The 56,288-nt window shown below is 72.1% G+C and carries 48 protein-coding genes, 1 tRNA gene and 1 other annotated feature (2 of these 50 cut by a window edge); of the genes, 32 read left to right on the forward strand and 17 right to left on the reverse strand.

Going from position 1 to position 56,288, the window contains the following annotated elements:
- The 3 genes from BM419_RS15030 to BM419_RS15040 form a co-directional block, all read left to right on the forward strand.
- A protein-coding gene (locus BM419_RS15030; RefSeq protein WP_091926871.1) for an NAD(P)/FAD-dependent oxidoreductase crosses the window boundary here: on the forward strand, positions 1-485 show its 3' end. The gene continues 1,018 nt to the left of window position 1, outside the view; only the last 485 of its 1,503 coding nucleotides appear in the window; the start codon falls outside the window, past its left edge; the stop codon is at positions 483-485.
- Between the two features lie 263 nt (positions 486-748).
- On the forward strand, positions 749-2,032 hold the full coding sequence (locus tag BM419_RS15035) for a PQQ-dependent sugar dehydrogenase (protein ID WP_091926872.1): 1,284 nt from the start codon (positions 749-751) through the stop codon (positions 2,030-2,032).
- Positions 2,033-2,180: 148 nt separating this feature from the next.
- A complete protein-coding gene (locus BM419_RS15040; RefSeq protein ID WP_091680759.1) occupies positions 2,181-2,498 on the forward strand; it encodes a c-type cytochrome in 318 nt (105 codons plus the stop codon).
- Between the two features lie 107 nt (positions 2,499-2,605).
- On the opposite strand, the gene lepA is transcribed toward BM419_RS15040, so the two are convergent.
- From lepA to BM419_RS15055, 3 genes are all read right to left on the reverse strand, one after another.
- On the reverse strand, positions 2,606-4,408 hold the full coding sequence (lepA, locus tag BM419_RS15045) for a translation elongation factor 4 (RefSeq protein ID WP_091926925.1): 1,803 nt from the start codon (positions 4,406-4,408) through the stop codon (positions 2,606-2,608).
- A gap of 226 nt (positions 4,409-4,634) precedes the next feature.
- Positions 4,635-4,835 carry a hypothetical protein gene (locus BM419_RS15050; RefSeq protein WP_010682254.1) on the reverse strand — a complete coding sequence of 67 codons (201 nt, stop codon included), beginning with the start codon at positions 4,833-4,835 and terminating at the stop codon, positions 4,635-4,637.
- A gap of 61 nt (positions 4,836-4,896) precedes the next feature.
- Positions 4,897-5,682, reverse strand: coding sequence for a HugZ family pyridoxamine 5'-phosphate oxidase (locus BM419_RS15055; RefSeq protein WP_091926873.1), 786 nt, complete (start codon positions 5,680-5,682; stop codon positions 4,897-4,899).
- Positions 5,683-5,995: 313 nt separating this feature from the next.
- Here BM419_RS15055 and BM419_RS15060 point away from each other — a divergent pair, with 313 nt between their 5' ends.
- The 4 genes from BM419_RS15060 to BM419_RS15075 all read left to right on the forward strand — a co-directional run bounded on the left by BM419_RS15060 (position 5,996) and on the right by BM419_RS15075 (position 9,545).
- A complete protein-coding gene (locus BM419_RS15060) occupies positions 5,996-6,706 on the forward strand; it encodes a response regulator transcription factor (RefSeq protein WP_020094607.1) in 711 nt (236 codons plus the stop codon).
- Between the two features lie 17 nt (positions 6,707-6,723).
- Positions 6,724-8,529, forward strand: coding sequence for a sensor histidine kinase (locus tag BM419_RS15065; RefSeq protein WP_091926874.1), 1,806 nt, complete (start codon positions 6,724-6,726; stop codon positions 8,527-8,529).
- Positions 8,529-8,969, forward strand: coding sequence for an HPr kinase/phosphorylase (locus tag BM419_RS15070; protein ID WP_091926875.1), 441 nt, complete (start codon positions 8,529-8,531; stop codon positions 8,967-8,969). The genes BM419_RS15065 and BM419_RS15070 overlap by 1 nt, the downstream gene beginning before the upstream one ends.
- A gap of 174 nt (positions 8,970-9,143) precedes the next feature.
- The gene (locus tag BM419_RS15075) at positions 9,144-9,545 is read left to right on the forward strand and encodes a PTS sugar transporter subunit IIA (RefSeq protein ID WP_010682249.1); all 402 of its coding nucleotides are present in this window, start codon (positions 9,144-9,146) and stop codon (positions 9,543-9,545) included.
- Between the two features lie 10 nt (positions 9,546-9,555).
- On the opposite strand, the gene BM419_RS15080 is transcribed toward BM419_RS15075, so the two are convergent.
- The 7 genes from BM419_RS15080 to BM419_RS15110 form a co-directional block, all read right to left on the reverse strand.
- A complete protein-coding gene (locus tag BM419_RS15080) occupies positions 9,556-10,443 on the reverse strand; it encodes an EamA family transporter (RefSeq protein WP_020094603.1) in 888 nt (295 codons plus the stop codon).
- Positions 10,444-10,604: 161 nt separating this feature from the next.
- Positions 10,605-11,918, reverse strand: coding sequence for an ATP-dependent protease ATPase subunit HslU (hslU, locus tag BM419_RS15085; RefSeq protein ID WP_091680751.1), 1,314 nt, complete (start codon positions 11,916-11,918; stop codon positions 10,605-10,607).
- A gap of 100 nt (positions 11,919-12,018) precedes the next feature.
- Entirely contained in the window at positions 12,019-13,515 is a 1,497-nt protein-coding gene (locus BM419_RS15090) for a SulP family inorganic anion transporter (RefSeq protein WP_091926876.1), read from the reverse strand.
- A 60-nt stretch (positions 13,516-13,575) separates the two neighbouring features.
- Positions 13,576-13,631: a sequence feature (sul1 is cis-regulatory element that is thought to sense ions involved in sulfur or methionine metabolism; They are found in Alphaproteobacteria), on the reverse strand.
- Positions 13,632-13,760: 129 nt separating this feature from the next.
- Entirely contained in the window at positions 13,761-15,431 is a 1,671-nt protein-coding gene (locus tag BM419_RS15095; RefSeq protein WP_091926877.1) for a methyl-accepting chemotaxis protein, read from the reverse strand.
- Positions 15,432-15,579: 148 nt separating this feature from the next.
- Entirely contained in the window at positions 15,580-17,268 is a 1,689-nt protein-coding gene (locus BM419_RS15100; RefSeq protein ID WP_042669650.1) for a methyl-accepting chemotaxis protein, read from the reverse strand.
- 470 nt (positions 17,269-17,738) lie between these two features.
- Positions 17,739-18,266, reverse strand: a complete 528-nt coding sequence (gene hslV / locus BM419_RS15105) for an ATP-dependent protease subunit HslV (protein WP_020094598.1) — start codon at positions 18,264-18,266, stop codon at positions 17,739-17,741.
- Between the two features lie 124 nt (positions 18,267-18,390).
- Complete coding sequence (locus BM419_RS15110) at positions 18,391-19,200, reverse strand: SGNH/GDSL hydrolase family protein (RefSeq protein ID WP_042669649.1); 810 nt, start codon at positions 19,198-19,200, stop codon at positions 18,391-18,393.
- 333 nt (positions 19,201-19,533) lie between these two features.
- Here BM419_RS15110 and BM419_RS15115 point away from each other — a divergent pair, with 333 nt between their 5' ends.
- The 3 genes from BM419_RS15115 (at position 19,534) to BM419_RS15125 (ending at position 21,429) form a co-directional block, all read left to right on the forward strand.
- On the forward strand, positions 19,534-20,760 hold the full coding sequence (locus tag BM419_RS15115) for an MSMEG_0565 family glycosyltransferase (protein ID WP_091926878.1): 1,227 nt from the start codon (positions 19,534-19,536) through the stop codon (positions 20,758-20,760).
- The gene (locus BM419_RS15120) at positions 20,753-21,031 is read left to right on the forward strand and encodes an MSMEG_0570 family nitrogen starvation response protein (RefSeq protein WP_026605168.1); all 279 of its coding nucleotides are present in this window, start codon (positions 20,753-20,755) and stop codon (positions 21,029-21,031) included. Before BM419_RS15115 ends, BM419_RS15120 begins: the two co-directional genes overlap by 8 nt.
- A gap of 98 nt (positions 21,032-21,129) precedes the next feature.
- Positions 21,130-21,429, forward strand: coding sequence for a hypothetical protein (locus BM419_RS15125; RefSeq protein ID WP_091926879.1), 300 nt, complete (start codon positions 21,130-21,132; stop codon positions 21,427-21,429).
- An 85-nt stretch (positions 21,430-21,514) separates the two neighbouring features.
- Here the strand turns inward: BM419_RS15125 and selB are convergent, their stop codons facing one another.
- Positions 21,515-23,452, reverse strand: a complete 1,938-nt coding sequence (gene selB, locus BM419_RS15130; RefSeq protein ID WP_244540780.1) for a selenocysteine-specific translation elongation factor — start codon at positions 23,450-23,452, stop codon at positions 21,515-21,517.
- A gap of 375 nt (positions 23,453-23,827) precedes the next feature.
- Between selB and BM419_RS15135 the strand changes: the two genes are divergently transcribed.
- The 10 genes from BM419_RS15135 to BM419_RS15180 all read left to right on the forward strand — a co-directional run bounded on the left by BM419_RS15135 (position 23,828) and on the right by BM419_RS15180 (position 34,109).
- Entirely contained in the window at positions 23,828-25,345 is a 1,518-nt protein-coding gene (locus tag BM419_RS15135; RefSeq protein ID WP_091926881.1) for a CYTH and CHAD domain-containing protein, read from the forward strand.
- 90 nt (positions 25,346-25,435) lie between these two features.
- Positions 25,436-26,602, forward strand: coding sequence for a carboxylate-amine ligase (locus tag BM419_RS15140; RefSeq protein ID WP_091926882.1), 1,167 nt, complete (start codon positions 25,436-25,438; stop codon positions 26,600-26,602).
- Positions 26,603-26,832: 230 nt separating this feature from the next.
- On the forward strand, positions 26,833-27,294 hold the full coding sequence (locus BM419_RS15145; protein ID WP_091680734.1) for a tellurite resistance TerB family protein: 462 nt from the start codon (positions 26,833-26,835) through the stop codon (positions 27,292-27,294).
- A gap of 126 nt (positions 27,295-27,420) precedes the next feature.
- The gene (locus BM419_RS15150; protein ID WP_175556312.1) at positions 27,421-28,677 is read left to right on the forward strand and encodes a Zn-dependent hydrolase; all 1,257 of its coding nucleotides are present in this window, start codon (positions 27,421-27,423) and stop codon (positions 28,675-28,677) included.
- A 99-nt stretch (positions 28,678-28,776) separates the two neighbouring features.
- Positions 28,777-30,060 (forward strand): beta-ketoacyl-ACP synthase, encoded by a 1,284-nt coding sequence (locus BM419_RS15155; protein WP_091926884.1) that lies wholly within the window; start codon positions 28,777-28,779, stop codon positions 30,058-30,060.
- Positions 30,057-30,824: an SDR family oxidoreductase gene (locus tag BM419_RS15160; protein WP_091926885.1), complete on the forward strand. Its 768-nt coding sequence runs from the start codon at positions 30,057-30,059 to the stop codon at positions 30,822-30,824. Before BM419_RS15155 ends, BM419_RS15160 begins: the two co-directional genes overlap by 4 nt.
- A 32-nt stretch (positions 30,825-30,856) precedes the next feature.
- Positions 30,857-31,144 carry an SH3 domain-containing protein gene (locus BM419_RS15165; protein WP_244540781.1) on the forward strand — a complete coding sequence of 96 codons (288 nt, stop codon included), beginning with the start codon at positions 30,857-30,859 and terminating at the stop codon, positions 31,142-31,144.
- Between the two features lie 11 nt (positions 31,145-31,155).
- Complete coding sequence (locus BM419_RS15170) at positions 31,156-32,178, forward strand: zinc-binding dehydrogenase (RefSeq protein ID WP_091926887.1); 1,023 nt, start codon at positions 31,156-31,158, stop codon at positions 32,176-32,178.
- A 139-nt stretch (positions 32,179-32,317) separates the two neighbouring features.
- Complete coding sequence (locus BM419_RS15175; RefSeq protein ID WP_091926888.1) at positions 32,318-33,334, forward strand: lipid A biosynthesis lauroyl acyltransferase; 1,017 nt, start codon at positions 32,318-32,320, stop codon at positions 33,332-33,334.
- Between the two features lie 7 nt (positions 33,335-33,341).
- A complete protein-coding gene (locus BM419_RS15180) occupies positions 33,342-34,109 on the forward strand; it encodes a DUF1223 domain-containing protein (protein ID WP_020094583.1) in 768 nt (255 codons plus the stop codon).
- Positions 34,110-34,127: 18 nt separating this feature from the next.
- Here the strand turns inward: BM419_RS15180 and BM419_RS15185 are convergent, their stop codons facing one another.
- Positions 34,128-34,349: a hypothetical protein gene (locus BM419_RS15185; protein WP_020094582.1), complete on the reverse strand. Its 222-nt coding sequence runs from the start codon at positions 34,347-34,349 to the stop codon at positions 34,128-34,130.
- Between the two features lie 222 nt (positions 34,350-34,571).
- Between BM419_RS15185 and BM419_RS15190 the strand changes: the two genes are divergently transcribed.
- From BM419_RS15190 to BM419_RS15210, 5 genes are all read left to right on the forward strand, one after another.
- The gene (locus BM419_RS15190) at positions 34,572-35,288 is read left to right on the forward strand and encodes a DUF1194 domain-containing protein (RefSeq protein WP_091680721.1); all 717 of its coding nucleotides are present in this window, start codon (positions 34,572-34,574) and stop codon (positions 35,286-35,288) included.
- Positions 35,289-35,320: 32 nt separating this feature from the next.
- On the forward strand, positions 35,321-36,820 hold the full coding sequence (locus tag BM419_RS15195) for a M81 family metallopeptidase (RefSeq protein WP_091926889.1): 1,500 nt from the start codon (positions 35,321-35,323) through the stop codon (positions 36,818-36,820).
- 120 nt (positions 36,821-36,940) lie between these two features.
- Positions 36,941-38,011 (forward strand): malate/lactate/ureidoglycolate dehydrogenase, encoded by a 1,071-nt coding sequence (locus BM419_RS15200; RefSeq protein WP_091926890.1) that lies wholly within the window; start codon positions 36,941-36,943, stop codon positions 38,009-38,011.
- A gap of 107 nt (positions 38,012-38,118) precedes the next feature.
- Positions 38,119-39,429 (forward strand): MFS transporter, encoded by a 1,311-nt coding sequence (locus BM419_RS15205; protein WP_091926891.1) that lies wholly within the window; start codon positions 38,119-38,121, stop codon positions 39,427-39,429.
- A 46-nt stretch (positions 39,430-39,475) separates the two neighbouring features.
- Positions 39,476-40,999 (forward strand): UxaA family hydrolase, encoded by a 1,524-nt coding sequence (locus tag BM419_RS15210; RefSeq protein ID WP_091926892.1) that lies wholly within the window; start codon positions 39,476-39,478, stop codon positions 40,997-40,999.
- A gap of 143 nt (positions 41,000-41,142) precedes the next feature.
- Here the strand turns inward: BM419_RS15210 and BM419_RS15215 are convergent, their stop codons facing one another.
- A complete protein-coding gene (locus BM419_RS15215; RefSeq protein WP_091926893.1) occupies positions 41,143-42,189 on the reverse strand; it encodes a saccharopine dehydrogenase family protein in 1,047 nt (348 codons plus the stop codon).
- A gap of 141 nt (positions 42,190-42,330) precedes the next feature.
- Here BM419_RS15215 and BM419_RS15220 point away from each other — a divergent pair, with 141 nt between their 5' ends.
- Positions 42,331-43,143 (forward strand): polysaccharide deacetylase family protein, encoded by an 813-nt coding sequence (locus BM419_RS15220; RefSeq protein WP_091926894.1) that lies wholly within the window; start codon positions 42,331-42,333, stop codon positions 43,141-43,143.
- 102 nt (positions 43,144-43,245) lie between these two features.
- Positions 43,246-46,932, forward strand: a complete 3,687-nt coding sequence (gene putA, locus BM419_RS15225; RefSeq protein WP_091926895.1) for a trifunctional transcriptional regulator/proline dehydrogenase/L-glutamate gamma-semialdehyde dehydrogenase — start codon at positions 43,246-43,248, stop codon at positions 46,930-46,932.
- Between the two features lie 16 nt (positions 46,933-46,948).
- On the opposite strand, the gene BM419_RS15230 is transcribed toward putA, so the two are convergent.
- The 3 genes from BM419_RS15230 to BM419_RS15240 all read right to left on the reverse strand — a co-directional run bounded on the left by BM419_RS15230 (position 46,949) and on the right by BM419_RS15240 (position 50,688).
- Positions 46,949-48,541, reverse strand: coding sequence for an ABC transporter substrate-binding protein (locus tag BM419_RS15230; RefSeq protein WP_091926896.1), 1,593 nt, complete (start codon positions 48,539-48,541; stop codon positions 46,949-46,951).
- Between the two features lie 149 nt (positions 48,542-48,690).
- Entirely contained in the window at positions 48,691-48,984 is a 294-nt protein-coding gene (locus tag BM419_RS15235; RefSeq protein WP_012320003.1) for a DUF2218 domain-containing protein, read from the reverse strand.
- A 258-nt stretch (positions 48,985-49,242) separates the two neighbouring features.
- Positions 49,243-50,688, reverse strand: a complete 1,446-nt coding sequence (locus tag BM419_RS15240) for an FAD-binding oxidoreductase (protein WP_091926897.1) — start codon at positions 50,686-50,688, stop codon at positions 49,243-49,245.
- 137 nt (positions 50,689-50,825) lie between these two features.
- Here BM419_RS15240 and BM419_RS15245 point away from each other — a divergent pair, with 137 nt between their 5' ends.
- The 3 genes from BM419_RS15245 to BM419_RS15255 all read left to right on the forward strand — a co-directional run bounded on the left by BM419_RS15245 (position 50,826) and on the right by BM419_RS15255 (position 52,181).
- Entirely contained in the window at positions 50,826-51,521 is a 696-nt protein-coding gene (locus tag BM419_RS15245) for a fumarylacetoacetate hydrolase family protein (protein WP_091926898.1), read from the forward strand.
- A 13-nt stretch (positions 51,522-51,534) separates the two neighbouring features.
- Complete coding sequence (locus BM419_RS15250) at positions 51,535-51,999, forward strand: NUDIX domain-containing protein (RefSeq protein ID WP_042670671.1); 465 nt, start codon at positions 51,535-51,537, stop codon at positions 51,997-51,999.
- A gap of 107 nt (positions 52,000-52,106) precedes the next feature.
- A tRNA-Gly gene (locus tag BM419_RS15255) sits at positions 52,107-52,181 on the forward strand.
- Between the two features lie 142 nt (positions 52,182-52,323).
- On the opposite strand, the gene BM419_RS15260 is transcribed toward BM419_RS15255, so the two are convergent.
- Positions 52,324-52,923, reverse strand: a complete 600-nt coding sequence (locus BM419_RS15260; protein WP_091926899.1) for a TetR/AcrR family transcriptional regulator — start codon at positions 52,921-52,923, stop codon at positions 52,324-52,326.
- A gap of 103 nt (positions 52,924-53,026) precedes the next feature.
- Between BM419_RS15260 and BM419_RS15265 the strand changes: the two genes are divergently transcribed.
- Positions 53,027-54,271: an efflux RND transporter periplasmic adaptor subunit gene (locus BM419_RS15265; RefSeq protein WP_091926926.1), complete on the forward strand. Its 1,245-nt coding sequence runs from the start codon at positions 53,027-53,029 to the stop codon at positions 54,269-54,271.
- A 108-nt stretch (positions 54,272-54,379) separates the two neighbouring features.
- A protein-coding gene (locus tag BM419_RS15270; protein WP_091926900.1) for an efflux RND transporter permease subunit crosses the window boundary here: on the forward strand, positions 54,380-56,288 show its 5' portion. It continues 1,331 nt past the right edge of the window; 1,909 of the gene's 3,240 nt are visible here — the first part of the coding sequence; its start codon is at positions 54,380-54,382; the stop codon falls past the right edge of the window.

Here is a 56,288-nt window from a genome sequence, read left to right on the forward strand (position 1 = left end):
ACTCCTGGTCGCCCGAGATGGTGCCGGACGCGGACCACACCTGCCTGGGCCTGGAGTATTTCTGCTTCGAGGGCGACGGCCTCTGGAACGCCGACGATTCGGAGCTGGTGGAGCTCGCCAAGCGCGAGATCGGTCAGATCGGCCTGATCGACCCGGCCGACGTCGTCGATGCCTGCGTGGTCCGCCAGCCGAAGGCCTACCCGGTCTACGACGAGGAGTATGCCGGCCACGTCGTCACCGTGCGGCGGGAGCTGGAGCGGGATTTCCCGAGCCTGCACCTCGTGGGCCGCAACGGCATGCACAAGTACAACAATCAGGACCACGCGATGATGACCGCGATGCTGACCGTGGAGAACATCCTCTGCGGCCGGCGCCGGCACGATGTCTGGCGGGTGAACGAGGACGCCGAGTACACCGAGTCCGGGGTGTCGGGGGCCGACGTCGCCCTGGGCAGCGAGCGCCTTGTCCCGCGCAAGGTGGCCTGAGGCCAGTTCCGGTCGGCCTCCCATCTTTGCGAGCGAAGCGAAGCAATCCAGGGCGGCGCGGAGCGCCTCGAAGTCGCGCTGCCCTGTGTCGCTTCGCTCGCGATCACGGAGTGTGCGACCCCACTGCGGTGACGATCGGAAACCCCGCGGTCAGCGACAGGGCCCCGGCCGCGTCACCGGCGCGGCTTGCCGGTCTCTCCCGCGCCCCTATCGTTCCTTCCCGGTAATGCCCTGGTTCAAGGGCCGCCGGGAGGATTCTATCAATGCGATCTCTGCTTCTCGCCGCGCTCTTCGCGGGCGTGGCCATGCCGGCGGCGGTGCTGCCCGCCCTGGCGCAGGGTGCGGCCCCTGCCGAGACCAAGGCCAAGACCGACGACCTCGAGAAGCTCGAGGGCTTCCACAGCACCGACACCCAGGCCGCCGCGGAGATCCCGCAGACCGGCCGCCGCGCTGACGCGATCCGCAAGAACCTGTCGAAGATCAAGCTGCCGGACGGCTTCAAGATCGACCTGTACGCCGTGGTGCCGGATGCCCGCGCGATCGCCGTCGGCCCCAATGCCGGGGTGCTGTTCGTCGGCACGCGCAAGAGCAAGATCTACACGGTCACCGACCGCGACAAGGACCGAGTCGCCGACGAGGTCCGCCCCTTCGCGCCGGGCATCGCGTTCAAGATCCCGAACGGCGTCTGCTTCTCGAAGGATGGCGTCCTCACTGTGGTCGAGCAGAACCGGGTCCTGGCTTTCCCGGCCGCCGAGTTCTTCTACGAGAACCCGGACGTCGCCGCTGGCGTGCTGGTCAAGCAGGGCGCGCTGATCCCGGCCTCCGAAGAGAGCTTCAACCACACCGCCCGCGTCTGCCGGGTCGGGCCGGACGGCAAGACCTACATCGCGCTGGGCCAGCCCTACAACGTGCCGCCCGCCGAGAAGATGGACCTCTACAAGAAGACCGGCATCGGCGGCATCATCCGCATCGACGCCGACGGCAAGAACCGCGAGGTCTACGCGACCGGCATCCGCAACTCGGTCGGAATGGACTTCAACACCGACAAGTCGCTGTGGTTCACCGACAACCAGGTCGACGGCATGGGTGACGACAAGCCGCCGGGCGAGCTGAACCGCGCCACCAAGGCGGGCGAGAATTTCGGCTTCCCGTGGTTCGGCGGCGGCGCGGTCCGCACGGTCGAGTACAAGGACCAGACCCCGCCGGCCGACGCCGTCGCCCCGCAGGCCGAGCTGCCGCCGCACGCGGCCGATCTCGGCATGACCTTCTACAACGGCAAGCAGTTCCCGGCCGCCTACAAGGGCGGGATCTTCATCGCCGAGCACGGCTCGTGGAACCGGACCGAGCCGGTCGGCGCCCGGGTGATGTTCGCCAAGCTCGGCGCCGACGGGAAGGTCGAGTCGGTCAAGCCGTTCGCGGAAGGGTGGCTCACCGGCGACGGCGAGTATCTCGGCCGCCCGGTGGATGTGGCGGTGATGCTCGACGGCTCGCTGCTGGTCTCGGACGATTCCGCCGGGGCGATCTACCGGATCTCCTACGAGAAGTAGTCTCTTGTGACCTGGCGCCTCTCCGCTCGTGAGGCGCCAGGTCGCGGAAAGCCGCAACGCGCCCTCTCTGACGTGTGGGAGAGGGCGCGCGTCCCGTTCCGACGCGAGCGGGCAAGTCTTCACTGATCTCAGAGTTCGAGCCCACCCGATGATCCGCCCGCTTCTCGTCCTCGCCGCCACCCTCGTCCCGCTCTCGGCGCAGGCCGGCGACGCGGCCGCAGGCAAGAAGCGCGCGACCGCTTGCCAGACCTGCCACGGCATGGACGGGCTCTCGAAACTGCCGGAGGCGCCGAACCTCGCCGGGCAGGTCGAGCCCTACCTCGTGAAGGCGCTCACCGAGTATCGGGACGGCAAGCGGCAGAACGAGATCATGAACGTGGTCGCGAAGGAGCTGTCGGACGCCGACATCGCCAATCTGGCGGCGTACTACGCGGGCATCCAGATCGACGTGCTGCCGCCGGGGTAAGCGGCACCGCCGTCATTGCGAGCGGAGCGAAGCAATCCAGTTGCGCAACGCTCACCGATGTCGCGCGACCCTGGTTTGCTTCGCTCCGCTCGCAATGACGCGGTTGATCAATCGTCCATCTTCAGGGCGGCGATGAACGCCTCCTGGGGGATCTCGACGCGCCCGAACTGGCGCATCTTCTTCTTGCCTTCCTTCTGCTTGTCGAGAAGCTTGCGCTTGCGCGAGATGTCGCCGCCGTAGCACTTGGCGGTGACGTCCTTCGACAGCGCCCGGATGGTCTCGCGGGCGATGATCTTGCCGCCGATCGCCGCCTGGACGGGGATCTGGAACAGGTGGCGGGGGATCAGGTCCTTCAGCTTCTCGCACATGGCCCGGCCGCGCGACTCGGCGCGGGTGCGGTGGACCAGCATCGAGAGGGCGTCCACCGGCTCGGCATTCACCAGGATCGACATCTTTACGAGGTCGCCCTCGCGGTAATCCGACACGTGGTAGTCGAACGATGCGTAGCCCTTCGAGATCGACTTCAGCCGGTCGTAGAAGTCGAAGACGACCTCGTTCAGCGGCAGGTCGTAGACCACCATGGCGCGCTTGCCGATGTAGTTGAGGTCGATCTGCACGCCGCGGCGGTCCTGGCAGAGCTTGAGCACGCCGCCGAGATACTCGTCGGGCGTCAGGATCGTGGCGCGGATCCACGGCTCCTCGATCGTCTCGATCTTCATGATGTCCGGCATGTCGGCCGGGTTGTGCAACTCCTTGGTCTCGCCGTCGCGCATCTTGAGGTGGTAGACCACCGAGGGCGCCGTGGAGATCAGGTCGAGGTTGAACTCGCGCTCCAGCCGCTCCTGGATGATCTCCAGGTGCAGGAGCCCGAGGAAGCCGCAGCGGAACCCGAAGCCCAGCGCCGCCGACGTCTCCATCTCGTAGGAGAACGAGGCGTCGTTGAGCCGGAGCTTGCCCATGGCGGAGCGCAGGTTCTCGAACTCGGCCGCGTCCACCGGGAACAGGCCGCAGAACACCACCGCCTGGACCTCCTTGAAGCCCGGCAGCATCTCGGTGGTCTGGCGCTTGTCCTCGGTGATCGTGTCGCCGACGCGGGTGTCGGCCACCTCCTTGATCGAGCCGGTGAAGAAGCCGACCTCGCCCGGGCCCAGCGCGTCGATGTCGGCCATCTTCGGCCGGAACACGCCGATCCGGTCGACGCCGTAGACGGCGTCGGCGCCCATCATGCGGATGGTCATGCCCTTCTTGAGGGTGCCGTCGATGATCCGCACCAGCACCACGACGCCGAGATAGGCATCGTACCAGCTGTCCACGAGCAGCGCCTTCAGAGGCGCGTCGCTCCTGCCCTTCGGCGGCGGCAGGCGGGTGACGATCGCCTCGAGCACAGCCTCGATGTTGAGGCCGGTCTTGGCCGAGATCGGCACGGCGTCGGAGGCGTCGAGGCCGATCACCTCCTCGATCTGCTCCTTGACCCGGTCCGGCTCGGCGGCGGGCAGGTCGACCTTGTTGAGGACCGGGACGATCTCGTGGTTGGCGTCGAGCGCCTGGTAGACGTTGGCGAGCGTCTGCGCCTCGACGCCCTGCGAGGCGTCGACCACTAGGAGCGAGCCCTCGCAGGCGGCGAGCGAGCGCGAGACCTCGTAGGCGAAATCCACGTGGCCAGGCGTGTCCATCAGGTTCAGGACGTAGTCCTTGCCGTCCTGGGCCTTGTACTCCAGGCGCACGGTCTGCGCCTTGATGGTGATGCCGCGCTCCTTCTCGATGTCCATCGAGTCGAGCATCTGCTCGCTCATGTCGCGGAGCGCGACCGTGCCGGTGGCCTGGATCAGCCGGTCGGCCAAGGTCGATTTGCCGTGGTCGATATGCGCGACGATCGAGAAGTTGCGGATGGTGTCGATCGGGGCTGTCATCGGCATTCCGTTCGGGCGCGCGCCGGCGCGCACCGTCTGACGTCGGGACGTGTTCGGATGGAGCGGCTCCCGCGCGAGATAGCAGCGCGGCGGGAAGGCGCCAAGCGCGGCCTGAGCGCCGGGAGGGGAGCGCGGGCCCGGTCGGTGATCGCACGCAAGCGAACGGGGGCCGGAACGAGCCGGCCCCCGGGTCACGATCGTGTCTGGCGCCGAGGAGCGATCCGGCTCAGCGACCGCGGTCGCGGATCAGTCGCTCGATCTCGGCCTCGCCGTGGGAGCGCGCCTTGGCCTCGGTCGGATGCTTCCGGTCCGAGCGCTGGTGCAGCTTGCCGTGCTTGCGGATGCTCCACTGGAACAGGGAGCCGCTCTCGCCGACCGGCTCCACGTCGAGGCTGAAGGGGTAGGTATCTGTCTGGGTATCGCTCATGGGGCCGATATGGGGCGGTCAGCGACCTTTCGCCATGCCTGATCGCCAAGTCCTTGCGCGTTTACGCGTCCGCACCGTTCGCGCGCGCCCGCGCGGCCATGGCAACGAGGCTTTTGCGCAGCGCACCCATGTCGGTGACGCGCTCCGGATAGGGGACGCGCACCGTGCGGTCGGCCGCCATAAGGTCCATGCCCTCGGGGTCGAGGCCGGTGAGTCGCCAGGGCAGGTCGGCCGCGCCGCCGGCGCCGGCAGCGTAGAGCGCCAGCGCGTCGGCGTGGTCGGCGTTCATGTGCTCGACGGCGCCCCGCTCGCCCGCCACGATCGCCTGCGCGTCCGAGAGGTCGAGGAGGAGCTGGTCGCGGGTCAGGGTCGCGGCCTTGGCGAAGCCGCCATTGAGGTGGCCGGCCTCCGGCGCCAGGGCGAAGAAGCCGAAATCCGGGAAATCGGCGTAGAGCTTGGCCTTCGGGTGCCGGGCCAGGAACCGCTCCCGGGCCCGCGGCTCGGCGGTCTGCAGAGCGCGTCCGACCACCGTCAGGCGGGGATGGGCGAGCGGGTCGCCCTTGCCACCCTGCGAGAACAGCAGCGAGCAGCGCGGGTCGGCCAGCAGGTTGCGGGTGTGGGCCGACAGCCGCGACAGCAGCATCAGCGGCGTGCCGTCCGCGTCGGTGGCGATGGTGACGAGGGAGGCGAAGGGCGTGCCGTCCGGCTCCAGGGTCGCGAGCGCCCCCGACCGGACGCTGCGCAGGAGCGTGCGCGCCAGGCCGATCGCGTCGAACGGCGCCGCCTCGGCCGGCAGCGGACGGGCCGGTCCGCCCGAGCCCGGACCCGTGTCGATCGTCTCGCCCATGCGCGATTCCTCCCCTCCGGACAGTCGCCCGGTTTCGCCGCCACGTTAGCGGCGCAGCGTCGGCGGCGCGAGGCACCGCGACCGCGTCAGATGGGCCGCGGAAGGACCGGTGCGCTCCCGTGTTACGGCCAAGCTATGACCGCCGCTCGCTTTTTCCGATCGGCCGTACTAAAGCACCTGTCCCTTTGCGTGTGCCGGGCTGCGCCCAAACTGCCCGGTTCGCGTTTTTGTCTGCCCCCTCGGGGCCGGGACGTGGCGCGGCCTGTGCGAAGAGCCGGGACCGCGCCTGAGCCCGTTCAGTCAGGGACCGCGCATGCCGACCATCGCCCTCGTCGACGACGACCGGAACATCCTCACCTCTGTGTCGATCGCGCTGGAGACCGAAGGCTACCGCATCCAGACCTACACGGACGGGGCCTCCGCGCTGGACGGTCTGCGCCACTCGCCGCCCGATCTCGCGATCTTCGACATCAAGATGCCGCGCATGGACGGGATGGAGCTTCTCCGACGCCTGCGGCAGAAATCTGACCTTCCCGTGATCTTTCTGACTTCGAAGGACGAGGAGATCGACGAGCTGTTCGGCCTCAAGATGGGCGCGGACGACTTCATCCATAAGCCGTTCTCGCAGCGCCTGCTGGTGGAGCGGGTGAAGGCGGTGCTCCGGCGCTTCGCCAAGGAGGCCCCCGGCAGCACGCCCCGCGGCGAGGCCGAGGTCGCGGCCCGGTCGCTCGAGCGCGGCGCGCTGATGATGGATCCCGAGCGGCACACCTGCACGTGGAAGGGCGAGCCGGTGACGCTGACGGTCACGGAGTTCCTGATCCTCCAGGCGCTCGCCCAGCGCCCCGGCGTCGTGAAGAGCCGCAACGCGCTCATGGACGCGGCCTACGACGACCAAGTCTACGTCGATGACCGGACCATCGACAGCCACATCAAGCGGTTGCGGAAGAAGTTCAAGGTCACCGACCAGAGCTTCGACATGATCGAGACGCTCTACGGCGTCGGCTACCGCTTCAAGGAGGCGTGATCTCCAGGATCAGCCCCGTGGCCGCACGTACCCAGACCCAGACCGAGGATGCCCCGCCCCGCGCCTCCCTGGCCCAGACCCTGTCCCGACCGCTCGGCTGGCCCCGCGCCGTGTGGGAGGCGGTCGGCCAGCGCGCCTCGTCGAGCCTGACGCGCCGCATCGTCGTCCTCAACCTCGTCGGGCTGATCGCGCTCCTCGTCGGGTTCCTCTACCTCAACCAGTTCCGCCAGGGCCTGATCCAGGCCCGGATCCAGAGCCTCGCCATCCAGGGCGAGATCATCGCGGGGGCGATCGCCGCCTCGGCCTCGGTGGACACCGACACGATCCGCATCGATCCCGACAAGCTGCTCCAGCAGCAGGCCGGCGAGGCGGCGGAGGAGGAATCGCAGCCGCTCGCCTTCTCGCTGAACCCCGAGAAGGTGGCGCCGCTGCTGTTGCGCCTCGTGACGCCGACGGGCAACCGCGCCCGGGTCTACGACCAGGAGGGCGGCCTCCTGTTCGACACCCGCACCCTGTTCAAGCGCGGCGATGCCAGCCGGCCCGACCCGCTCGAGCCGAAGCCCCACAAGCCCGGCATCCTCGAATCCGCCTTCGAGGCGGTCCAGTCCAAGCTCGGCGGCCTGTTCCGCAGCCGGTCCGAGACCACCGAGGAGACGGGGCCGGTGAACGGGCACTCGCTCCGGGAGGTCCAGGCGGCGCTCGGCGGCAACCGCGGCAGCCTCGTGCGCCGGAACAAGCTCGGTGAGACCACCGTCTCGGTGGCGGTGCCGATTCACCGGGCGGGCTCGGTCCGCGGCGCCCTCCTGATCTCGACTCAGGGCGACGCCATCGACCGGGTCATCGCTTCGGAGCGGTTCGGTTTGCTGCAGGTCTTCCTCGTCGCCTCGGCGGTGATGGTGGTGCTCTCGTTCCTGCTGGCGGGTGCGATCGCGGGACCGGTCCGCCGCCTCGCGGAGGCCGCCGAGAAGGTCCGCATGGGCATCAAGACTCGCGAGGAGATCCCGGACTTCACCGAACGCACGGACGAGATCGGCCACCTGTCGGGCGCCCTGCGCGATATGACTCAGGCCCTCTACCGGCGGATCGACGCGATCGAGAGTTTTGCGGCGGATGTCAGCCACGAGTTGAAGAACCCGCTGACCTCGCTCCGCAGCGCGGTCGAGACACTGCCGCTCGCCAAGACCGACGAGTCCCGTGGCCGGCTGATGGCGATCATCCAGCACGACGTGAAGCGCCTCGACCGTCTGATCAGCGACATCGCCGACGCCTCGCGCCTCGACGCGGAGCTCGCCCGCGCCGAGGCCCGGCGCGTCGATCTCCGGCGGCTGCTCACTACCGTCGTGTCGGTCGCCAACGAGCGCCGGCGCCCGAAGGATTGCCTGATCCAGCTCGACGTCGAGGCGACGGGCTCGGAGCAGGACACGCCGTTCACGATCATCGGCCACGACAGCCGGCTCGGGCAGGTGGTCAACAACCTCCTCGACAACGCCCGCTCGTTCTCGCCGACCGACGCGAAGGTCCGGGTCGTGCTGCGCCGCGTGCGCGGCGAGGTCGAGATGATCTGCGAGGACGAGGGACCTGGCATCCCGGAGCACGCCCTGGAGCGGATCTTCGAGCGCTTCTACACCGACCGGCCGGAGCAGGGTTTCGGCCAGAACTCCGGCCTCGGCCTGTCGATCTCCCGCCAGATCGTCCAGGCCCATCGCGGCACGATCCGCGCCGAGAACCGGCCCGGCGCCCCCGACGAGGACGGCGAGCCGACGGTGCGCGGCGCCCGCTTCATCGTGCGCCTGCCGGCGGCGCCGCGGCAGCTCCACGCCTGATGGTCACCCTGCACGGCGCCTGCGTCGCGCTGTGCGGGGCCGGGATCCTGATTCGGGGTCCCTCCGGCGCGGGCAAGTCCAGCCTCGCGCTCCTGCTCGCCGCCGCGCCGGACGGCGCCTTCGTGGCGGACGACCGGGTGCTCTGCGCAATTCGCGACGGGCGAATCACGGCCGGTCCCCATCCCGCGCTCGCCGGACGTGTCGAGGTCCGCGGCCAGGGGATCCTGTCGGCGGCCGATCTCGGCCTGGCGGTGCGGCCGGACGCGGTGCTGCATATCGCCGTCGACCTGGTGGAGACGGCACCGCGCCTGCCCGAGCCGCCGGAACCCGCCGACATCCTCGGCCTCGCCGTTCCGCGCCTCGTCCTCGATCGGGGTGCGCGGGCGGCCGGCCTCGCACCGCTCCTGGTTCGTGCGGCGCTGCGAAAGCCGCGGCCGTGACTTCGCAGCCGCACAGGCGCCTCGATTCGCCCAAGACTGGTATCCCCCATGGCGCACACGCGGCGGCCGTGGCATGATCGCACCAATGTCCGGGCAAAAAAGTCGCGATCGCCTTGTGGGGGGCTGTGCGATGCACAACATGGCGGCACACACAGGACGTTGGAACACGTGTCGATGATTGGCATGGTGCTCGTCACCCACGGACTCCTGGCGACCGAGTTCAAGGCCGCGCTGGAGCACGTGGTCGGTCCACAGGATCAGATCGAAACGATCACGATCGGGCCGGAGGACGATATGGAGCTGCGACGCCGGGACATCATGTCCGCGGTCTGTCGCGTGAATACCGGGGACGGTGTGGTGGTGCTGACCGACATGTTCGGGGGCACGCCGTCGAACCTCGCGCTGTCCTGCATGAACGGCGGATCGGTGGAGGTCGTGGCGGGGATCAACCTGCCGATGCTGATCAAGCTGGCCAGCGTCCGCGACGAGGAGAAGCTCGGCGACGCCGTGCTGCACGCGCAGGAAGCCGGCCGCAAATACATCAACGTCGCTTCGCGCGTCCTGGCGGGCAAGTAGTTCTCCGGGATCAGGCTTCCAGGACGGCCGCCGGCGGAGCCGCGCGCCGCGCGCTCACGGTGATTCCCACCGATGCCGCGATCACCAGCGCGATCGCCAGCCACTGGACGGCGCTGATTCGCTCTCCCAGCAGGACCAGACCCGCGCAGGCCGCCACGGCGGGCTCCAGGCTCATCAGCACGCCGAAGCTCTTGCGGTCCAGGCGGCGCAGGGCGACCATCTCCAGCGAGTAGGGCAGGGCGCTCGACAGCAGCGCCACCGCGAAGCCGGCGATGAGGAGTCCGGGCGCGAGCAGGGCCGGTCCGGCCTCCGCCACGCCGAACGGCGCCACGACGAGGGCCGCCGTCAGCATGCCCAGGGACACGGCCTGGCCGCCGTCGATCCGCCCCGCGCGCTGCCCGAACAGGATGTAGAGCGCCCAGCACAGGGCCGCGCCGAGATCGAGGGCGACGCCGACCGGGTCGAGGCCGTCCGCGCCGGCGATCGGCAGCAGCAGCGCGAGCCCGGCCACCGCCACGCCGATCCACAGGAAATCCGAGCGGCGGCGCGACGCGATCAGCGCGACCGCCAGCGGCCCGACGAACTCGATGGCCACGGCCGGTCCGAGCGGCAGCCGTGCCAGCGCGAGGTAGAACAGGAGGTTCATCAGCCCGAGGGCCGTCCCGTAGAGGGCGATCCAGCCGGCCTCGCGTGCCGGGAGGCTGCGCCGCCAGGGCCGCCAGACGGCGATCAGGATCAGCGCCGAGAAGCCGACCCGGAGCGCCGAGGTCCCCGCCGCGCCGAGCGCCGGGAACAGGCTCTTGGCGAAGGTCGCGCCGCACTGGAGCGACACCATGCCGGTGACCAGCGCCGCCACGGACAGCACCGTATCGCCGAGGCCGAACCTGTTGCGTGACACGGGGACGACATTCCTGAGGACCGGGACCCGGCGCGGGCATAGCAGATGCCGGGGCCGCCGCGGCCCACGCTCGACCTCATGGCACACGCCATCCTCGCGCACGGCTCGCCGTCCTGGGCCAGCGGGGCGTCCGCCGGCCCGGCGTGATCCGTGACCGGCCCTTACAGGATGAAGCGGCTCAGATCCGCGTTCGAGGCCAGATCCTGCACCCGGTCGCGCACGTAGGCCGCGTCGATCGGGACCGTCTCGCCGGACCGATCGGTGGCGGTGAAGGAGACCTCGTCGATCACCCGCTCCAGCACCGTCTGGAGCCGGCGCGCGCCGATATTCTCCACCGACGAGTTCACCTCCACGGCGACCCGCGCGAGGGCGTCCACGGCGTCGTCGGAGAAGGTGAGGGTGACGCCCTCGGTCTCCATCAGCGCGACCGTCTGCTTGAGAAGGCTCGCCTCGGTGGCGGTCAGGATCTGCTTGAAATCGTCCACCGTCAGCGGCTGCAATTCCACCCGGATCGGCAGGCGGCCCTGCAACTCGGGGAGGAGGTCCGCCGGCTTCGAGACGTGGAAGGCGCCCGAGGCGATGAACAGCACGTGGTCGGTCTTCACCGGCCCGTGCTTGGTGGCGACGGTCGTGCCCTCGATCAGCGGCAGCAGGTCGCGCTGCACGCCCTCGCGCGAGACGTCGCCGGACGAGCGGCCCTCGCGGGCGCAGATCTTGTCGATCTCGTCGAGGAAGACGATGCCGTTGTTCTCGACCTCGCGGATCGCCTCGCGGACGAGCGCCTCGTCGTCGACGAGCTTGTCGGATTCCTCGGCCATCAGCGGCGCGTAGGCGTCCCGCACCAGCACACGGCGCGGCTTGCCGCGCTGGCCGCCGAGCGCCTTGCCGAGCATGTCGCCGATGTTGATCGCGCCCATCGAGGCGCCCGGAACGCCGGGTATCTCGAACATCGGCATGCCCGCGGGGGCGCCGGAGGTCAGTTCCAGCTCCACTTCCTTGTCGTCGAGCTCGCTGTTGCGGAGCTTGCGCCGGAAGCTGTCGCGGGTGGCCTGGCTCGCCGTCGGGCCGACCAGCGCGTCGAGGATCCGGTTCTCGGCTGCCGCCTCGGCCTTGGCCTTGACGCCCTCGCGCTTGACCTGCCGCGTCAGGCCGATCGCCACCTCGACGAGGTCGCGGACGATCTGCTCGACGTCGCGGCCGACGTAGCCGACCTCGGTGAACTTGGTGGCCTCGACCTTCAGGAACGGCGCGTTGGCGAGCCGGGCGAGGCGGCGGGCGATCTCGGTCTTGCCGCAGCCGGTCGGCCCGATCATCAGGATGTTCTTGGGCGCGACCTCCTCGCGGAGCGGACCGGTCAGCTGCTGGCGCCGCCAGCGATTGCGCAGCGCGATCGCCACGGCGCGCTTGGCGTCGTGTTGCCCGACGATGAACCGATCGAGCTCGGACACGATCTCGCGGGGAGAGAACGTCGTCACCGCTTTGCCATCCCTGTTCCCGGCCCGAAAACGGCCCCGCGCCGGGAATGGGGTCGCGCGCGGCCCCGCGCAAGGGGCCACGCGTCGGCCGGTCGCCGCCTCAGTGCGTTGCCGGGACCGCCGCGGCGTCGCCCTTGTCGTGCCGGCCGAACCGCTCCACCAGGGTCGCGCTGGCCTCGTTGAGGCCGATGACCGTGACGTCGCGGCCCCGGGCGCGGGCCTTGAGGACCACCCGGTCGAGGGCCGCAATGGCCGAGATGTCCCAGAAATGCGCCGCGTGGACGTCGATCACGAGGCGCTCGACCGGCTCCAGCACGTCGATCGCCTCCGAGAAGGTGCCGGCCGAGGCGAAGAACACTTGCCCGGTGACGGTGTAGGTCCGGGTGCCGCCGTCGGCCGAGAGGGCGGACGTGATCCGGTTGAGCTGGGCGACCTTGCCGGCGAAGAACACGCCGGACAGCAGCACGCCGACCAGCACGCCGATCGCGAGATCCTTGGTGGCGACCACGACCAGGACGGTCGCCAGCATCACCGCCGAGGAGGGCAGCGGGTTGGTGCGCAGCCGCAGCAGCGAGCGCCACGAGAAGGTGTTGATCGAGACCATGATCATCACGGCCGTCAGCGCCGCCACCGGCACGACGGCCAGCAGGTCCTGCAGCGCCACGAGGAGCACCAGCAGGAACGCGCCGGCCACGAGCGTCGAGAGGCGCCCGCGGGCACCCGACGAGACGTTGATCACCGACTGGCCGATCATCGCGCAGCCGCCCATGCCGCCGAACAGGGCCGAGGTCATGTTGGCCACGCCCTGGCCCATGCACTCGCGATTCTTGTCGCTGGCCGTGTCGGTCATGTCGTCGACGATCTGCGCCGTGAGCAGGCTCTCCAGCAGACCGACCGCGGCGAGCGTCGCCGCGTAGGGCAGGAGGATCCGCAGGGTCTCGAGGGTGAGGGGCACGTCCGGCAGGGCGAAGCTCGGCAGCGTCGAGGGTAGGGCGCCGAGATGGGCGACCGTGCGCACGTCGAGGTGGAAGATCGCGGTGATCGCCGTCAGCACCGCGATGGCGACGAGCGGCGACGGGATCGCGCGGGTGATCCGCGGGAATCCGTAGATGATCGCCAGACCGAGGGCGATCAGCCCGTAGGTCGCCGGCGTGACCCCGGTGAGCTCGGGCAACTGCGCCAGGAAGATCAGGATCGCCAGCGCGTTGACGAAACCGGTCATCACCGATTGCGAGACGAACCGCATCAGCCGGCCCAGCCTGAGCAACCCGGCCAGGATCTGGATGACGCCCATCAGGATCGTGGCGGCGAAGAGGTACTGGACGCCGTGCTCGCGCACGAGGTCGACCATCACCACCGCGGTGGCGGCGGTGGCGGCCGAGACCATGGCCGGGCGACCGCCGGCGAAGGCGATGGTGCAGGCGATGACGACCGAGGCGTAGAGGCCGACCTTCGGGTCGACTCCGGCGATGACCGAGAAGCCGATGGCCTCTGGAATCAGCGCGAGGGCGACGACGATCCCCGACAGGGTGTCGCCGCGCAGGTTGGAGGTCCACGACCGGAGATATCCGGCGTTCCGGGCTGCGTGTGTTGACATCGATGAATCCGCACGAGCGGCGTGCCCGCGTCGCTGGCGGGTCAGAGCGCGTCTCGAATGCGTGGTCCGGCGGATCGGCGGCCGGAAGAGCCACCCGGGCTTTCACCGGGTCCTTGCGAATGCGCCGACCCTAGGGGCGCGCGCGCTGCAATGCAACAACGTGGCGGGAAACGCTCGGCGACGCTTCCGTCATCGCGGGTCCGGCTCTGCGGTTCCGAAATGACGGGCGCGTCGGTCCGGCCGCCTCAGGCCGCGCGGACCTGGGTCACGAAGCCCGCGACCTCGCCGCCGAGCCCGTTCGAGCGGCGCGCGATGTCGGCGGCGGCGTCGAGGACTTCCGCGGCGCTGGCGCCCGTCTCGCGGGCCGCGCCCAGGACCAGCGCCATCGTGTCCGTGACGGCGCGGGTGCCGCTGGCGGCTTCGGAGACGCTGCGGGCGATCTCCTGGGTCGCCAGCTGCTGCTCCTCGACGGCGGCGGCCACGCCGAGGGCGATCCCGTGGACCTGCTCGATCGTGCCGCCGATCTCCTCGATCGCCGCGACGGCGTCGTGGGTCGCGGTCCGCATCGCGGCGATCTGCCCGGCGATCTCCTCGGTGGCCTTGGCGGTCTGCGTCGCGAGATCCTTCACCTCGGTGGCGACGACCGCGAAGCCGCGCCCGGCCTCGCCGGCCCGCGCCGCCTCGATCGTGGCGTTGAGCGCCAGCAGGTTGGTCTGCCCGGCGATGGTGGAGATGAGGGAGACGACCTGCCCGATCCCGTCGGCGCTGCGGGCGAGGGCCTGGACGCTCGCCCGGGTCCGCCGCGTCGCCTCGACGGCGCTCTCGGCGGCCGTCGAGGTCTGGGTCACTTGGACGCCGATCTCGCTGGCGGTGGCGGCGAGTTCCTCGGTGGCGGCGGCGACGGCCTCGACGTTGTGGGCCGTCGTCTCGGCGGCGCGGGTGACCGCCTGCGACTGTGTGCCGGCGTGCTCGGCGTTGCCCGCCATGGTCGCGGCGGCACGCTCCAGCCCGGCGGCGGCCCCGGCGAGGTGCTCGACGAGTCCGCCGATGCTGCCCTGGAACCGCTCGGCGAGCCCGGCCATCTCGGCGCGCTTGCGCGTCGCCGTGTCGGCCTCCAGCCGCTGGTGCTCGTGCCGCAGGCCCTCGGCCTCCCGCATCGTGTCGCTGAAGACCTGCATGCTCGTCCAGATCGCGCCGATCTCGTCGCGTCCCGGCTTGACGGCGGGCAGGGTGTGGTCGCCGCGCGAGAGGCGCTGGATCGAGTCCGAGACCGCCCGCAGCGGCCGGGCGATCTGCCGCTGACCGATGAGCAGGCCGAGGGCGCAGCAGATCACGGTGCCGATCAGGGCGAGGCCGAGCAGGAGGAGGGTGCGCGTCTCGAACAGGGCCTGGGTGTCGGCCTTGATCGCCGCCATCTCGCCCCGGCCCTGCTTCACCAGGGCGTCGATGCTGGCCTGGAAGGCCTTGCGGTTTGCCCGGTTGGCGTCGTTGAACCCGAGCTCCGCGGCCGCCTTGGGGCCGGTCGTGTCGCCCGCGTCCGCGAGGGCGCTGCGGAGGGCGCGGAACGCGTCGGCGTTGCGCACCATCGTCTCGAAGAGCGGCCGCTCGGCCTCGGTCACCCGCGGTGCCCAGTCGGCCCGCAGCGCGTCCATCTCGGCGAGACCCTTGCGGATCCCGGCGGTGTACTTCGCAGCTTCCGCGCGGTCGGCGGAGGCGTAGACGCCGCGCGAGTCCATGGTGACTTCGGCGGCGAGGCGGTTGAAGTTCGCGGCGTCGAGCGCCCGGATCGACGCGCTCTCGACGCTCGTCAGCGAGCGCTCGAAGCTCTTCAGCGTCGCGACGCTGACCCCTGCCACGAGCAGCGTCGTCAGGCTGCAGGCGCCGACGAAGCTCAGGAGTTTTCCGCCGATTTTCATTGCTATCCGACCGTCGAGGCGCGATTGGCGTCAAAATGCCGGTTATTCGTCAAGACGTCGTAAACTGAGCTGATCCGGAATTATTTGTCACGCCTCTGAGCAGGGTCCTGATGAGGAAGGGGCGCGGCGGGCGCCGCGCCCGACCCGATCAGGCCGCCCGGACGGTGTCGAGGAAGCGGCTGACCTCAGCAGTCAGGTGCTCGGATTGCCGGGACAGCTCCGAGGCCGCGTCGAGGACCTGGCCGGCGGCGACGCCGGTCTCCTCGGCCGCGCCGGCGACGCCGGAGATGTTGCTCGTGACCTCGCCGGCGCCGACGGCCGCCTGCGCGACGTTGCGGACGATCTCCTGGGTCGCCGCACCCTGTTCCTCGACCGCGGCGGCGATCGAGGTGGCGACGCCGCTGATCTCGCGGATCCGGTCGGTGATGCCGGCGATCGACGTGACCGCCTGCCCGGTCGAGGCCTGGATCTGCGCGATCTGGCCGGAGATCTCGTGCGTCGCCTTGGCAGTCTGCTCGGCCAGGGCCTTCACCTCGGAGGCGACGACCGCGAAGCCCTTGCCGGCGGCCCCGGCGCGGGCCGCCTCGATGGTGGCGTTGAGGGCCAGCAGGTTGGTCTGGCCGGCGATGTTGGAGATCAACCCGACCACGTCGCCGATCCGCGACACGGAATTGCTCAGTTCCTGGACGAGCGCGCCGGTCTGATCGGCGTCGGAGACGGCCCGCTGCGCCAGATGCGCCGAGCCGTCCACCTGCCGGCCGATCTCCTGCACCGAGGAGCCGAGCTCCTCGGCCGCCGCCGCGACGGTGTTGACGTTGGAGGCGGCCTCCTCGGCGGCCGCCGCGACCGTGTTCGACTGGCTCGAGGTCTGGGACGCCGTCGCCGACATGGTCCGGGCGGTCGCCTGCAGCTCGGTGGCCGACGACGAGACCATGCCGACGATGCCGCCGACCGCGCGATCGAAGCTGTCGGCGAGTTCGATCATGGTCCGGCGCCGCTCGGCCGCGGCGGCCGCGTCGGCGATCCGCTTCATCTCGGCCTCCTCGGCGGCCTTCTTGGCGACCATCGCCTTGATCCCGTCCACGGCACGCCCGACCGCGCCGATCTCGTCGCCGCGGGCGGCCTCCTTGATCTCGGCCTCGATCTCGCCGCGGGCCATGCGCTGCAGCACGGCCACGAGGCGGCCGAGGGGGCGGGTCAGCATGGCGAAGACGAGGAAGGCCAGCAGCCCCGCGATGACGACGCTGGCGACGCTGCCGAGCAGGCTCGCGAGGTAGGCGGCGCCGAAGGAGCGCGCCTGCTCGTCGCTTCGGGCGGCGAGGAGGTCGCGCTCCGCTTTCTCGGCCTCGCCGATCTTGGCGCGCAGGGCGTCCATGGACGCCTTGCCGGCGCCGCTCGCCTCGATCTGCCGGGCCTTGTCGAGGTTCCCCGCCTCGACGAGGGCCATCTCCTTGGCGGCGATATCGTTCGACCATGTCTCCGCCGAGCCGCGCACGGCCTCCAGGCGCGCCTGCTGGGCGGCGTTGTCGGCGGTGAGCGACTTGGCGCTCTCCAGGGACACCTTGAAGGACTTCTGGCCGGCGCGGAGCGGCTCCAGGAATTTCGGATCGCCCGCGATCAGGTAACCGCGCAGGCCGGTCTCCTGATTGACCATCGCCTGCGTGAGGCCGTCGAGGGCGGAGATGACCTGATAGGAGTGCTCCGTGAGATGATTGACCCGCTCGATCGAAGACAGGTGACTGTATCCGACGGCGCTGATCCCCACCGTGACCGCCGCCAGGCTGCCGAATGCGGCAGTCAGCTTCGTTACGATCCGGACATCGTTGATCGAGCGCATAGTCAGTCCCCAGGGCCCCATTCGGGAATTCGGATTTGGTTCCCTGGCGGTTGTGATAAATTATACGCTGTAAATTTTGTCTTACTGCGGGCTGTATCGCCCGGATGAACCCGGTTGAACGGCGGTTGAAAACCTGCTGTCAGCAGTCGAGCGTCGGTGATCGTTCCGCACAGTGCTGTCGTCGGCGAGTACAACCTGAGATAAGAGGCGGCGGGCCGGATTTTGTTGCGGCGCTACGATCCGTGCGCGGCTTCGAGGAAGGTTTGCAGGATGGGAAGACCGGCGCCGCAGCGTATTCGCCCGCGGCGCGGTTCGCGCGGAAGCTGTGATGACCCGCGTAGAGCCGGGCAGACCCCGCGCCGATGCGCGAGCGCCCGCGACGGGATCCGGGCGACGCGGGCACACCGTGAGCGATCGAGCGCGCGGCGACGGCGGCGGAGCCGGCGAGCCCGGCTCCGCCCGGCCGGGTCTCAGGTATCCAGTGCCTCGATGACGAGGTTTCCGTTGGTGTAGACGCAGATCTCGGCGGCGATCGTCATGGCCCGCCGCACGATCGCCTCGGCGTCGAGGTCGCCGTCCTCCAGCGCGCGGGCGGCCGCCAGAGCGTAGTTGCCGCCAGACCCGATGGCCATGACGCCGCTCTCGGGCTCCAGCACGTCGCCCGAGCCCGACAGGAGCAGGCTGACCTCGCGGTCGGCGACCAGCATCATCGCCTCGAGCCGGCGCAGGTAGCGGTCCGTCCGCCAATCCTTGGTGAGTTCCACGCAGGCCCGGGTCAGCTGACCGGGATACTGCTCCAGCTTGGCTTCGAGGCGCTCGAACAGCGTGAACGCGTCCGCGGTGGCGCCGGCGAAGCCGCCGATCACCGCGCCCTTGGCGAGGCGCCGGACCTTGCGGGCGTTCCCCTTCACGATGGTCTGGCCGAGGCTGACCTGACCGTCGCCGCCGATGACGACGCGGCCGCCCTTGCGGACCATCAGGATCGTGGTCGCGTGCATCTGGGGGACGGCGCCCCGGTCGTCGTACCTGAATGCGTCCTGGCTCAAGATTCGGCTCCGCTCTCGATCGCGCCGAGATGGGGAGCTTCGCCGGCCGAGTCCAGCCGGTGCCGGGATCGCGCGCCTACTCGGCGACCGCCTCGGGGCTGCGCACCGGGCCGGCATCCTGCAGGATCGACTGCGCGGCGGCCTCGGCCAGGAGCGCGTAGCCGCGGTCGGCCATGTGCAGGCCGTCGGCGGCGAAGAGCTGCTTGGTCGTCAGCTTACCCTCGCGCACCCAGCCGTGCATCAGGTCGGCCCGGCGGATCACCGGCACGTCGAGCTCGTCGCCGATGCTGCGCACCGCGTCGCGGAAGCGCGAGGCGCCCGGCGTGGATTCGAGCTTCGGGCACCATTGCGGCTCCATCAGCACCACGTCGATGCCGGCGTCCCGGATCCGGCGGATCGCCGACACGGTGGCCTCGCGGAAATGGTCGAGCGACACGCCGCGCAGCGGGTCGTTGCTGCCCGTCTGCCAGATGACGAGCTGGGGCTCGGCCGCGATCACATCGCGGTCGAGGCGCGCCAGCATGTCGTCGACGTGCTCGCCGCCGATGCCGCGGTTGATGACCGCCACGTCCATCCCGTGCAGCTTCTTGCGCAGGTCGATCTGCAGGCGGGCCGGGTAGGCGTTGGCCGGGGTCGACGCGCCCACGCCCTCCGTCGAGGACGACCCGAAGGCGACGATCTTGAGCGGGGCGCCGATGGCGATCTGGCGAGCGACGTGGGGCAGGTCCGGGCTGTCGCCCAGGTCGAAGCCCAGCATGTCCAGGGATTCGGGCAGCAGGTCCGCGTAGGCGAGGACCGCCGTCGGAAGGACCAAGAGGGCGCCCAACAAGCCCAGGCGGCGCAGCATCCTGCGGGCGGGGAAGACAGTGTTCAGCGTCTTGGACACGGGACCGACGGCTCCGGCTCTCGTGAGCGGTAGATACAATCTGACACAGGGCCCTGAAAAGAGCGGTTCCGGGCAGAGTTTGAAAACGCACTGAATTCGTAACGCAAAATTAGGCATGAGTGGGGAGGCGCGCCCTTGCCCGAGGATTCCCGGCAACATCGGCGCGGCGGGTCTACCCCAGCGACGTTGGCGTCGCGGCACCCGCACGCCCGACGCCGAGTCGGCATGAACCATGCAGAACAAACTCCGACGCGTCTCCGAGAGGGCGGCGGAGCGCGCGGTCGGGGCCGCGGCGCGTCCCCCGACCGGCCGCGGGGCTCCGTGAGCCGTCCCATGGTCGACCGCTTGCGCATCGCGATCCTCACGCACTCGACCGACCCGCGCGGCGGCGTGGTCCACGCTCTGGCTCTCGGGGAGGCCCTGGGCAGGCTCGGCCACGAGGCGGTGGTCCACGCGCCCGACCCGACCGGCGGCGGCTTCTTCCGCGCGGCGCAGTGTCCGGTGATCTCGGTCGCGGCCAAGCCGGTCGCGGGACCGGCCGCCGCGCTGGTCGGCGCCCGGATCGCCGACTACCTGGCGCACTTCTCGACGCCAGCCGCCTGCGACTTCGACGTCTTCCACGCCCAGTGCCGGATCAGCGGCAACGCGCTCGCCACCCTGACCCGGCGCCGCCTCATCCCGGGCTTCGTGCGCACGGTCCACCGGATCGACACGTTCACCGATCCGCGGCTCGCGCAGTGGGAGGAGCGGGCGATCCTCGATGCCGGGCGCCTGCTCTGCGTCAGCCGGACCTGGGCGGCGACGCTGGCGGCCGAGTACGGCGCCCGGGCCGACGTGGTCGGCACGGGCGTCGACGGGGCGGCCTTCACGCCCGATCCCGGACCGGAGGACGACGCGCTCCGCCGCCGCCTCGGCCTCGGCGGCGGCCCGGTCTTCCTCAGCGTCGGCGGCTTCGAGGCGCGCAGGAACACGCTGGCGATCATCGAGGCCTTCGCGGCCCTGCGCCGGACCTGCCCCGACGCGCAGCTCGTCGTGGCCGGCGCCGCGCCGCCCCTCGATCAGGTCGGCTACGAGGCCCGGTGCTGCGCCACGCTCGAGCGCGAGGGGCTCGAGGTCGGGCCCGGGCTGCCGGTGATTCGAACCGGCGCCGTGGCGCAGGCGGACATGCCGGGCCTCTACCGCCTCGCCGACACCCTGGTCTCTCCCTCCCTCGCGGAGAGCTACGGCCTGTGCGTTCTGGAGGCGATGGCCAGCGGAACGCCGGTGATCGTGTCGGGCCGGCCGCCCTTCACCGAGTATATCGCCCCCGGCGAAGCCCTGTCGGTGAACCCGGACGACACCGACGCCATCGCGGCCGCCATGCGGGCGAGCCTGGAGCCGAGCCGACGGGCGCGGCTGCGCAATGCCGGCCGGGAGGTCGCCCGGGCGCATGTCTGGGACGCCTGCGCGGCGCGCCACCTGCCGACCTACGCGGAGCTCGCGCCCGGGGACGCGCCGTTGATGGCCGCGGCCACGGGGGCGGCGGCCTGGAACACGCTGCGGGTCCCGCGCGATGCCTGAGATGCGCTTCCATATCCGGTGGCCGGACGGGACCCGCGAGGCCTGCTACTCGCCGTCGCTGGTGATCAAGGACCACCTCGCGGTCGGGCAGGACTACCCGCTCGACGAGTTCGTCGCGCTGACCCGGCTGGCCCTGGGCATCGCCAGCGAGCGCGTCCGCGCCCGCTACGGGTTCCCGTGCGGCCGCGCGCAGGCGCAGCTCGCCCGGATCGAGGAGGGCGCCCGCCGCCAGGAGCCCGGGACGGTCCACGTCGAGGCCTTCGAGGACTGATAAGGGCCCGCGGCATCGCCGTGCGGCGAGGCGACGCGGCGCGGACGAGCAGCGCGCCGGGTTGTCCGCAGGACCCACGGCGCGCGGAGGCCCAGGCGATGATGACCCGGATTGTGGCAGTGCTGGTGCTGGCCGCGTCGCCCGCGGCGGCGCAGACGCGGCCGTCCACCACGGCGATGACCTGCCAGCAGACGATCCGCCTCATCCAGGCCCGCGGAGCGCTCGTCCTCGGGACCGGCGGCATGACCTACGATCGGTTCGTCCGCGACCGCTCGTTCTGCGAGCCCACCGAGATCGCGCGGCGCGCCTTTCGGCCGACCCGCGACAACCCGAGCTGCCTGATCGGGTACACCTGCTACGAGCCCGGACGCGGCGACTGGTTGGGTGTGGACGACTAGCACCGTTCCCGATCGCGCTGCCGCGTTTCTCGAGCGTGGAAGAGGGGGGTTAAGTGCGGGACGCCGGCGGAGCGAGCGCGCCGCGTCAGCCGGCGTCCGGGACTGCCCGACCGGGTTCGAGGGCGACGATCACCCGACGATCCCCGGCCCGGCGGGTGAAGCCCGTGGCGTCGAGGTGCTCCAGCAGCGGGATCGAGAACTTGCGTGAGATTCCCAGGGTCGCGCCGGCCTCGCGGGCCAGGAATCCGGTCTCCGCCGTCCGCGCCGTCGGGAAAGCGTCGATCAGGCGGCTCTTGGCGGTGGCCACCGCTTCCCGGTGGAACAGCACGGCGCGGCGCTGCACCCGGTCGACGGCGCGGATCACCGTGCCGGCTCCCACGAGGTAGGTCAGCGCCTCGCGGCGGCGCACGTCCCGGCCGATGGCCTCGGCCTCGTCGGGCGGGCTGAGGCCGGCGCGGCGGAAGACCTGCTCCAGCCGGCGGGCGGCCTCGCTCTCGTTCCGCGCGGGGTCGAACTCGGCCCGTCGCCACAGGGCGCCCGCCTGGGCGACGCCGCCGGCGGCCGCGAGGTCGCGCAGGACCGCGCCGGTCACCGCCTCGGGCAGCGCCAGGGCGCGGGACAGGCGCTCCAGGGCGATGCCGTGCTCCATCGGGTAGTCGCGGTGATGGTGGGCCAGGGCGGCCAGCGTGCCGGTGCGCAGCGCCTCGAAGGCCGCAGCCCCGACGAAGCGGTCGCCGATCGCGCGGGCACCGTCTTCGGAGAGCGCCTGCCGGGCGCGGTCCGGCGCGATACCGGCGATCCGGGCGAGCTCGTTGAGCGGTGCCCCGGCCGCGCCGAGCTGCCCGAGGCGGACCGTGATCGCCTCGGCGGGACCGCCCGCCGCCAGGGCGGCGAGGTCGGCCATGACCCGGGGATCGTGGCGCCGGCGGCGGCGGCTCGCCGGGTCGAGGATCCGGCCGCCCGCCACCGTGACGGAGGGCGAATCGAGCCGCAGCACGAAGGGCTCCCGCGCCGGCACCGCCACCGGCTCGCCGAGGTGGAGCTGCGCCTGGGTACTGGCGCCCGGCTCCAGGGCGTCGCGGTCGAGCAGCCGCAGCCGCGCCTCGACCTCGGTGGTGCCGAAGAGCAGGCGGCAGGCCGTGCCGCCCGCCAGGGCGTCCGGCAGGCTCGCGGCCGCGGTGATCGCCACGTCGAGCCACGGGCTCTGCGCGAGCAGGCCCGGTAGCGACAGCGCCTGCCCGCGGGCGATCTGGTCGAGGTCGATCCCGCGCAGGGCGACCGCCGTGCGGCGCCCCGGCTCGGCGCGCTCGACCGCGCGCCCGTGGATCTGCAGGCCGCGCACCGTGGCGGTGCGGCCGCCGGGGGCGATCTCGACGGTGTCGCCGACCGTGAGCGGCCCGCGTCGCAGCGTCCCGGTCACGACGGTGCCGAAGCCCGGCCGGGAGAAGACCCGGTCGACCGGAAGGTAGGGGAAGCCGTCGTCGCGGACCGGTTCCGTCTCTGCCACCAGCGCCGAGAGGGCGGCGGCGAGCTCAGGCAGGCCGTCGCCCGTCACGGTCGAGGTGGCGATGACCGGGCCGGCCTCGATACCGGCCCGGGCGGCCGCTGCGGATATCTCGGCGGCGCGCGCGGCCACGGTCTCGGGCGTCGCGAGGTCCGCCTTGGTCAGCGCCAGGACACCGCGGCGCACGCCGATGAGGGCGGCGATCTCGAGATGCTCCACCGTCTGCGGCTTGATGCCCTCGTGGGCGTCGACCGCCAGCAGAACGGCCCGCATGCCGGTGGCGCCGGAGATCATGGCGCGGACGAACCGCTCGTGGCCCGGCAGGTCGACGAGGTCGATCTCGCCCTGCGCGGCGGTCAGCAGCGCGAAGCCCGGCACGATGGACACGCCGCGGGCGCGCTCTTCCTTGAGCCGGTCGGTCTCGACGCCGGTGAGCGCGCGGACGAGCGCCGTCTTGCCGTGATCGACGTGCCCGATCACGCCGACGAGGAGTGTCTTCAAAGCAGCCACCGACCGCATGTTCTCCGCGGTGCCGCCGTCCACAAGGGGCGCACCGCTCGCTCGAAGGGGAATCCGCCGCGCCGGCGCGTCGCGGCGCCGTGTGCGCCTCCGGGCGGTCGGGGCCGGGGCTGCGAGGCAGATGGATTGTGGACAATTTGTCTTGCCACGCCGTGCCGTTTTGGGAAAGCGCGATTTTAACGCAGCGCAGCATCCATCCGCCGCGGGCGACCGGTCCCGTCCCAGCTTGACGACGGCGGCGCCGCCGCCTTTGCTGCCGCGGGTGCGTCGGACGGTCACGCCCCGATGCCGGTTCCGCGAGATGCGACGCAGGATGCGATGCAACCGGAGCCCATCCCTGGCTCGTTAGCCGGGGCAGGCGACGAAGAGGAGCGTATGAGCGACACCGATAGCCACGCCGCGGCGGAGCCCCGCGAGGTCGAGCTGAAGCTCGACTGCGCCGGGCCGGATCTGACGGCGCTCGCGTCCCATCCCCGGTTGAAGGACGCGTCGGCGACCGAGCCCGAATCCCTGGTGACGACCTACTACGACACGCCCGATCGCGCGCTCCGGAAGACCGGCCTGACCCTGCGCGTCCGCGCCAAGGGCGACCGCCATATCCAGACCGTGAAGGCCGGGAGCGGCGGCGTCGGCCTGTTCGACCGGGCCGAGTGGGAGAGCGAGATCGCCGGGGAGGCGCCGGAGCCCGCGGCCTGGGCCGACACGGCCGCCGGGCCGGTCCTGCGCGAGGCCGACGCGCCGCTGGAGCGGCTGTTCGCCACCGTGGTGCAGCGCCGGGAGGTCCCGGTCGCGCAGGGCGAGTCCCGCGTGCTCGTGACCCTCGACGAGGGCCGTGTCGAGACCGGCTCGGGCGTCGCGCCGCTCTGCGAGGTCGAGCTGGAACTCCAGTCCGGCGATCCGGCCGACCTGTTCGCGCTGGCGCGGGAGCTGGCCGAGACCGTGCCGCTGCGCCTCGGCGTGAAAGCCAAGAGCGCGGTCGGCTACGCGCTCCTCGACGGGATCGAGCCCGGCGTCGTGAAGGCCGAGCCCGTGGAACTGCCCGAGGGCGCGAGCGCCGGGGAGGTCTTCCGCCGGGTGGCGCGCGCCTGCCTGCGCCACATGCGCCTCAACGAGACCGCCTTCCTGGAAGGCGGCCGCCCGCCCGAGGCGCTCCACCAGATCCGCGTCTCCCTGCGCCGCCTGCGCTCGGCGCTGTCGCTGTTCGGGCCCATGCTGGAGAGCGATCCCCGGGCGGCCGGCTTCAACGACGAGATCAAGCGCGTCACCGAGCCCTTCGGCCACGCCCGCAACCTCGACGTATTCCTGAGCGACACGCTGCCGGATCTCGCGGAACAGCGCCCCGACGAGCCCGGCCTGGACGCCCTGCGCGCGCGCGCCGAGGCGGAGCGCGCCACCGCGTACGACGCGGTCTCGGAGACCCTCGAGAGCCCGCAATGGCGCGCGCTCGTCATCGACTTCGCCGGCTGGGTCGAGGCGGGCTCCTGGGCCGCCGGCCCCGACGCGGCCGTCGACGGGCGCCACTTCGCCGCGCAGGTGCTGGACAAGGCGCGCGCGCGCCTCAAGAAGCGCGGGCGCGGCCTCCGGCACCTCGATCCGCACACGCGGCACCGGGCGCGGATCGCCGCCAAGAAGCTCCGCTACGGCGCGGAGTTCTTCGCCGGTCTCTACCGGAAGAAGAAGGCGGTCCGCCGGCAGGAGAAGTTCGGCGCCGCGCTCTCCGACCTGCAGGACCATCTCGGCGCGCTCAACGACCTTGAGACGGCCCGGTCGATGACCGAGAGCCTGTCGGGACCGCCGATGCCGGGTCCCGACGATCCGGGGGCACAGAAATTGCTCGACGCGGCCGCGGACGCACGGTCCGAGCTCCTCGACGTCAAGCCCTTCTGGCGCTGAGGCTTCTCGCGCCGCCGGCCCGGTCGGAACCCGGCCGGTGCGGCGGCGTTCGCCGGACGCGGATCGGCCCGTCCGGGGCAGGGAGCGCGGATGGCCCACGCCTACAGGTTCGGCATTGAGGAGGAGTTCTTCCTGGCCGATGCGCGCACGCGCGGCACGCCGCGGGCCGGCCTCCGGGCCTTCCATGCCGCCGTGCGGGCCCGCCTCGACGACGCCGAGCGTGAGCAGCTCCAGTGCCAGGTTGAGGTGGCCTCGCCGCCGACCGCCGATCTCGCCGAGGCGCGGGGGCACCTCGCGGATTTGCGCGGCAGCCTCGCGGCGATCGGCGCCGAGCGCGGGATCCTGACCTTCGCCGCGGGCACGCATCCGATCGCCCGGTGGCGCGACCAGCGCCCCACCGACAAGGCCCGCTACCACGGGATCATGGCCGACCTCCGGATGCTCGGCCGGCGCAACCTCGTCTGCGGCCTTCACGTCCACGTGGAGGTCCCGGACCCCGAGGCGCGGATCGGGCTGATCAACCGGCTGCTGCCCTACCTGCCGGTCTTGCTCGCGCTCTCCACCGGCTCGCCGTTCTGGCAGGGGCAGCAGACCGGCCTCGCCGGCTACCGGATGCGCGCCTACGCCGAGCTGCCGCGCACGGGCGTGCCCGAGCTGTTCGCCGATGCCGACGACTACGCCCGCTACGTCGACGTGATGACCCGCTCGGGCGCCATCGCGGATGCCAGCTATCTCTGGTGGCACGTGCGCGCGTCGCTGAAATATCCGACTCTCGAACTGCGGGTCGCCGACAGCTGCACGCGCCTCGACGACGCGCTGTGCATCGCCGCGCTGTTCCGGTGCCTCGTGCGCCGGGTGGTCCGGGACAAGCGGCTCAATGCCGGCCTGACCGCCGCCTCCCGCGGCTTCGTCATGGAGAATCTCTGGCGGGCCCAGTGCGACGGCGTGCGCGCGACGCTCATCGACGAGGCGCAGGTCCGGACGGTGCCGGTCTCCGCGCTGGTCGAGACCCTCCTCGCCGACATCGCCGAGGATGCCGAGACGCTGGGCTGCGCCGCCGCCTGCGGGCACGCGGCGCGGATCGTGGCGGAGGGGACGAGCGCCGACCGGCAGATGGGCGTGTTCGCGGCCGCGCGCCGGTCGGGCGCGCGGGAGCGCGCGGCTCTGTCGGCGGTGGTCGATCATCTCGCGGCGGATACCGCCGCCGGCTCGAGGTCCGGGCCTGGGGGGCACCCGAACATCGCTCCGGCGGCGTGACGACGGGCGCGGAACCGGCTGAGGGGGGATCGTCGAGGCCGCGTTCCGTCGGCCGCGCTCGAGGACGCGGTCGGCCGTATGAGTCGCATGGCCATGTTGCCGAAGGATGTCTGGCCGCCGGTACCGCGCGCCTTTATGGCCGGTCGCGCGGCGACGGGTTCCCTCCGTGCCGTCCTCTGCTATCCCTCGCGTTCCAGCAGCCACCCCGACTCCGCGGCCGACCCTCCGGAATGAGCCTCCTGCGCGACCTCTTCGGCCATGTCGGCCGTACCATGACGGCCTATGCCGGCGACAAGGCGTTGATGCTCGCGGCGGTCTCGGCCGCCGCCAACGTCATCGTGGCCGACGGTGAGGTCGCGGGCCCCGAATTCGACGCCGCCCTGCACGGCCTGAAGGCCGACCCGGTCCTGATGAAGGGCTACGACGCGCTGATGCTGGAGACGGAGCTCTACGAGGGCATCGCCCGGGCCCGCACCCGCCTCGGCCGGGCCGAGAACCTGCGCCACGTCGCGGCGGTCGCCGAGCGGCCCGCGGCCCAGCGCGAGAACGTCTTCCTGATCGCCGCGGACGTCGCCGACCAGGACGGGATCAGCAACATCGAGGCGGGCGCTCTCGGCGAGATCGCCGTCGCCCTCCGGGTCGACGCGATCGCGCTGCTGCGCGCCAACCCGGTGCGGCGCCCGCTGGCCTGACCGGCCCGGTTGGCACCGCGGTTGCTCTCGGGTGCGCGTGGTGGGAGGGCTGCCAACTCGGTCGCGCCCGCCTATAACGTCAGCGTCGCACGGCGACCCGCCGTGAAAGGAACCGGCATGGCCGAGATGAGCCTCAGCAAGACCCACAACCTGCGCGCCGACGGAGCGCGCCTCTGGGCGACGATCCTGGAGACCGCGGAATTCGGCGGCACGCCGGCCGGCGGCATCAACCGCCTGACGCTCTCGGCCGAGGACGGCCAGGTCCGCGACTGGTTCCGCGAGGCCTGCGAGGCGGCCGGGCTCACCGTGTCGGTCGACGCGCTCGGCACGCAGTACGCCCTGCGGCCGGGCCGCGACATGGGCCGCAAGCCGATCGCCTTCGGCTCGCACCTCGACACCCAGCCGACCGGCGGCAAGTTCGACGGGGTCCTCGGCGTGCTGGCGGGGCTCGAGGTGATGCGCAGCCTGAACGATGCCGGCATCGAGACCGAGGCGCCGCTCCTCGTGGTCAACTGGACCAACGAGGAGGGCTCGCGCTTCGCCCCCGCCATGATGGCCTCGGCGGCCTACGCGGGCGACTTCACCACGGACGAGATCCTGGCCAAGCGCGACGCCGCCGGCACCACGGTGGCGGAGGCCCTCGACGCCATCGGCTACCGCGGGGTGGAGGCCGTCGGCACGCGGGAGATCGGCGCCTTCGTCGAACTGCACATCGAGCAGGGGCCCATCCTGGAGGCCGAGGGCAAGACCATCGGCGTGGTCGAGGGCGGCCAGGGCATCATGTGGTTCGACGGCGTGATCACCGGCTTCGAGAGCCACGCCGGGACGACGCCGATGCCGCGCCGCCGCGACGCGCTGCTCGCGCTCTCGGAATTCGCCCTGGCCGCCGAGCGAATCGCGCTGGGCCACGCGCCGTCCGCGGTGGCGACGATCGGCGAGGCCGCGATCCTGGCGCCCTCCCGCAACGTCGTGCCGGGCCGGGTCGCGTTCACGGTGGACGTGCGCGATCCGCGCTCCGAGACCCTCGACGCGATGGAGGCGGCGCTCGGCGAGGCGGCCGCCGAGATCGCGGCGCGGCGCCATCTGGAGATCGCGCTGACCCGGATCTGGCGGAAGGAGCCGGTGCCGTTCGACCCCGCGATCGTGGCGGCGATCGACGCGTCCGCCGAGAGCCTGGGGCATCCGCGCCGCCGGATCATCTCGGGCGCCGGCCACGACGCCTGCAACCTCGCCGCGAAGGTCCCGGCGGCGATGATCTTCGTGCCGTGCAAGGACGGCGTCAGCCACAACGAGTCGGAATCCGCCACGCAGGCCGACTGCGCCGCCGGCGCCGACGTCCTGCTGCAGACGGTGCTCCGCCTCGCCAACGCGCCGCGCGCCTGAGGCTTCCCGCCGGGATGGCGCCCGTCGTCCCGGCGCCGGGCACGCCGCACCGCCCGCGCGGAGGTGTACCGCGGCGGAAAATCCCGTAAGGACCGCTCCATGAGCGCGCGATCCTACCGCGACGCCAGGAGCCGGCCGCTCGTCGCGGTCACCGGCATCGGCGTCGTCTCCTCCCTCGGTCAGGGACAGGCCGACACGTGGGCGGCCATGACCGAGGGCCGGTCGGGCATCCACGCGATCGCGCGGTTCCCGACCGACACGCTGCGCACCCGCATCGCCGGGACGGTGGACTTCCTCGACACCGATCCGCTCGTCGCGCCGCTCCTGTCCGAGCGGTTCGCCGCCGTCGCCGCCGAGGAGGCGGTGGCGCAGGCCGGGATCGGCGCCAGGGGCGATTTCCCGGGCGCCCTGTTCATCGCGGTCCCGCCGGTCGAGATGGAGTGGCCGCAGCGGCAGGCCCTGGCCGAGGCCGCGGGCGGCGACGGCCCGGTCGACTACGCCGGCCTCCTGCGGGCGGCGGCGACGCGCCGCTTCGATCCCTGGCACGACCTGTTCATCTTCGGCACGGTCGCCGATCGCATCGCCGACCGCTTCGGCACGAAGGGCTCGCCGATCTCGCTCTCGACCGCCTGCTCGTCGGGGGCCACGGCGATCCAGCTCGGCGTCGAGGCGATCCGGCGCGGCGAGACCGCGGCGGCGCTCTGCATCGGCACGGACGGCTCGGTGAACCCGGAATCGCTGATCCGCTTCTCGCTGCTGTCGGCGCTCTCGACCCGCAACGACGACCCCGCGACCGCCTCGAAGCCGTTCTCGAAGGACCGGGACGGGTTCGTCATGGGCGAGGGCGCGGCCGCCCTGGTGCTCGAGGACGCCGAGGCCGCCGTCGCGCGCGGCGCCGCGATCCTCGGCTACGTCCTCGGCTGCGGCGAGAAGGGCGACGGCTTCCACCGCACCCGGTCCAGCCCCGACGGCGCGCCGATCATCGCGGCGATCCGGGCGAGCCTGGACGATGCCGGTGTGGCGGCCGAGGCGATCGACACGGTGAACGCGCACGGCACCTCGACGCCGGAGAACGACAAGATGGAGGCCCTGGGCCTCGCGGCCGTGTTCGGCGACCGCGCGACCGCGCTGCCGGTCACCTCCAACAAGTCGATGATCGGCCACACCCTCACGGCGGCCGGCGCCATCGAGGCGGCGGTCTCGCTGCTGACCATCCGCCACGGCCGCATCCCGCCGACCATCAACCACCGCGTGCCGGACCCGACCATCGCCCTCGACATCGTGGAGACCGCCCGCGACCTGCCGGTGCGGACCGTGCTGTCGAACTCGTTCGGCTTCGGCGGCCAGAACACCTGCCTGGTCCTCGGCGCGGAGCCCGCGTGAGCGCCGCCGACACCCCGTGCCGGGTCCTCGTGACCGGCGGCGCGTCCGGCATCGGCGCCGCGATCGTCCGCGCGCTGGCGGGATCCGGCCTCGGCGTCGACTTCACCTACCGCGCCTCGGCCGAGGCCGCGCAGGCGCTGCTGGCCGAGCTGCGGACGACCTACCCGGACCGGTCTTTCGCGGCCCATCCCGTCGACCTCGCCGACCGGGCCGCGCTGGACACCTTCTGCGAGACCGCCGAGGCCGCCGGCTATTACGGCCTCGTCCACAATGCCGGCCAGTCCTGCGACGCCCTCGCGGCGATGCTCGATCAGGAGCGCGCCGAGGCCGCCATGCAGGTCAACTTCTTCTCGCTGACGCGCCTCGCCAAGGCGCTCGTGCGGGAGATGACCCAGGCGCGCGCGGGCCGCATCGTGGCGGTCGGCTCGGTCGCCGCCCTGCGGGCGAATGCCGGCAACGCCGCCTACGCGGCGACCAAGGGCGCGCTCATCGCCTATTGCCGCACCCTGGCGATCGAGACCGCCAAGCGCGGCGTGACCGTCAATGTGATCGCCCCGGGCTTCGTCGACACCGCCATGATGGAGCGCTACGCCGCCTACCGCGACGGGATGGAGCGCCAGATTCCCGCCGGCCGCTTCGGGCGGCCCGAGGATGTCGCGGCGCTAGCGGCCTTCCTGATGGGCGAGGGGGCATCCTACATCACCGGGACCGTGCTGCCCGTCGATGGCGGCCTGACCGCCATGATGGGTGTCCACCGGACCTGACGGTGGCGCCGCCGAACCGGACGATTCTGCCGATGCGCGCCAGCCTCGCCCTCACCGCCGCCCTCTGCGGCGCGGCTCTCCTGGCCCCGGGCCATGCCCGGGCGGAGCCGCAGGTCTACCGGATCTCCGGCCTGCCGCCGGGCGAGCCGCTCAGCGTCCGCGCCGAGCCGGACCCGTCCGCCGAGCAGATCGGCGAGATCCGCAGCCGCGCCCTGGTCTTCGGCTGCACCAACGACACGCCGAGCCGCACCACGTGGTGCCGGGTAAAGGCCGGACGCGCCCTCGGATGGGCGCGGCGGCGCTACCTGGCGCCGGAGTGACGAGAGACACGATGCGAGCCCTCCAACTGTTCGGCGACCGCGACCTGCGCCTCACCGAGATCGAGCCGCCGCCCGCGCCCGGCGCCGGCGAGGTCCGGATCCGCATCCGCGCGGTCGGCCTCAACTTCATCGACGTCTGGGGCTTCCGCGGCATGGCCTTCGCCAAGCGGAAGATGCCGCTGATCGTCGGCGCGGAGGCGGCCGGGACCGTCGAGTCGGTCGGGGCGGGCGTCACCGGCCTCGTCGCGGGCGACCGGGTCGTGCCGTACGGCGCCATGACCTGCGGCAAGTGCAAGGCCTGCCGCGAGGGGCGCGACAACCTCTGCGAGGACGTGTCCGGCGTGATGGGCTTCCATCTCGACGGCTTCGCCCGGGAGCTGGTGACCATGCCGGCCCGCCTCGTCGTGAAGGTGCCGGATGGCGTCAGCGACACCGACGCCGCCTGCGCGGGCATCGCCTTCGGCACGGTCCAGCACATGCTGTTCGACAACGCGCGCCTTGAGCCCGGCGAGAGCGTGCTGGTCCATGCCGGCGGCTCCGGGATCGGGACCGCAGCAATCCGCATGGCCAAGGCGATCGGCTGCACCGTCTACACGACGGTCGGCGACGACGAGAAGGGTCGCAAGGCCGCCGAGCTCGGCGCCGATCACGTCATCAACTACCGCACCGAGCGCTTCGAGGGCGAGGTCCGCCGGCTCACGAAGCGCAAGGGCGTCGACGTGGTGTTCGAGCATGTCGGCGCCGATACCTGGAACGGCTCCCTGCTCTGCCTGAAGCGCGGCGGCCGACTCGTGACCTGCGGATCGACCTCGGGCGTCTCGGCGACCATGAACCTGATGCAGCTGTTCCAGCAGCAGTACCGCATCACCGGCTCGTTCGGCTGCTCGCTCGCGAATATCGGGCAGGCCCTCGCCAAGATGGAAGCGGGCATTCGACCGGTGGTGGATACCGTGTACCCGCTGGCGGATTTCGCGCAGGGTCTGGAGCGCCTCGAATCGCGCCGGGTGTTCGGCAAGATCCTCGTCAGCCTGTAGCGCCGGCAGCGGCGCACCCGCCCGGCGCCGCACCGTCACCGGGTGCGGTGATCCGCATTTCGCGCTGCGGGAGACTTGTCGTAAACGTCGCTGTACGGGTGCGCTGGGGGGCCGCCCGGACCGTATCCTGGAATCGACTGTGCTGCGTCTCGCCCTCCTGCTCAAACGGTCGTACCCGCGCCTCGCGGGCTTCGCGATGATCCCGGTGATCCGCGCCCTGGTGCTGCTGGCCCGGATCCTCGGGCCGGTCCGGTCCACGGCACTCGGCGCCGCGCTCCTGCGAACCCTGGGACCGCTCCTGCCGGCGCACCGCACGGCGATGGCGAACCTCCGGGCGGCCTTCCCCGAAATGTCGGAGGCGGAGCGGAAGCGGATCGCCCTGGAGGCCTGGGACAATCTCGGCCGGACGGGGGCCGAGTACGCCCATCTCGATAGCCTGTTCGATTACGATCCCGCCGCCACCGGCGACTTGCGGACGGAGGTCGCCGGGATCGAGCACTTCTACGCCCTGCGGGACGACGGCCGGCCCGGTCTGATCTTCTCGGCGCATCTGGCGAACTGGGAATTGCCGGCGATCTGCGCGGCCCGTTTCGGCCTGGACGCCACCGCAGTGTTCCGGCCGCCGAACAACCCCGCCGCCGCGCGCCTCGTCCAAGAGGTCCGCCGCCGGACGATGGGCGGGCTCGCCGCCTCCACGCCGGGCGCCGTTTTCGCCATGCGCGACGTGGTCGAGACCGGCGGCCACCTGGGTCAACTGATCGACCAGCACTTCACCCGCGGCGTCGTGGTGGAGTTCCTCGGCCGGCCATGCCTCGCCAACCCCCTCTTGGCCAAGCTCGCCCGCCACTACGACTGCCCGGTGCACGGCGTGCGCGTCGTGCGCCTGCCGGAGGGCCGCTTCCGCCTCGAGCTGACGCCGCCCCTGGACCTGCCCAGGGCGGCCGACGGGACCATCGACGTCGCCGGCGCCATGCAGGCGATGACGGCCGTGGTCGAGGGCTGGGTACGGGAGAATCCCGGCCAGTGGCTGTGGATGCATCGCCGCTGGCGGCCCGACATGCTGCCCAAGCCGAGAGTGGCGCCGGCGCCACTTCAACCGACAGTAGAGATCTCTCAAGCCAACGTGATTTCACCTTCGGCCTCGCAGACGGTCTGATGGATCGATGACGCCCCGGCACCGCGCCCCGACCCGCGACCGCCGCGCGCTGCGCGCCGCGCTGCTTGCCTGCGCGACGCTGGCCGCGATGCCGGCGCGGGCCGAGCCCGTCCGCGCCGTGGTCGAGCTCTTCACCAGCCAGGGCTGCGGCGCCTGCCGCTCCGCCGACCCGGTCCTGCGCGACCTCGCCCACAAGCCCGGCGTCATCGCCCTGACCCTGCCGGTGACCTACTGGGACTATCTCGGCTGGAAGGACACGCTCGCGCTGCGGCCGCTGACCGAGCGCCAGCGCGCCTACGCGCGGGGCCGCGGGGCCCGACAGGTGTTCACCCCCCAGGTCGTGGTCGACGGCAACGGCTTCGCCGTCGGGTCCGACCGGCCGGCCCTGGAGCGCCTGATCCGCGATGCCTGCCAGCACGGCGGGCTGCCGGTGCCGGTGCGCGGGGAGACCAACGGCGACCGGATCCTGGTGGAGGTCGGGGCGGCCCCGGAGGCCAAGACCGAGATCCGCGGCGACGTCTGGCTGGTGCCCGTGCTCCGCAGCCGCGCCATCGCGATCCAGTCCGGGGAGAACGGCGGCCGGACGGCGACCTACGTCAACGTCGTCCGCGGCATGCAGCGGCTCGGTCCCTGGACGGGCCAGCCGACCCGCTTCGAGGTGCCCGACACCCAGGCCCGCGTCGCCGACGCGGACAGCTGGGTCGTCCTGCTCCAGGGCGCGGCCGACGGCAAGCCGGGCCGCATCTTCGGGGCCGCCAAGGGACCGGGGCTCTAGGCGCGGGGTCGCGCGCTGCTACTCCAGCGAGATCGGGTCGATCTGCCGGCGGCCCTCGCGCCGGTGGCGCGCCCGGGACGCGTCGGCGAGCGACGACAGGCGAGCGTCGAGGCGCTCGGACAGGCGGCCCACCAGCCCGATCAGCCCGTCGATCATCCGGCTGACGCCTGCGACCGTCCCGGTCACGGCTCCGACGATCCCGTTCTCGATGGCACGACCGATTCGGCGAACACGCTGCATGACGACTGTCTCTGGGTGGGCGGCGCCGGCGGCGCCCCGATCCGCGGCAGGTAGGGCGGGCGCCCCGGCCCGTGATGCGGCCGAAAGCGGCGCGAGTCCGCGCCGCGGGAGCGGAACCTTCGTGCGTCGCGGCCGGAGCGCTCGAACCGGCGGGTCGGCAGGCTCGTTGCATGGGTGAGCCGCCCGCCGTCCCGCGCGGGCGCCCGAGATCGAGGGTCGGCCATGCGGCGACGTCCGTTCCTGTCCGGGATGTTCGCCGCCCTGTCGCTGGCCGGACGCCCCGCCCGCGCGGCGGATACGGGCGTCGACCTCCTCCTCGTCCTCGCGGTGGACGTGTCGCTCAGCATCAGCGAGGCCCGGTTCGACCTCGAGCGCCGCGGCTACGCCGAGGCCTTCGGCGACCCGCGCGTGCTGCGCGCCATCGGCGACGGCCCGACCGGGCGCATCGGCGTCGCCCTGTTCGACTGGGCCGGACCCGGCGAGCAGCAGGTCGCGGTCGACTGGATGGTGATCGCCTCGGCGCAGGACGCGGCCGCCTTCGCGGCGCGCCTCCGCGCGGTGCCGCGCCCGTTCTACGGACGCACCGCCATCGGCTCGGCGATCGGTTTCGCTGCCGACCTTCTGGCCCGCGCGCCGTTCCGCGCCGAGCGCCGGGTTATCGACATCTCCGGTGACGGCACCGGCAATGCCGGGCGGCCCATCGCCGAGGCCCGGGACGCCGCCGTCGCGGCCGGCATCACGGTCAACGGCATCGTCATCCTCACCGAACCCGAGGGGATGCCGGCCTTCCTGAAAGAGCATACCAATCCGGCGGGCGGCCTGGCCGCGTATTACCGGAGCGTCGTGATCGGCGGGGAGGGCGCCTTCGTGATGACCGCCGAGAGCTTCGCGGCCTTCGGCCGCTCGCTCATCGCGAAGCTCGTGCGCGAGATCTCCTGACCGTCACCCGGATCCCAGAGGACCGACCATCGATGCGCCTTGCCGTCCTCCAGTTCACGCACGAGACCGTCACGTTCCTACCGAACGACACGACCCGGGACGACTTCATCTATCCCGGCTCACCGGCCGCCGGGGCCGCGCTGCTCGCCACCGATCCCAAGGGCTACATGGGCGGCTTCGTGCAGGTGGCGCGGGAGTACGACGGCGTCGAGTTCGTGGGGATCACCTCGCCGCTCTGGCCGCGCACCGGCACCGCCTCGGGCTGGATCACCGCCGACGCCTACGCGCATTTCCTCGGGCAGATGGTGGCGGAGCTGCGGGCGCAGGGCCCGTTCGACGGGGTCTATCTCGCCCTGCACGGCGCGATGGCGGTGCGCGACGTCCCCAGGCCGGAGGCCGACATCGCCCGCCAGGTGCGCGCCGCGGTGGGCGAGGGGGCGATCCTGGTCGGGACCTTCGACCTGCACGGCAACGAGGACGCCGCCTTCCTCGACCACGCCGACATGGCTTTCGCGGTGAAGTACTTCCCGCATTACGACGGCCACCTGCAGGGGCAGCGGGCCGCCCGGATGCTGGTGCGCGCCGTGCGCGGCGACTTCCGGCCGGCGCACCGGACCCTCAAGGTGCCGATCCTCTCGCCGACCGTCGTTCAGTGGACCGGCGCCGCACCATGGTCCGACCTCGTGCAGCGGGCCCTCGTCTGGGAGGCGCGCGAGCCGGACGTGTACGTGAACGTCTTCTTCGGCTTCCCTTGGGGCGACGCCCCGGACGGCGGGATGACCGTGCAGGCGATCACCGACGACGACCCGGCCCTCGCCGAGCGGGTGGCGCGGGACGTCGCGGATTTCGCGTGGCGGCAGCGGCGCGCGCTGCTCGAGACGACGCGGATCCACACGATCGCCGACGGCGTGCGCCTCGCGCGGGCGGCGGTGGCGGAGGGGGCCGCCCCGGTCGTCCTCGCCGACCACAGCGACCGGTCGGGCCGGGCGACCTGGCTGCTGCGCGAGATCCTCCGGCAGGGCCTCGCCCGCACCCTGGTCGCCACGGTGGCGTCGCCCGACATCGCGGCGGGGTCCCTCGCGGCCGGCGACCCGTTCGACGCGCCGGTCGGCGGTGGCGGCGACCCGTCGGCGGGTGACCCGGTGCAGATCACCGGGACCGTGCTGCGCGTCGTCGCGGCGCCGGAGCCCGGCGTCGCCGGCAGCGGCGGCGGAGGCACCTGGATCTGCGTCGCGTTCGGGGCCGGCAACGTCCTCGTGCTGAGCCCGCAGCTCGCGCAGATCGTCGAGCCCGACGAGCTGTGGCGGCTCGGCCTGGACCCGGCGGATTTCGACGTCGTGGCGATCAAGTCGCGGGTGCATTTCCGGCGCGGCTTCGACGACAGCGGCTACGCCCGCACGATCCTGCTGGTGGAGCCGCCGGAGCCGTTCCTCGGCACGGTGCGCCTCGATCACCTCGCCTACGCGCAGATGCGGGCCGCCGACTTCTTCCCCTACGGCGACCCGCCCGGGCCCGTCCCGTCCGACCCATGACCGGTCCGGCGGGGACGACAGGTGGCGGCCGCCGTCACCCGCCGGTGCTCGCCCCGCACGTGCGAGGGCGCTAGGTTCATCCCGCACGCGCTCGGTGAGGCGCGGCGAGGGAGAGACGGGATGCGGATTCCGGCCGACAGGCTGACCGCCTACGTGCGGCACATCTTCGTGCGCGAGGGATGCGCCGAGCCGGAGGCCGAGCGCATCGGCCGCTTCCTGGTGGCGGCGAACCTCACCGGCCACGACAGCCACGGCGTGGTCCGCGTCACCCGCTACGTCGAGTGGCTGCGCGCCGGCGAGGTCGAGGCCGGCCGCACGCCCGAGATCGTGACCGACGCGCCGAACTTCGCCCTCGTCGACGCCCATTACGGGTTCGGGCAGACGGCCGGCCCCGTCGCCGTCGATCTCGGGATCGCCAAGGCGCGGGCGAACGGCGTCGCGATCATCGCCCTGCGGCACGCCGGGCATATCGGCCGGATCGGCGAGTGGGCCGAGCGGGCGGCGGCGGCGGGGCTCGTCTCGGTCCATTTCGTCAACGTGGCGGGCAGCCTCCTCGTGGCGCCGTTCGGCTCCGTGGAGCGCCGCTTCTCGACGGCGCCCTTCGCGGCCGGCTTCCCGGTCCCAGGAGGCGACCCGATCATCCTCGACTTCGCCACCTCGCTGGTCGCCGAGGGCAAGGTGCTCGTCGCCTCGAGGGGCGGCAAGCCGCTGCCCGAGGGCGCGCTGATCGAGCCCGACGGCCGCCTCAGCGGCGACCCGGCGACCCTGTTCGGCCCGCTGGAGGGCGTCGAGCGCGACAACCAGCGCGGGGCGGGGGCGATCCGGGCCTTCGGCGAGCACAAGGGCTCCGGCCTCGCGCTGATGTGCGAGCTGTTGGCCGGCGCGCTCACCGGCTCGGGCACGGCCGGTCCCGGGCAGCGGCGGATCTGCAACGGCATGCTGTCGATCTACGTCACGCCGTCGGCCCTCGGCACCGAGGACGCCCTCGCGGCCGAGACGCGGGCCTATCTCGACTTCTTCAAGAGCGCCAAGCCGATGCCGGGCGCCGAGGTCCTGCTGCCCGGCGAGCCGGAGCGGCGGATGCGCGCCGAGCGCCTCGCCGAGGGTGTGCCGCTGCCCGAGCCCGTCTGGGAGACCCTGCTCGCCGCCGGCCGGCCGCACGGCCTCGACGGCAACGCCTATCGCACCTGAGCCGGGAACGACCCGGCATGACACCACGCTCGGCGGCGACCCCCGGCCTCAACGGGGGCGCCGCACGGACCGGGGACGCCATCCCCGGAAGACGGGAGGAGCCCACGATGCCTCGCCTGCGCTGGCTCATGATCGGCCTCTGCATGGCCGCCAACGCCATCAACTACATCGACCGCGCCAACCTCGCGGTCGCCGCGCCCTCCATGACCAAGGAACTCGGGCTCGACGCCACCGACATGGGCCTGATCCTGTCGGGCTTCTTCTGGACCTACGCGATCATGCAGCTGCCCTTCGGCTACGTGGCCGACCGGGTCGGCGCGCGGCTCTCCCTCGTGGTCGCGGTGGTCTGGTGGTCGGCCTGCACGGCGCTGACCGCGGTCGGACGGGGGTTCCTGTTCCTGCTCGGCCTGCGCATGCTGCTCGGTATCGGTGAGGCCGGGGCCTACCCGTCCTTCGCCAAGGTCGCGGCCTCGTGGTTCCCGCGCAGCGAGCGCAGCTTCGCCAGCAGCATCTTCGACAGCGGCTCCCGGGTGGGCTCGGCCCTGGCGATCCCGCTGGTCTCCTGGGTCATCGCGACGCTGGGCTGGCGGGAATCCTTCGTCGTCACCGGCGTGCTGGGCTTCGTCTGGGCGGTGTTCTGGATGTGGCTCTACCGCGAGCCCGAGAACCACCCGAAGGTGTCGCCGGAGGAGCTCGCCCGACTGCGGGCCGCGCAGGAGCGGCCGAAGACCGTCGACGCGGCGGACGCCCAGAACCAGGTGCCGTGGCTGTCGCTGTTCCGCTACCGCACGGTCTGGGGCATGATGGCCGGGTTCTTCTGCCTGAACTTCGTGATCTACTTCTTCATCACGTGGTTCCCGACCTATCTGGTCAAGGCGCGGGGCTTCTCCCTGGCGGAGCTCGGCACGCTCGGCAGCCTGCCGGCCCTGGCGTCGATCCCCGCGGGCTGGCTCGGCGGCTTCGCGTCGGACGCGCTCTACCGCCGCGGCTGGAGCCTCACCGCGGCCCGCAAGACCTGCCTCGTCGGCGGCATGCTGATGTCGTCGGTGATCACCCTGTCGATCATCGCGCCCAACATCTACGTGGCGCTGCTGTGCTTCGCGGTCGCCTACGGCAGCCTCGCCTTCACGGCGGCCTCGATCTGGGCGCTGCCCGGCGACGTGGCGCCGACCCCGGCCCACGTGGCCTCGATCGGCGGCATCCAGAACTTCGCGTCGAACGTCGCCGGGATCGTGACGACGACCTTCACCGGCGTCATGCTGACGGTCACCCAGGGTTCGTTCGTGATCCCCCTGATCGTGGCCGGCGGGTTCTGCCTGCTGGGCGCCTTCATCTACCTGTTCGTAGTCGGCGAGATCGCGCCGCTGCCGGTCCGCGACGCTCGCGCCCCGGCCCTGCGCCCGGAAGCGGCGCGGTGACGGCGCGGTGACGGCGACCGGCGCGACGGCATCCAAGGAGACACCGATGTCCACGTATCCCGTGATCACCCTCCGCCCCGCCGACGGCGTGGCCGTGGCCCGCGGCGCCATCGAGCCGGGAACGCCGGTCGCCGACGGCGTCGCGGCGGCGGAGCGGATCCCGGCCGGCCACAAGGTCGCGGTCCGGGCCCACCGGAGCGGCGAGCCGGTGACCAAGTACGGGCAGATCATCGGCTTCGCCAAGGAGGACATCGCGGCCGGCCGCCACGTCCACGTCCACAATCTCGGGATGGGCGAGTTCGCCCGGGACTACGCGTTCGGGGTCGATGCGAGGCCGACCCAGCTGGTGATGCCGCCCGCGACCTTCCAGGGCATCCGCCGCCCCGACGGTCGCGTGGCGACGCGCAACTACGTCGGCATCCTCACCTCGGTGAATTGCAGCGCGCACGTCGCCGACCTGATCGCCGACGCGTTCCGGCGGCACCCGATCCTCGGCCTCGACCCGCTCGCCCCCTATCCCAACGTCGACGGTGTCGTGGCGCTGACCCACAAGACCGGCTGCGGCATGGCGATGGGCGAGCCGCTCCGGCTCCTGCGGCGGACGCTCGCGGGCTACGCGCGGCACGTCAACTTCTCCCACATCGTCATGATCGGGCTCGGCTGCGAGGTGAACCAGATCGGCGCCTTCCTGGAGGAGCAGGGGCTCGGCGACCGGATCCGCAGCATGAACATCCAGAGTCTCGGCGGCACCCGGAAGTCCGTCGAGGCCGGAATCGAGTTCGTGACCGGCATCCTGGCCGAGGCGAACGTGGTCCACCGCGAGCCGGTGCCGGCGAGCGAGCTGATCGTCGCCCTGCAGTGCGGCGGCTCGGACGGGTATTCGGGCGTGTCGGCCAACCCGGCGCTGGGGATCGCCAGCGACCTCGTGGTGCGGAACGGCGGCACGGTGATCCTGTCGGAGACCACCGAGACCTACGGCGCCGAGCACCTGTTCACCCGCCGCGCTATCAGCCCGGAGGTCGGCCAGAAGCTCGTCGACCTGATGCACTGGTGGGAGGCGTACACCCGCAAGGAGGGCTCGGAGATCGACGCCAACCCGTCGCCGGGCAACAAGGCCGGCGGCCTGACCACGATCCTGGAGAAGTCCCTCGGCGCCATGGCGAAGGCCGGCAGCACCAACTTGGTCGACGTGCTGCGCTACGCCGACCCCGTCACCGCCAAGGGCTTCGTCTTCATGGACACGCCCGGCTACGACCCGGTCTCGGCGACCGGGCAGGTCGCGGGCGGCGCGAACCTCGTCTGCTTCACCACCGGCCGCGGTAGCGTGTTCGGCTGCAAGCCGTCGCCCTCGATCAAGATCGCCACCAACTCGGCCATGTACCGTCGACTCGAGGAGGACATGGACGTCAATTGCGGCACGATCCTCGACGGCGCGGAGAGCGTGGAGCAGGCCGGCCACCGGATCTTCGACCTCATCCTGCGGGTCGCCGGCGGCGAGCGGACGAAGAGCGAGCAGTTCGATTTCGGCGCGTCGGAATTCGCCCCCTGGCAGATCGGCGCGACCGTGTGAGGGAGCGGGGCGCGCGCTCCGCCGTCATCGCGAGCGCAGCGCGGCGATCCGGGGAGGCGAAACTTCGGTGAGTGTGGCGCAGCCCTGGATTGCTTCGCTGCGCACGCAGAGACGGCCATTCCGACCGCCGTGCAGGCCTCCTCTCAGAGGTCGGTCCGGACCACGTGCGGGAAGCTCAGGATGAAGTCGGGGCCGAAGGCCGTGACCGGCGTGTGGAAGCCGGGCGCGACGGTGCCGGCAGCGACGCGGCGGGCCGCCTCCAAGGCGGTCCAGACGGTGAGCGTGTAGCCCTCGGGCGTCTCCATCCGGCTCGCCGCGCGGCGGCCGGCGCCGTCCCAGGCCTCCGCCAGGAAGGTGCTGCGGGCCTTCTCGCGCGCGGCGGCCGAAGGGCCCTCCGGCAGCCGGTCGATGCCGCGATTGATCAGGCGCTGCGCGGTGCCGCCCGCGATGATGCGGCGGATGCCGGCGGGCAGGCCGGCCGCCGCCGCCATGGCGGGGAAGGCCTCGAAGTAGACGTCGATGTTCGGGACACCGGTCGAGTACCACGCGCTCGACACGTCGCCCCAGCCGAGCCCGACGGTCCGGCGCGGTCCCGTTCCGAAATCCGCGGTGGCGCGCGGCGGGCTCGGCAACTCGACGATGCGCCCGTCCCGGCGCACCCGCGTGCCCCAGGCGATGCCCTCCACCATGGTGCGGGCCGTGCCGCGGCTGAAGCCGCCGAACCCGCCGATGGAGATGCGCAGATGCGTCGCGCCGGGAACGCGGCCGGCCACGTGCGCGGCGAGGCAGTCGCTCGGCACCACGTCGAAGCCCGCCGCCGGCAGGAGGACGATGCCGGCCGCCTTCGCGGCCGCATCCTTGGCCGCGAGGGCCTCCAGCACCGCGATCTCGCCGGTGATGTCGACGTAGTGCGCGCCGGCGGCGAGGCAGGCCTCGGCCATCGGCCGCGCCGTCCGCGAGAACGGGCCAGCCGCGTGGATCACCGCCGCCACGCCCGCGAGGGCGGATTGCAGGCCCGCGGCATCGTCGAGCCGCGCGGCCCGCATCTCGAGGTTCAGCCGGGCCGCCAGCGGCCGCAGCTTCTCGGGATCGCGCCCGGCCAGGATCGGGCGCAACCCCTGCCCGACGGCGTGAGCGGCCAGGAGCTGCCCGGTATAGCCGGTGGCGCCGTAGATCAGGATCGCGGTCATCCCGGCGTTCTGACACCGCTTCCGCCGGTGTCAAAGCGCGCGCCGCGTCGCCGTCCCGGATGCTAGGGCTGCGCCGATCCGATCGTCCCGCGGCGGGAACCCGAAACCCTCCGTCCCCGCCCGAACAGGAGCCGAGGCACGATGTACGAGCGTAACCTCCCGCCGCGCGCGCGCCGCGCCAGCCGCAGGATCGGCTGCCTTGGCGCTGTCCTCCTGGGTCTGGCCGCGCCCGCCCGGGCCGGTGACGGGCCGGTGGTCCTGAAGGCGCCGTCCGACGCGAGCCCCGGCATCGCCGCCATGCCGCAGATCGCCGCGCCGGCCGACGAAGCCGAGCGTCGGATCAACGCGGCGCTGAAGCGCCTCGACGCGCGGGCCCTCAAGGCCGAGCAGGCGTGCAAGGATCAGGGCGGGAAGAACAGCTCCTGGGAGCGCACCGTCCAGGCCCCGATGCGCGGCCCGCGCTTTCTGAGCTTCGTCATCTTCGACAGCGGGTTCTGCGGCGGCGCGCACCCGAACAGTGGCACGATGTCGATCGTCTACGATCTCACCACCGGCGCCCCGGTCGATTGGACGACCCTGCTGCCCCCCTCCCTGACCGGCAAGCTCGCCCTGGCGGAGGGCCCGGGCGGGACCAAGATGGTGACGCTCGCGTCGAAGAGGATGCACGCCCTCTACCTCGCGGGCTATCGCCCGAAGACGGGCGATCCGAAGGCGGACGACGCCGACAAGGACTGCCGCGAGGCCGTCGCCGAGACCTATGACGGGCAGCCGCCGGCCATGATGGCGTGGCTCGACGCCAAGGCCGGCGGCCTCGCGGTGCAGTTCGACCTCGCGCACGTCGTCCAGGCCTGTGCCGACCCGGTGGTGATTCCCGTGGCGACGCTGCGTCGGGAGGGCGCGCAGCCGCTCCTGGCCGTCGCGCTGGAATCCGCCCACGCGCAGGCCTCGAAGTGACGCGATCGGCCACAGCGTGTTCGGCCTCGACGCGGGCCCCCGACGGTGTAGCGTGAGTCCGCGACGGCGCGATGCCAGCGCGCCGTGTCCGAGGGGCGGCCCATGTCTGGATCCGGCGTTGTCGACGAGGCGGCCGTCGCGGCGAGCGGGCCTTTCGGCGCGTTCGCGGCCGGCCTGGCGGACCTGTCGCCCCTGCGGCGGGCGGTGGTCGCGGCCTGCCGGCGGCCCGAGCGGGACTGCGTGCTCCCGCTCCTCGAAGAAGCGCGCCTGCCGCCCGAAGCGGCTCGGCGCGTCGCCGAGGACGCGCGGCGCCTCGTCGAGACCCTGCGGCGCCAGGGCACCCGCGGCGGCGTCGAGGGGCTGATCCACGAGTACGCGCTGTCCAGCCAGGAGGGCGTGGCGCTGATGTGCCTCGCCGAGGCGCTGCTGCGCATCCCCGACGCGGCGACGCGGGACGCGCTGATCCGCGACAAGATCGTCGGCGGCGACTGGGCCGCCCATCTCGGGCACAGCCCGTCGCCCTTCGTCAACGCGGCGACCTGGGGCCTGCTCGTGACCGGCAAGCTGGCGGCGACCCGGGACGAAACCGGCCTGTCCGCCGCGCTCACCCGGCTGATCGCCCGCGGCGGCGAGCCCGTGATCCGCACCGGCGTCGATCTCGCCATGCGGATGATGGGCGAGCAGTTCGTGGCGGGGCGGACCATCGCCGAGGCCCTGCGGCACGCGGCGCGGCTCGAGGCGAAGGGCTTCACCTACTCGTACGACATGCTCGGCGAGGCCGCCGTGACCGCCGAGGACGCCGAGCGCTATCGGCGCGCCTACGCGGACGCGATCGCGGCGATCGGCGTGGCCTCTGCCGGGCGCGGCGTGCTCCGCGGCCCCGGAATCTCGATCAAGCTGTCGGCGCTCCATCCCCGCTACGCCCGCGCACAGCGCGACCGGGTCCTGGCCGAACTCTATCCCCGCGTGCGGCACCTCGCCCGCCTCGCCGAGGGCCACGGCATCGGTCTCAACATCGACGCCGAGGAGGCCGACCGCCTCGACCTGTCGCTCGACATCTCGGAGCGTCTCGCCGCCGACCCGGATCTCGGCGGCTGGGACGGGCTCGGCTTCGTGGTCCAGGCCTACGGCAAGCGCTGCCCGTTCGTCATCGACGTGCTGATCGACCTCGCGCGGCGGTGCCGCCGGCGGCTGATGGTGCGCCTCGTGAAGGGCGCCTACTGGGACAGCGAGATCAAGCGGGCGCAGGTCGACGGTCTGGCGGATTTCCCGGTCTTCACCCGGAAGGTCCACACCGACGTCTCGTATCTCGCCTGCGCGCGCCGGCTGCTCGCGGCGCCCGACGCGGTCTTTCCGCAATTCGCCACCCACAACGCGCAGACACTGGCGAGCATCGTCGCGATGGCGGGCCCGGATTTCCGGCTCGGTCAGTACGAGTTCCAGTGCCTGCACGGCATGGGCGAGCCGCTCTACGAGGCCGTGATGGCCGATCCCGTCCTGCAGCGGCCCTGCCGCATCTACGCGCCGGTGGGCACGCACGAGACCCTGCTCGCCTACCTGGTGCGGCGCCTCCTGGAGAACGGGGCCAACACGTCCTTCGTCAACCGGGTCGCCGACGCGGCCGTGCCGGTGGCGGACCTGATCGCCGACCCGGTCGCCGCCGTCGAGGCTGCGCCGGATCCCGGCGCGCCGCACCAGCGGATCGCGGCCCCCCGGGCGCTCTACGGCCCGCCCCGCGCCAACGCGGCCGGGCTCGACCTCGCCGACGAGGCGGAGCTCGCCCGGCTGTCGGACGGGCTGGCGGCGAGCGGCCGCACCGCGTGGCGGGCGGCACCCTCGGGCGCGGACGACGCGGCGGCCGACGAACCCGTCCACAATCCCGCCGACCGCCGCGACGTCGTCGGATTCTACCAGGCGGCGACGGTGGAGACCGTGGCGGTTGCCGTGGCGCGCGCGCAGGCGGGCGCGGCCGGCTGGGCGGCGACACCGGCGACGGCGCGCGGTGCCTCCCTGCGGCGGGCCGCCGACGCCCTCGAGGCGCAGATGCCGCCGCTGATCGGGCTCGTCGTGCGGGAGGCGGGCAAGACCTGCGCGAGCGCCGTCGCGGAGATCCGCGAGGCGGTCGACTTCCTTCGCTACGCCGCCGCGGAGGCCGAGCGGACCCTCGGGGAGACGCACGCGCCGCTCGGTCCGGTCGCCTGCATCGCGCCGTGGAATTTTCCGCTGGCGATCTTCGTCGGTCAGGTCGCGGCCGCCCTGGCGGCGGGCAACACGGTCCTGGCGAAACCCGCCGAGGAGACCCCGCTGATCGCGGCCGCTGCCGTCCGCGCGCTGCACGCGGCCGGGATTCCCGCCGAGGCGCTGCACCTCCTGCCGGGCGACGGCCGGGTCGGCGCCGCCCTGGTCGAGGATCCGCGCGTGCAGGGCGTGATGTTCACCGGATCGACGGCGGTGGCCAAGGGCATCCAGCGGGCTCTGGCGGAGCGGCTGAACCGTTTCGGCGAGCCGGTGCCGTTCGTGGCCGAGACCGGCGGCCAGAACGCGCTCGTGGTCGATTCCTCCGCGCTCGCCGAGCAGGTGGTGGCCGATGTCATCGCCTCGGCCTTCGATTCCGCCGGGCAGCGCTGCTCGGCGCTCCGCATCCTGTGCCTGCAGGAGGAGATCGCCGACCGGACGCTGCACATGCTGAAGGGCGCCCTGCGGGAGCTACGGGTGGGCGACCCGCGGGCCCTGCCCGTCGATGTCGGGCCGGTCATCACCGCCGAGGCCGCCGAAAGAATCGTCGGACACGTGGCGCGAATGCGTGCGCGGGGCTTCCCGGTGGAGCAGTTCCCCCTGATGCCCGAGGCCGGCGCCGGGACCTTCGTGCCGCCGACCCTGATCGAGATCGGGGCCGTCGCCGATGTCGAGCAGGAGGTGTTCGGGCCGGTGCTGCACGTGCTGCGCTACCGCCGCGACGGCCTCGACGCGCTCCTCGCGGCGATCGACGCGACCGGCTACGGGCTCACCTTCGGGCTGCACAGCCGCATCGACGAGACCATCGACCGGGTCCTCGATCGCGTGCGGGCCGGCAACCGCTACGTCAATCGCAACGTCATCGGCGCGGTGGTCGGCGTGCAGCCCTTCGGCGGCTCCGGGCTGTCGGGGACGGGCCCGAAGGCCGGCGGCCCGCTGGCCCTCGGCCGCCTGCTGCGACGCGCGCCCGCCGCCGCCCGCGACGGGCTGGCCGCCGACGATTCGGCACTGCGTCCCTACACGGCGTGGCTGCGCTCGCGGCACCGCCACGACCTCGCGGACAGGCTCGAAGCCGTCCGCTATCCCGGCCGCGCCGCGATCGCGCTGGCCGGTCCCGTCGGTGAGCACAACCTGTACGCGCTGCGTCCCCGCGGGCGCGTCGCGGCCGTCGCGGCCACCGAGACGGCGCTCCTGCTCCAGCTCGGCGCGATCCTCGGCACGGGCAACGCGGCCGTCGTCATCGGGCCGGACGGGCGCGATCCGGTCCTGGACGGTCTGCCGGAAGCGTGCGCGGCGCGGGTTGCCCGGGCGCCGGATCTCGGGCGCGCGGGCGCGATCGCCGGAATCCTGTTCGCGGGCGACGCCGACGACCTGCTGGCCCTGAACAGGGCCGTCGCGGCCCGCGAGGGCGCGATCCTGCCGATCCAGGCCCGCTGCCCGGAGGCGCTGGCGGCCGGCGATCTCTACGATCCGGCCGGCCTCGTGGAGGAGGTCACCACCACGATCAACACCGCGGCGGCCGGCGGCAATGCCAGCCTGATGAGCATCGGGTGAGCCCGGAACTGCCCGGTCAGGCCGACCGGCGCAGGTTCCAAAACAGCGGCAGCCCGGTCAGCATGCCCTCCAAGTCCCGCCGGTAGGCGGTCGGCTGGAAATACTGGCCGCAGGGCAGGTAGGCGCCGACCTCCAGCGCCCGCGCCTGGATCCGCGCCGCCAGGGCTCTCTGGGCGTCGAGGTCAGGCGCGTCGAACCACGCGCCGCGCAGCTCCTCCAGGGGCGCGTCGGTCAGCCAGCTCGGCACGCCGGCCCGGCCGTTCCCGCGGGCGGCCAGATGGTAGGCCGGCGAGAGGTGGTCGAGCCCGCCGGAGAAGATGCCGAACATCGACCAGCCACCCTGGTCCAGGGGCTTGGCGTTCAGGATCCGCTGGTTGACCGTCCCCCAGTCGGTGGCGATGACGTCGAGGTTCATCCCGATCTTGCGGCAGGCATCGGCCATCACCTCGCAGATCGCGTTGATCCGCGGCACGTCGGTCCCGGAGAGCAGCACGACGCGCTCGCCCTTGTAGCCCGCCGCCGCCAGCGCCCGCTTCGCGGCGGCGAGGTCGCGGGGGGCAGTCAGCGCCTCCATGCCGGCCGAGGACGCCATCGGCCCGCCGGCCGTGAAGATGCCGACGGGCCCGCGCCGGATCGCCGGGTCGCTGCCGGCGACGGCGTCCATCATCTCGGTCTGATCGACGGCCGCGAGCAGCGCCCGGCTGATCGCGGGATTGTCGAAGGGCGGCAGAGTGTGGTTGAGGCGGATCTGGCCGATCAGCCCGGCGGTCTCCACCAGATCCACCCGCACGGCGGGCTGGCGGTTCAGGTCCGGCACGAGATCGACGAGGGGCTGCTCCCACCAGTCGATCTCGCCCGAGCGCAGGGCGCCGGCCGCGGTCGCGCCGTCGGGGATCGTGCGCCACTCGACGCGGTCGAAATGCGCGATCCGCGGTCCCGCCGTGAAGCTCGGCGTGCCGTCGGGGCGCGGTCGGTAGGCCTCGAACCGGCGGTAGACGTTGAGCGAGCCCGGGACCCGCTCCTCGGGGACGAAGCGGAACGGGCCGCTGCCGACGATCTCCGGCACCGGCTGCGTCGCGGGCGTCGCGCTCAGGCGCTCCGGCATGATCACCGGGACGTAGGAGGTCGGCTTGGCCAGCGCGTCCGGCAGGAGCGGGAAGGGCCGCTTCAGGCGGAACTGCACCACCGTGTCGGAGGGCGCCGAGAGTTCGTCCACTGTCGCGAACAGGGCCCCGCCGTAGGCATCGCGCTGCGCCCAGCGCTTCAGGCTCGCCACCACGTCGCGGCCGAGGACGGGCGTCCCGTCGTGGAAGCGCAGGCCGTCCCGCAGGGTCAGGCGCCACGTGAGGCCGTCGGACGCGACCTCGTGGCCCGCCACCATCTGCGGCTGAGCGCGGTAGGCGGTGTCGAGGCTGTAGAGCGTGTCGAACACCATCAGCGCGTGGGTGCGCGTGACGTAATTGGTGGTGATGATCGGGTCGAGGAGCGCGAGGTCCGCGTAGGGGACGAACCGCAGGGTCGTCGCGGAGGCCGCTCGGACCAGGGCCGGCCGGGCAAGAGCCCCGGCCATCAGGGCTCCGGCGCCGGTCAGCAGGGTGCGTCGCTTCATGAATCGATCCCGGTCACGGCGGCGTCCGATCTGGCCGCAAGCCGCGTTCGCGTGCAAGTGGTGCGCCACTGCCGCGCTTCGATCAGGATCTCAGAACCCGCCCGGGCCGGTAGCCGGACGGGTCGCCCGTGATCGCGCTGCGCGGGCCCTCAAGCGGCGCGCGACCAGCGGATGTCGCCGAGGCTCTCGCGGAAGGCGAAGCGGGCGAGATGGTCGGCCACGACGTTCTCCAGCCGGGTCAGGTTGACCGGGTCGGAGCTGTCGATGCGCATGACCAGGGCGTCGGGCTCGGCATCGAAGGTGCAGACGCGGTCCTCGCCGAAGGGCACGGTGCCGTGAACGGGGGTCGCCTCGACCTTGAACTTGTGGCTCCAGTGCCGGCAGAGCTGCTGCAGGTAGCGGCTCGCCTCGGTGGTCTGCACGCGGGCCTGGGAGGTGGGCATTCCGTCGGTCTCCAGATGGATGTGAAAACAGCCTGTCGGTGACGGTTCGTCGTTCGATCTCGCACGTGCGAGATAGGGAGGCCTCAGAGCAATTGCCATGCCTGGCGCCGACGGATCCGTCTCCGCCGTCTGTATTCAGCGTGTGTCCGAAGCGTTAGCAGCGGCTTAACGCGACGGGCCGCCCCGGCGGTTCGCGGCGCGGCGTGGCTGTCCTGCACCCGTCTCCGCGCCGAATTATGGCGCGATGCACAAATTCGCTCAGGCCGGCGGCGGGCCGCGATCGGTCGGGACGAGCACCTTGCCGGGATTGAGCAGGTCGTCCGGATCGAGCGCGGCCTTCAGGCGCCGCATGAGGTCGAGCCCGACCGGGTCGCCGTAGCGCGCGAGTTCCTCGCGCTTGATGAGGCCGACGCCGTGCTCGGCCGCGATGGAGCCGCCCAGGGCGTGCACGAGGTCGTGAACGATCCGGTTGAATCGGCCCCAGGCGGACAGGAACGCCGCGTGCTCCATGCCGGGCGGCTGTGACAGGTTGAAATGGATGTTGCCGTCGCCGAAATGGCCGAAGCCGCAGGGCCTCAGGCCCGGCATCTCGGCGAGGCAGGCCGCCCCCGCCCGCTCCAGGAACTCGGGCAGGCGGGAGAGCGGCACCGACACGTCGTGCTTGATCGAGGCGCCCTCGCGGGTCTGCGCTTCGGGAACGCCCTCGCGCAGGCGCCAGAGCGCGGCGTTCTGGGCCCCGCTGGTCGCGATGGTGGCGTCGGCGATCAGCCCGTCCTCCAGGGCCTGCCCGAGGGCCGATTCCAGTTCGGCCCCCGTGTCGGCGTCCGCGCGCGCGGACGCGACCTCGATCAGCGCGTAGGCGCCGTGCGCGCCGTCCAGCGGCCGCACCGTCCCCGGGACGTGGCGCAGCACGATCTCCAGGGCGAAGGGCGGCAGGTACTCGAACGCCGTCAGGTCGCGGTCCATCCGCGTCCGCAGGAAGACGAACAGGTCCAGAGCCGCCTTCGCCGAGTCGAGGCCGACGAAGGCGACGCTCGTCGAGCGCGGCCGCGGGAACAGCTTCAGCACCGCCGCCGTGACGATGCCCAGCGTGCCCTCCGAACCGATGAAGAGCTGCTTCAGGTCGTAGCCGGCATTGTCCTTGCGCAAGGCCCTGAGCCCGTTCCAGACGCGCCCGTCGGCGAGCACGACCTCGAGCCCGAGGACGAGGTCGCGGGCGTTGCCGTAGGCGAGGACCGCGATCCCGCCGGCATTGGTGCTGACGCCGCCGCCGATCCGGGCGGAGCCGCGCGACGCGTAGGAGAGGGGGAACAGCATGCCGGCGGCCTCGGCCGCCTCCTGCACCTCCTGCAGGATCATCCCGGCCTCGACCGTGATGGTGGCGTCCACCGGGTCGACCGCGCGCAGGCGGTTCATGCGTTCCAGGGACAGGACGACGCCGCCTTGCGGCACGCCGGCGCCGGTGAGGCCAGTATTGCCGCCGAGCGGCACGACGGCGATCCCGGCCTGCGTGCAGGCGCGGACCGCGAAGGCGACCTCCTCGGTGCTCCCCGGCCGAAGCACGGCCAGGGCCGACCCCGTGAACAGGCGGCGGCTCTCCGTCAGGTAGGGCGCGAGGGCGTCGGGATCCGTCAGCACGTGCCGCGCGCCGAGCCCGTCTCGGAGCGCGGTCAGCAGGGTGTCGAGGGCGGGTGTCGGCGTCATCGCGCGGATTCTGTAGGCCGGAGCAGGCCGGACGCAAGCGCCGGTATGGCGCGCGCCGATGCGGACCTTACAACGATGATGTAGGGCCCGGGCGTCGTCGCGCCGGGCTACCCGGACGATCCACCGCAGAGGCAGAGATGCTCTCCGTCATCCAGAACCCGCCCCGCATCGCGCTCCCCATCGTCGGCAGCAGCGACTTCTATCCCGTCCGCCGCGTCTACTGCGTCGGGCGCAACTACGCCGCCCACGCCCGCGAGATGGGCGCGGACCCGGACCGCGAGCCGCCGTTCTTCTTCATGAAGCCCGCCGACGCCCTGCAGATCGTCGGGCCGGAGCCGACGGCCCACGCCTACCCGCCGAAGACCGCCAACTACCATTTCGAGGTGGAGATGGTCGCGGCCCTCGCGAGCGGCGGCAGCGACATCCCGGCCGAGACCGCCCTGGAGCACGTCTACGGCTACGCCATCGGCCTCGACATGACCCGGCGCGACGTCCAGGACGAGGCCAAGAAGATGTCGCGGCCCTGGGACACCGCCAAGGCGGCCGACGGGTCGGGGCCGATCGGCGCGCTCCACCCGGTCTCCGTCATCGGCCACCCGGCCAAGGGCGCCATCACCCTGTCGGTCGACGGCGAGGTCCGCCAGAAGGGCGACCTCGGCGACATGATCTGGTCCGTCGCCGAGCAGATCGCCTACCTGTCGGGCTACTTCGCCCTGCAGCCCGGCGACCTGATCTTCACCGGCACGCCCTCCGGCGTCGGCCCGGTCCAGCGCGGCCAGCGCATGGTCGCGGCGATCGACGGTCTCGGCGCCATCACCCTCGACGTCGTCTGAGCCGCGCGGCCGCATGCTCCTCGATCGGCCGCTGCTGCGGCGCCTGTTCCACCTCGGGGCGCTCGCGTCCCGGGGCATGACCCTCGGCGTGCGCGGCGTCGCCCTCGACGGGGCCGGGCGCGTCGCCCTGGTGCGCCACACCTACGTGAGTGGCTGGCACCTCCCCGGCGGCGGCGTCGAGCGCGGCGAGACCGCGCGCGACGCGATCGTGCGGGAGTTCCGCGAGGAGGCGGAGATCGTCGCCGAGGGAGAGCCGCGCCTGCACGGCCTCTATCGGAACGTGGTCGCCGCGCCCCGCGACCACGTCGCCCTGTTCGTCCTGCCGGCCTTCACGGTCCTGCGCCCGAAGGCGCCGGACCGGGAAGTCGCCGAGTGCGCCTTCTTCCCGATGGACGCGCTCCCCGAGGGGACCACGCGCGGGACCCGCGCCCGGCTCCGGGAGATCCGCGACGGCCTCCCGCCGGAGCCGAACTGGTAAATCGTGACGGTTCGCGAAAAGGGCGCTTGCGTCGCCCGGCGGAATGGTGTTTAGAGAGCCGCGCCGGGGGCCGCCGGCACGAAAGTCCGGGCGGCGCGGCACAGTGAGCGGGTGTAGCTCAGGGGTAGAGCACAACCTTGCCAAGGTTGGGGTCGAGGGTTCGAATCCCTTCGCCCGCTCCAGTTTTCCCAACCATACGATCGACTTACAAGGCCGCAGCTCTGCGGCCTTTGTCGTTTCTGGACCTCGGCGAACCGCCGGTCGCGGAAAGGCGAACGGCGTCCGGGTGGACCGAGGCGCGGGATCGCGCCCGGTCAGCCCGGCTCAGGCGTCGTGTTCCTTCGCGAAGGCCCGCAGCGAGACCCGGGCGACCTCCCGCAGCGCCTCCCGGTCGGCGCCCGAGGAGGCCAGCACGCCCATGCCGGAGGCGACGGTGGACAGGAATCGCGCCAGCGCGACCGGGTCGGAATCCGCCGGCAGGTCACCGTCCTGTTGGGCCTGGATGAAGCGCTCGCGGAGCTCCATCTCGCCCTGCGCCCGCCGGGACGCCAGCTCGAACGGGATGTTCTCCGAGCCCGCGCCGCAGGCGAGACCGCCCTGAACGAGGAGGCAGCCGGGCGGGTTCGCCGGATCCGTGTGGCTCTCGGCGATGCTGCTCAGGAAGCGCTCGGCCACGTCGCGCGCGGTCTCGCCCGCCAGGACGAAGCGCATGTGCTCGGAGCGCCGCTGCGCGTACCGGTCGAGGGCGGCCTTGAGCAGCCCCTCCTTGCTGCCGAAGGCCGCGTAGAGACTCGGCGGCTTGATGCCCATCGCCTTCGTGAGCATCGCGAGGCTCGCGCCGTCGTAGCCGTGACGCCAGAACACCTCCATCGCCTCGTCGAGGGCCTTGTCCGTGTCGAAGGACCGGGGGCGCCCCATCACCATTGCCTGCGGACTCCAACTTTTATATCGAGTGGTAGATAAGTCACTTGACGCCCCGCGTCCATGCCGACATGTGTAGCGACCTATACAGATGTTGGAGTCGCTCGTGGAACCTCAGCGTCATCCCTCGCGCAATCCTCTCCGTGCCCGGCGCCTCGCGGCCGGAAGCCTCGCGGTCGCCCTTCTCGCAGGCGTCTCCTACACCTTCATACCCGGCGCCCTGGTCCGGGGAACCGTGGCCGTCGCCGCGACGCCGCCGACCGAGGTGGCGATGCCGGCCTCGGTCGCGACCGTCGAGCCGCGCGACGTCATCCTCTGGGACGAGTTCTCAGGTCGTCTGGAGGCCGTCGACCGCATCGACGTCCGTGCCCGGGTGGGCGGCGCGATCCTGGCCACGCATTTCGCGGAAGGCGAGGTGGTCAAGGCCGGCGACCTGCTGGTGACCATCGATCCCGCGCCCTACGCGGCCGAGGTCCAGCGGCTGGAAGCCCAGGTCGCGGGCGCCGAGGCGCGGGTCGGCATGACGGCGAGCGACCTCGAGCGCGGGCAGAAGCTGTCGGACCAGCGCATCGTCACGGCACGCGACCTCGACGTCCGCGCCAACGCGTTCAAGGAGGCCAAGGCGAGCCTCGACGCGGCGAAGGCGGCCCTGGAAGCGGCGCGCCTGAACCTCGGCTACACGCAGGTCCGAGCGGCCGTCGGCGGCCGCGTCGGCCGCCGCGAGATCACGCCGGGCAACCTCGTGGCCACGGGCGCCGGGGCCGCCGTGCTGACCACGCTCGTCTCGGTCGATCCGGTCTACGCCAGCTTCGATGCCGACGAGGGCGTGGTCCTGAAGGCGCTGGCCTCGGTCGCCGAGCCGGGCGGCCGGCGCGGCAAGCTCGACCGCATCCCCGTGGAGATGGCGACCGCCGACGGCGCCCGCGCGGCTGGGCATCTCCAGTTCATCGACAACAAGGTCGACGCGCGCAGCGGCACGGTCCGGGTGCGCGCGACCTTCTCCAACGGCGACGGCCGCCTGATCCCGGGCCAGTTCGCCCGGATGCGCCTCGGCCAGGCCGCGCCGGAACGTCTCGTCCTCGTCGACGAGCGGGCCGTCGGCACCGATCAGGACAAGAAGTTCGTGCTCCTCGTGGGGTCGGACAACCGGGCCGAGTTCCGCGCCGTCACCCTCGGCCGGGCGGTCGACGGTCTGCGCGTCGTGACTTCCGGCCTGTCGGGCGGCGAGCGCATCGTGGTCAACGGCCTGCAGCGCGTCCGTCCCGGGACCCTCCTGCGCCCCGAACCGGTCGCGATGGGCGCGCGCCCGCAGGACGCCGCCTCCGGGCCGCGCAAGCTGGCGCAGCGCTGACGGCCGGCGCGCCGCGCCCGTCCGCCCGATCCAGAACCCCGACGCCTTCGAGACGGCGGCCGCACGCGGCCGCCCGGACGCCCCTGCCTCACGCCCTCGGAGGGCGGCATGAATCTCTCCAAGTTCTTCATCGACCGCCCGATCTTCGCGGGCGTGCTCTCGATGCTCATCTTCATCGGCGGTCTGCTGTCGCTCTTCGCGATGCCGATCTCCGAGTACCCGGACGTGGTGCCCCCCTCCGTCGTCGTCCGCGCGACCTTCCCGGGCGCCAACCCCAAGGTCATCGTCGAGACCGTGGCGACGCCGATCGAGGAGCAGATCAATGGCGTCGAGGGCATGCTCTACATGTCGAGCCAGGCCACGACGGACGGCATCATGACGCTGACCGTCACCTTCCGGCTGGGCACCGACCCCGACAAGGCGCAGCAGCTCGTCCAGAATCGGGTCTCGCAGGCCGAGCCGCGGCTGCCGGCGGTGGTGCGCCAGCTCGGCATCGTCACGGTGAAGAGCTCCCCCGACCTCACCATGGTCGTGCATCTCGTCTCGCCCAACGGGCGCTACGACATGACCTACCTGCGCAACTACGCGGTGCTGAACATCAAGGACCGCCTGGCGCGGCTCGACGGCGTCGGCCAGGTCCAGCTCTTCGGCTCCGGCGACTACGCGATGCGGATCTGGCTCGACCCGCAGAAGGTGGCCGAGCACGGCCTGTCCGCGGGCGACGTCGTGCGGGAGATCCAGGCCCAGAACGTCGAGGCCGCGGCCGGCGTGATCGGCGCGTCGCCGGCCGTTCCGGGCCTCGACCTGCAGCTCTCGCTCAACGCCGAGGGGCGCCTGAGCAGCGAGGAGCAGTTCGGCGACATCGTGGTCAAGACCGGCGCCGACGGCGCGATCACGCGCCTGCGCGACGTGGCGCGCATCGAGCTCGGCGCCTCCGACTACGCCCTGCGCTCGCTCCTCGACAACAAGTCGGCGGTGGCGATCCCGATCTCGCAGTCGCCGGGCTCGAACGCGATCCAGATCTCCGACGAGGTCCGCCGCACCATGGCGGAGATCAAGCGGACCATGCCGGAGGGCGTCGACTACCAGATCGTCTACGACCCGACGCAGTTCGTGCGCGCCTCCATCGAGGCCGTGATCCACACGCTGCTGGAGGCGATCGCCCTCGTCGTGCTCGTGGTGATCCTGTTCCTGCAGACGTGGCGGGCCTCGATCATCCCGCTGCTCGCCGTGCCGGTCTCCATCGTCGGCACTTTCGCGGTGATGCACGTCTTCGGATTCTCGATCAACGCGCTGAGCCTGTTCGGCCTCGTGCTGGCCATCGGCATCGTCGTCGACGACGCGATCGTGGTCGTCGAGAACGTCGAGCGCAACATCGAGAGCGGCCTGTCCCCGCGGGACGCCAGCTACCAGGCCATGCGCGAGGTCTCGGGCCCGATCATCGCCATCGCCCTCGTGCTGGTCGCGGTCTTCGTGCCCCTGGCCTTCATCAGCGGCCTGACGGGCCAGTTCTACAAGCAGTTCGCTCTCACCATCGCGATCTCGACGGTGATCTCGGCGATCAACTCGCTGACCCTCTCGCCGGCCCTCTCGGCGCTGCTGCTGAAGGATCACCACGCGCCGAAGGATCGCCTCACCCGCATCCTCGACCGGCTGCTCGGCTGGTTCTTCCGCCGCTTCAACCGCGCCTTCGGGCGAGCCTCGAACGGCTACGGCCGCGGCGTCGGCTTCGCGGTGTCGCGCAAGGCCGCGATGATGACCCTCTACGTCCTGCTCGTAGGGCTGACCGTCGGCCTGTTCCGCCAGATCCCGGGCGGCTTCGTGCCGGGCCAGGACAAGCAGTATCTAGTGGGCTTCGCGCAGCTGCCCGACGGCGCGACCCTCGACCGGACGGAGGAGGTCATCCGCCGCATGAGCGAGATCGCCCTCAAGGAGCCCGGCGTCGAGAGCGCCGTCGCCTTCCCGGGCCTCTCGATCAACGGCTTCACCAACAGCTCCAACTCGGGGATCGTGTTCT

The sequence above is a fragment of the Methylobacterium sp. yr668 genome (genome assembly GCF_900116245.1).
Classification (GTDB): Bacteria; Pseudomonadota; Alphaproteobacteria; order Rhizobiales; family Beijerinckiaceae; genus Methylobacterium.

Excerpts from the sequence above, each read along its gene's own strand:
- BM419_RS15035 (WP_091926872.1), top strand. The coding sequence starts at position 749 with ATGCGATCTCTGCTTCTCGCCGCGCTCTTCGCGGGCGTGGCCATGCCG.
- BM419_RS15040 (WP_091680759.1), top strand. The coding sequence starts at position 2,181 with ATGATCCGCCCGCTTCTCGTCCTCGCCGCCACCCTCGTCCCGCTCTCG.
- lepA (WP_091926925.1), bottom strand. The coding sequence starts at position 4,408 with ATGACAGCCCCGATCGACACCATCCGCAACTTCTCGATCGTCGCGCAT.
- BM419_RS15050 (WP_010682254.1), bottom strand. The coding sequence starts at position 4,835 with ATGAGCGATACCCAGACAGATACCTACCCCTTCAGCCTCGACGTGGAG.
- BM419_RS15055 (WP_091926873.1), bottom strand. The coding sequence starts at position 5,682 with ATGGGCGAGACGATCGACACGGGTCCGGGCTCGGGCGGACCGGCCCGT.
- BM419_RS15060 (WP_020094607.1), top strand. The coding sequence starts at position 5,996 with ATGCCGACCATCGCCCTCGTCGACGACGACCGGAACATCCTCACCTCT.
- BM419_RS15070 (WP_091926875.1), top strand. The coding sequence starts at position 8,529 with ATGGTCACCCTGCACGGCGCCTGCGTCGCGCTGTGCGGGGCCGGGATC.
- BM419_RS15075 (WP_010682249.1), top strand. The coding sequence starts at position 9,144 with ATGATTGGCATGGTGCTCGTCACCCACGGACTCCTGGCGACCGAGTTC.
- BM419_RS15090 (WP_091926876.1), bottom strand. The coding sequence starts at position 13,515 with ATGTCAACACACGCAGCCCGGAACGCCGGATATCTCCGGTCGTGGACC.
- BM419_RS15095 (WP_091926877.1), bottom strand. The coding sequence starts at position 15,431 with ATGAAAATCGGCGGAAAACTCCTGAGCTTCGTCGGCGCCTGCAGCCTG.
- BM419_RS15100 (WP_042669650.1), bottom strand. The coding sequence starts at position 17,268 with ATGCGCTCGATCAACGATGTCCGGATCGTAACGAAGCTGACTGCCGCA.
- hslV (WP_020094598.1), bottom strand. The coding sequence starts at position 18,266 with ATGCACGCGACCACGATCCTGATGGTCCGCAAGGGCGGCCGCGTCGTC.
- BM419_RS15115 (WP_091926878.1), top strand. The coding sequence starts at position 19,534 with ATGGTCGACCGCTTGCGCATCGCGATCCTCACGCACTCGACCGACCCG.
- BM419_RS15120 (WP_026605168.1), top strand. The coding sequence starts at position 20,753 with ATGCCTGAGATGCGCTTCCATATCCGGTGGCCGGACGGGACCCGCGAG.
- BM419_RS15125 (WP_091926879.1), top strand. The coding sequence starts at position 21,130 with ATGATGACCCGGATTGTGGCAGTGCTGGTGCTGGCCGCGTCGCCCGCG.
- selB (WP_244540780.1), bottom strand. The coding sequence starts at position 23,452 with ATGCGGTCGGTGGCTGCTTTGAAGACACTCCTCGTCGGCGTGATCGGG.
- BM419_RS15135 (WP_091926881.1), top strand. The coding sequence starts at position 23,828 with ATGAGCGACACCGATAGCCACGCCGCGGCGGAGCCCCGCGAGGTCGAG.
- BM419_RS15140 (WP_091926882.1), top strand. The coding sequence starts at position 25,436 with ATGGCCCACGCCTACAGGTTCGGCATTGAGGAGGAGTTCTTCCTGGCC.
- BM419_RS15145 (WP_091680734.1), top strand. The coding sequence starts at position 26,833 with ATGAGCCTCCTGCGCGACCTCTTCGGCCATGTCGGCCGTACCATGACG.
- BM419_RS15150 (WP_175556312.1), top strand. The coding sequence starts at position 27,421 with ATGAGCCTCAGCAAGACCCACAACCTGCGCGCCGACGGAGCGCGCCTC.
- BM419_RS15155 (WP_091926884.1), top strand. The coding sequence starts at position 28,777 with ATGAGCGCGCGATCCTACCGCGACGCCAGGAGCCGGCCGCTCGTCGCG.
- BM419_RS15165 (WP_244540781.1), top strand. The coding sequence starts at position 30,857 with ATGCGCGCCAGCCTCGCCCTCACCGCCGCCCTCTGCGGCGCGGCTCTC.
- BM419_RS15170 (WP_091926887.1), top strand. The coding sequence starts at position 31,156 with ATGCGAGCCCTCCAACTGTTCGGCGACCGCGACCTGCGCCTCACCGAG.
- BM419_RS15180 (WP_020094583.1), top strand. The coding sequence starts at position 33,342 with ATGACGCCCCGGCACCGCGCCCCGACCCGCGACCGCCGCGCGCTGCGC.
- BM419_RS15185 (WP_020094582.1), bottom strand. The coding sequence starts at position 34,349 with ATGCAGCGTGTTCGCCGAATCGGTCGTGCCATCGAGAACGGGATCGTC.
- BM419_RS15190 (WP_091680721.1), top strand. The coding sequence starts at position 34,572 with ATGCGGCGACGTCCGTTCCTGTCCGGGATGTTCGCCGCCCTGTCGCTG.
- BM419_RS15195 (WP_091926889.1), top strand. The coding sequence starts at position 35,321 with ATGCGCCTTGCCGTCCTCCAGTTCACGCACGAGACCGTCACGTTCCTA.
- BM419_RS15200 (WP_091926890.1), top strand. The coding sequence starts at position 36,941 with ATGCGGATTCCGGCCGACAGGCTGACCGCCTACGTGCGGCACATCTTC.
- BM419_RS15205 (WP_091926891.1), top strand. The coding sequence starts at position 38,119 with ATGCCTCGCCTGCGCTGGCTCATGATCGGCCTCTGCATGGCCGCCAAC.
- BM419_RS15210 (WP_091926892.1), top strand. The coding sequence starts at position 39,476 with ATGTCCACGTATCCCGTGATCACCCTCCGCCCCGCCGACGGCGTGGCC.
- BM419_RS15215 (WP_091926893.1), bottom strand. The coding sequence starts at position 42,189 with ATGACCGCGATCCTGATCTACGGCGCCACCGGCTATACCGGGCAGCTC.
- BM419_RS15220 (WP_091926894.1), top strand. The coding sequence starts at position 42,331 with ATGTACGAGCGTAACCTCCCGCCGCGCGCGCGCCGCGCCAGCCGCAGG.
- putA (WP_091926895.1), top strand. The coding sequence starts at position 43,246 with ATGTCTGGATCCGGCGTTGTCGACGAGGCGGCCGTCGCGGCGAGCGGG.
- BM419_RS15230 (WP_091926896.1), bottom strand. The coding sequence starts at position 48,541 with ATGAAGCGACGCACCCTGCTGACCGGCGCCGGAGCCCTGATGGCCGGG.
- BM419_RS15235 (WP_012320003.1), bottom strand. The coding sequence starts at position 48,984 with ATGCCCACCTCCCAGGCCCGCGTGCAGACCACCGAGGCGAGCCGCTAC.
- BM419_RS15240 (WP_091926897.1), bottom strand. The coding sequence starts at position 50,688 with ATGACGCCGACACCCGCCCTCGACACCCTGCTGACCGCGCTCCGAGAC.
- BM419_RS15245 (WP_091926898.1), top strand. The coding sequence starts at position 50,826 with ATGCTCTCCGTCATCCAGAACCCGCCCCGCATCGCGCTCCCCATCGTC.
- BM419_RS15250 (WP_042670671.1), top strand. The coding sequence starts at position 51,535 with ATGCTCCTCGATCGGCCGCTGCTGCGGCGCCTGTTCCACCTCGGGGCG.
- BM419_RS15260 (WP_091926899.1), bottom strand. The coding sequence starts at position 52,923 with ATGGTGATGGGGCGCCCCCGGTCCTTCGACACGGACAAGGCCCTCGAC.